The organism is [Clostridium] polysaccharolyticum, from assembly GCF_900111595.1.
Taxonomy (GTDB): Bacteria; Bacillota; Clostridia; order Lachnospirales; family Lachnospiraceae; genus Clostridium_AI; species Clostridium_AI polysaccharolyticum.
On sequence record NZ_FOHN01000004.1, the window covers coordinates 173015 to 230685 of the forward strand.

The 57671-nt window shown below is 37.5% G+C and carries 58 protein-coding genes (2 of these 58 running past the window's edge); 50 read left to right on the top strand and 8 right to left on the bottom strand.

All coding sequences use genetic code 11. The features are described 5' to 3' along the window. On the bottom strand, positions 1 to 362 hold the 5' portion of the coding sequence (locus BMY85_RS04010; protein ID WP_092476704.1) for an endo-1,4-beta-xylanase. It extends 2692 nt beyond the left edge of the window; the window shows 362 of its 3054 coding nt (coding positions 1–362); it begins with the start codon at positions 360 to 362; the stop codon falls past the left edge of the window. A 431-nt stretch (positions 363 to 793) separates the two neighbouring features. Between BMY85_RS04010 and BMY85_RS04015 the strand changes: the two genes are divergently transcribed. From BMY85_RS04015 to BMY85_RS15500, 3 genes are all read left to right on the top strand, one after another. Continuing rightward, on the top strand, positions 794 to 1378 hold the full coding sequence (locus BMY85_RS04015) for a hypothetical protein (protein ID WP_092476706.1): 585 nt from the start codon (positions 794 to 796) through the stop codon (positions 1376 to 1378). A gap of 203 nt (positions 1379 to 1581) precedes the next feature. Further along, complete coding sequence (locus BMY85_RS04020; protein WP_330387203.1) at positions 1582 to 2232, top strand: deoxynucleoside kinase; 651 nt, start codon at positions 1582 to 1584, stop codon at positions 2230 to 2232. 183 nt (positions 2233 to 2415) lie between these two features. Continuing rightward, positions 2416 to 4698 carry an RICIN domain-containing protein gene (locus tag BMY85_RS15500; protein WP_177180621.1) on the top strand — a complete coding sequence of 761 codons (2283 nt, stop codon included), beginning with the start codon at positions 2416 to 2418 and terminating at the stop codon, positions 4696 to 4698. Positions 4699 to 4792: 94 nt separating this feature from the next. Here the strand turns inward: BMY85_RS15500 and BMY85_RS04030 are convergent, their stop codons facing one another. After that, positions 4793 to 6142 carry a cellulose binding domain-containing protein gene (locus tag BMY85_RS04030; RefSeq protein ID WP_092476708.1) on the bottom strand — a complete coding sequence of 450 codons (1350 nt, stop codon included), beginning with the start codon at positions 6140 to 6142 and terminating at the stop codon, positions 4793 to 4795. Between the two features lie 212 nt (positions 6143 to 6354). Here BMY85_RS04030 and BMY85_RS04035 point away from each other — a divergent pair, with 212 nt between their 5' ends. Together BMY85_RS04035 and BMY85_RS04040 are read left to right on the top strand one after the other, a co-directional pair. Further along, positions 6355 to 7509, top strand: a complete 1155-nt coding sequence (locus tag BMY85_RS04035; RefSeq protein ID WP_092476710.1) for an adenosylcobinamide amidohydrolase — start codon at positions 6355 to 6357, stop codon at positions 7507 to 7509. A 109-nt stretch (positions 7510 to 7618) separates the two neighbouring features. Beyond that, positions 7619 to 8008 carry a MutS-related protein gene (locus tag BMY85_RS04040; RefSeq protein WP_278280378.1) on the top strand — a complete coding sequence of 130 codons (390 nt, stop codon included), beginning with the start codon at positions 7619 to 7621 and terminating at the stop codon, positions 8006 to 8008. On the opposite strand, the gene BMY85_RS16245 is transcribed toward BMY85_RS04040, so the two are convergent. Continuing rightward, the gene (locus BMY85_RS16245; RefSeq protein WP_143066318.1) at positions 7922 to 8152 is read right to left on the bottom strand and encodes an SDR family oxidoreductase; all 231 of its coding nucleotides are present in this window, start codon (positions 8150 to 8152) and stop codon (positions 7922 to 7924) included. The two genes, BMY85_RS04040 and BMY85_RS16245, sit on opposite strands and share 87 nt — an antisense overlap. Positions 8153 to 8484: 332 nt before the next feature. On the opposite strand from BMY85_RS16245, the gene BMY85_RS04045 reads away from it, so the two are divergent. The 17 genes from BMY85_RS04045 to atpC all read left to right on the top strand — a co-directional run bounded on the left by BMY85_RS04045 (position 8485) and on the right by atpC (position 24129). Next, on the top strand, positions 8485 to 12108 hold the full coding sequence (locus BMY85_RS04045; protein ID WP_092476714.1) for a glycoside hydrolase family 9 protein: 3624 nt from the start codon (positions 8485 to 8487) through the stop codon (positions 12106 to 12108). A gap of 599 nt (positions 12109 to 12707) precedes the next feature. Beyond that, positions 12708 to 13091: a hypothetical protein gene (locus BMY85_RS04050; protein WP_092476716.1), complete on the top strand. Its 384-nt coding sequence runs from the start codon at positions 12708 to 12710 to the stop codon at positions 13089 to 13091. Positions 13092 to 13255: 164 nt separating this feature from the next. Beyond that, positions 13256 to 14062, top strand: a complete 807-nt coding sequence (locus tag BMY85_RS04055) for an ABC transporter permease (protein ID WP_092476718.1) — start codon at positions 13256 to 13258, stop codon at positions 14060 to 14062. 21 nt (positions 14063 to 14083) lie between these two features. Beyond that, a complete protein-coding gene (locus BMY85_RS04060) occupies positions 14084 to 15373 on the top strand; it encodes an FtsX-like permease family protein (RefSeq protein WP_092476720.1) in 1290 nt (429 codons plus the stop codon). Next, entirely contained in the window at positions 15373 to 15726 is a 354-nt protein-coding gene (locus tag BMY85_RS04065) for a P-loop NTPase family protein (RefSeq protein WP_092476722.1), read from the top strand. The genes BMY85_RS04060 and BMY85_RS04065 overlap by 1 nt, the downstream gene beginning before the upstream one ends. Positions 15727 to 15825: 99 nt before the next feature. Further along, positions 15826 to 15963, top strand: coding sequence for a hypothetical protein (locus BMY85_RS15505; protein ID WP_177180622.1), 138 nt, complete (start codon positions 15826 to 15828; stop codon positions 15961 to 15963). Next, positions 15956 to 16372, top strand: a complete 417-nt coding sequence (locus tag BMY85_RS04070) for a hypothetical protein (protein ID WP_092476724.1) — start codon at positions 15956 to 15958, stop codon at positions 16370 to 16372. Before BMY85_RS15505 ends, BMY85_RS04070 begins: the two co-directional genes overlap by 8 nt. A gap of 150 nt (positions 16373 to 16522) precedes the next feature. Then, positions 16523 to 17044: a hypothetical protein gene (locus BMY85_RS04075; RefSeq protein WP_092476726.1), complete on the top strand. Its 522-nt coding sequence runs from the start codon at positions 16523 to 16525 to the stop codon at positions 17042 to 17044. Continuing rightward, entirely contained in the window at positions 17044 to 17745 is a 702-nt protein-coding gene (locus BMY85_RS04080) for an ATP-binding cassette domain-containing protein (protein WP_092476729.1), read from the top strand. Before BMY85_RS04075 ends, BMY85_RS04080 begins: the two co-directional genes overlap by 1 nt. A 146-nt stretch (positions 17746 to 17891) precedes the next feature. Next, positions 17892 to 18554, top strand: a complete 663-nt coding sequence (locus tag BMY85_RS04085; RefSeq protein WP_177180625.1) for a F0F1 ATP synthase subunit A — start codon at positions 17892 to 17894, stop codon at positions 18552 to 18554. Between the two features lie 13 nt (positions 18555 to 18567). Next, a complete protein-coding gene (atpE, locus tag BMY85_RS04090; protein ID WP_092476731.1) occupies positions 18568 to 18792 on the top strand; it encodes an ATP synthase F0 subunit C in 225 nt (74 codons plus the stop codon). A gap of 42 nt (positions 18793 to 18834) precedes the next feature. Next, on the top strand, positions 18835 to 19341 hold the full coding sequence (gene atpF / locus BMY85_RS04095) for a F0F1 ATP synthase subunit B (protein ID WP_092476733.1): 507 nt from the start codon (positions 18835 to 18837) through the stop codon (positions 19339 to 19341). Next, entirely contained in the window at positions 19322 to 19834 is a 513-nt protein-coding gene (atpH, locus tag BMY85_RS04100) for an ATP synthase F1 subunit delta (protein ID WP_092476735.1), read from the top strand. Before atpF ends, atpH begins: the two co-directional genes overlap by 20 nt. A 20-nt stretch (positions 19835 to 19854) precedes the next feature. Beyond that, positions 19855 to 21360 carry a F0F1 ATP synthase subunit alpha gene (atpA, locus tag BMY85_RS04105; RefSeq protein ID WP_092476737.1) on the top strand — a complete coding sequence of 502 codons (1506 nt, stop codon included), beginning with the start codon at positions 19855 to 19857 and terminating at the stop codon, positions 21358 to 21360. Between the two features lie 3 nt (positions 21361 to 21363). After that, a complete protein-coding gene (gene atpG, locus BMY85_RS04110; RefSeq protein ID WP_092476738.1) occupies positions 21364 to 22260 on the top strand; it encodes an ATP synthase F1 subunit gamma in 897 nt (298 codons plus the stop codon). Between the two features lie 45 nt (positions 22261 to 22305). Continuing rightward, on the top strand, positions 22306 to 23706 hold the full coding sequence (gene atpD / locus BMY85_RS04115) for a F0F1 ATP synthase subunit beta (protein WP_092476740.1): 1401 nt from the start codon (positions 22306 to 22308) through the stop codon (positions 23704 to 23706). 12 nt (positions 23707 to 23718) lie between these two features. Next, a complete protein-coding gene (gene atpC, locus BMY85_RS04120) occupies positions 23719 to 24129 on the top strand; it encodes an ATP synthase F1 subunit epsilon (RefSeq protein ID WP_092476741.1) in 411 nt (136 codons plus the stop codon). Positions 24130 to 24255: 126 nt separating this feature from the next. Here the strand turns inward: atpC and BMY85_RS04125 are convergent, their stop codons facing one another. Beyond that, positions 24256 to 26421 carry a glycosyl hydrolase gene (locus tag BMY85_RS04125; protein WP_092476743.1) on the bottom strand — a complete coding sequence of 722 codons (2166 nt, stop codon included), beginning with the start codon at positions 26419 to 26421 and terminating at the stop codon, positions 24256 to 24258. Positions 26422 to 26670: 249 nt separating this feature from the next. Here BMY85_RS04125 and BMY85_RS04130 point away from each other — a divergent pair, with 249 nt between their 5' ends. Then, positions 26671 to 27396: an ABC transporter ATP-binding protein gene (locus BMY85_RS04130; RefSeq protein WP_092476745.1), complete on the top strand. Its 726-nt coding sequence runs from the start codon at positions 26671 to 26673 to the stop codon at positions 27394 to 27396. 1 nt (position 27397) lies between these two features. Continuing rightward, positions 27398 to 28315, top strand: coding sequence for a SufB/SufD family protein (locus tag BMY85_RS04135; protein WP_092476747.1), 918 nt, complete (start codon positions 27398 to 27400; stop codon positions 28313 to 28315). A 71-nt stretch (positions 28316 to 28386) separates the two neighbouring features. Here the strand turns inward: BMY85_RS04135 and BMY85_RS04140 are convergent, their stop codons facing one another. Then, positions 28387 to 29928, bottom strand: coding sequence for a putative polysaccharide biosynthesis protein (locus tag BMY85_RS04140; RefSeq protein WP_177180623.1), 1542 nt, complete (start codon positions 29926 to 29928; stop codon positions 28387 to 28389). 312 nt (positions 29929 to 30240) lie between these two features. Here BMY85_RS04140 and BMY85_RS04145 point away from each other — a divergent pair, with 312 nt between their 5' ends. The 7 genes from BMY85_RS04145 (at position 30241) to BMY85_RS04175 (ending at position 38171) form a co-directional block, all read left to right on the top strand. Next, the gene (locus BMY85_RS04145; RefSeq protein ID WP_092476751.1) at positions 30241 to 30711 is read left to right on the top strand and encodes an RrF2 family transcriptional regulator; all 471 of its coding nucleotides are present in this window, start codon (positions 30241 to 30243) and stop codon (positions 30709 to 30711) included. A 91-nt stretch (positions 30712 to 30802) separates the two neighbouring features. Continuing rightward, a complete protein-coding gene (gene nifS, locus BMY85_RS04150) occupies positions 30803 to 31987 on the top strand; it encodes a cysteine desulfurase NifS (protein WP_092476753.1) in 1185 nt (394 codons plus the stop codon). A 20-nt stretch (positions 31988 to 32007) separates the two neighbouring features. After that, a complete protein-coding gene (gene nifU, locus BMY85_RS04155; RefSeq protein WP_092476755.1) occupies positions 32008 to 32445 on the top strand; it encodes a Fe-S cluster assembly scaffold protein NifU in 438 nt (145 codons plus the stop codon). Further along, positions 32445 to 33530 carry a tRNA 2-thiouridine(34) synthase MnmA gene (mnmA, locus tag BMY85_RS04160; protein ID WP_092476757.1) on the top strand — a complete coding sequence of 362 codons (1086 nt, stop codon included), beginning with the start codon at positions 32445 to 32447 and terminating at the stop codon, positions 33528 to 33530. Before nifU ends, mnmA begins: the two co-directional genes overlap by 1 nt. Positions 33531 to 33747: 217 nt before the next feature. Continuing rightward, the gene (locus tag BMY85_RS04165) at positions 33748 to 34695 is read left to right on the top strand and encodes a glycoside hydrolase family 113 (protein ID WP_092476759.1); all 948 of its coding nucleotides are present in this window, start codon (positions 33748 to 33750) and stop codon (positions 34693 to 34695) included. Positions 34696 to 35192: 497 nt separating this feature from the next. Then, on the top strand, positions 35193 to 36515 hold the full coding sequence (locus BMY85_RS04170) for a condensation domain-containing protein (protein WP_092476761.1): 1323 nt from the start codon (positions 35193 to 35195) through the stop codon (positions 36513 to 36515). Positions 36516 to 36710: 195 nt separating this feature from the next. Then, positions 36711 to 38171: a methyl-accepting chemotaxis protein gene (locus BMY85_RS04175; protein WP_177180624.1), complete on the top strand. Its 1461-nt coding sequence runs from the start codon at positions 36711 to 36713 to the stop codon at positions 38169 to 38171. Positions 38172 to 38317: 146 nt separating this feature from the next. Here the strand turns inward: BMY85_RS04175 and BMY85_RS04180 are convergent, their stop codons facing one another. Further along, positions 38318 to 39124: a histidinol-phosphatase HisJ family protein gene (locus tag BMY85_RS04180; RefSeq protein WP_242939665.1), complete on the bottom strand. Its 807-nt coding sequence runs from the start codon at positions 39122 to 39124 to the stop codon at positions 38318 to 38320. An 18-nt stretch (positions 39125 to 39142) separates the two neighbouring features. Beyond that, entirely contained in the window at positions 39143 to 40900 is a 1758-nt protein-coding gene (locus tag BMY85_RS04185; protein ID WP_092476765.1) for an Rqc2 family fibronectin-binding protein, read from the bottom strand. Positions 40901 to 41139: 239 nt separating this feature from the next. Here BMY85_RS04185 and BMY85_RS04190 point away from each other — a divergent pair, with 239 nt between their 5' ends. From BMY85_RS04190 to BMY85_RS04210, 5 genes are all read left to right on the top strand, one after another. After that, the gene (locus BMY85_RS04190; RefSeq protein ID WP_092476768.1) at positions 41140 to 41640 is read left to right on the top strand and encodes a YqeG family HAD IIIA-type phosphatase; all 501 of its coding nucleotides are present in this window, start codon (positions 41140 to 41142) and stop codon (positions 41638 to 41640) included. Between the two features lie 4 nt (positions 41641 to 41644). Further along, the gene (locus tag BMY85_RS04195; RefSeq protein ID WP_092476770.1) at positions 41645 to 42193 is read left to right on the top strand and encodes a shikimate kinase; all 549 of its coding nucleotides are present in this window, start codon (positions 41645 to 41647) and stop codon (positions 42191 to 42193) included. 11 nt (positions 42194 to 42204) lie between these two features. Continuing rightward, on the top strand, positions 42205 to 43269 hold the full coding sequence (locus BMY85_RS04200; protein ID WP_242939666.1) for a M24 family metallopeptidase: 1065 nt from the start codon (positions 42205 to 42207) through the stop codon (positions 43267 to 43269). 157 nt (positions 43270 to 43426) lie between these two features. Continuing rightward, positions 43427 to 43984 (top strand): elongation factor P, encoded by a 558-nt coding sequence (efp, locus tag BMY85_RS04205; protein ID WP_092476772.1) that lies wholly within the window; start codon positions 43427 to 43429, stop codon positions 43982 to 43984. 205 nt (positions 43985 to 44189) lie between these two features. Then, positions 44190 to 45875: an AMP-binding protein gene (locus tag BMY85_RS04210; RefSeq protein WP_092476774.1), complete on the top strand. Its 1686-nt coding sequence runs from the start codon at positions 44190 to 44192 to the stop codon at positions 45873 to 45875. A gap of 84 nt (positions 45876 to 45959) precedes the next feature. On the opposite strand, the gene aroE is transcribed toward BMY85_RS04210, so the two are convergent. Further along, entirely contained in the window at positions 45960 to 46829 is an 870-nt protein-coding gene (gene aroE / locus BMY85_RS04215; protein WP_092476776.1) for a shikimate dehydrogenase, read from the bottom strand. Between the two features lie 135 nt (positions 46830 to 46964). Here aroE and spoIIIAA point away from each other — a divergent pair, with 135 nt between their 5' ends. From spoIIIAA to dxs, 14 genes are all read left to right on the top strand, one after another. Then, complete coding sequence (spoIIIAA, locus tag BMY85_RS04220; RefSeq protein ID WP_092476778.1) at positions 46965 to 47948, top strand: stage III sporulation protein AA; 984 nt, start codon at positions 46965 to 46967, stop codon at positions 47946 to 47948. Further along, a complete protein-coding gene (locus BMY85_RS04225) occupies positions 47939 to 48460 on the top strand; it encodes a stage III sporulation protein AB (RefSeq protein ID WP_092476780.1) in 522 nt (173 codons plus the stop codon). The genes spoIIIAA and BMY85_RS04225 overlap by 10 nt, the downstream gene beginning before the upstream one ends. A 41-nt stretch (positions 48461 to 48501) precedes the next feature. Then, on the top strand, positions 48502 to 48696 hold the full coding sequence (gene spoIIIAC, locus BMY85_RS04230) for a stage III sporulation protein AC (protein WP_092476832.1): 195 nt from the start codon (positions 48502 to 48504) through the stop codon (positions 48694 to 48696). 11 nt (positions 48697 to 48707) lie between these two features. Further along, a complete protein-coding gene (locus BMY85_RS04235) occupies positions 48708 to 49088 on the top strand; it encodes a stage III sporulation AC/AD family protein (RefSeq protein ID WP_242939667.1) in 381 nt (126 codons plus the stop codon). A gap of 28 nt (positions 49089 to 49116) precedes the next feature. After that, positions 49117 to 50292, top strand: coding sequence for a stage III sporulation protein AE (locus BMY85_RS04240; protein WP_092476784.1), 1176 nt, complete (start codon positions 49117 to 49119; stop codon positions 50290 to 50292). A 13-nt stretch (positions 50293 to 50305) separates the two neighbouring features. Next, a complete protein-coding gene (locus BMY85_RS04245) occupies positions 50306 to 50941 on the top strand; it encodes a stage III sporulation protein AF (RefSeq protein ID WP_092476786.1) in 636 nt (211 codons plus the stop codon). Then, entirely contained in the window at positions 50928 to 51530 is a 603-nt protein-coding gene (locus BMY85_RS04250; protein ID WP_092476788.1) for a hypothetical protein, read from the top strand. The genes BMY85_RS04245 and BMY85_RS04250 overlap by 14 nt, the downstream gene beginning before the upstream one ends. Before the next feature lie 39 nt (positions 51531 to 51569). After that, positions 51570 to 52358, top strand: a complete 789-nt coding sequence (locus BMY85_RS04255; RefSeq protein WP_092476790.1) for a SpoIIIAH-like family protein — start codon at positions 51570 to 51572, stop codon at positions 52356 to 52358. Positions 52359 to 52461: 103 nt separating this feature from the next. Next, complete coding sequence (locus tag BMY85_RS04260) at positions 52462 to 52848, top strand: Asp23/Gls24 family envelope stress response protein (protein ID WP_092476834.1); 387 nt, start codon at positions 52462 to 52464, stop codon at positions 52846 to 52848. A gap of 136 nt (positions 52849 to 52984) precedes the next feature. Beyond that, positions 52985 to 53392, top strand: coding sequence for a transcription antitermination factor NusB (gene nusB / locus BMY85_RS04265; protein WP_092476792.1), 408 nt, complete (start codon positions 52985 to 52987; stop codon positions 53390 to 53392). Positions 53393 to 53445: 53 nt separating this feature from the next. Beyond that, a complete protein-coding gene (gene xseA, locus BMY85_RS04270; protein WP_092476836.1) occupies positions 53446 to 54657 on the top strand; it encodes an exodeoxyribonuclease VII large subunit in 1212 nt (403 codons plus the stop codon). 26 nt (positions 54658 to 54683) lie between these two features. Then, the gene (gene xseB / locus BMY85_RS04275; protein ID WP_092476794.1) at positions 54684 to 54881 is read left to right on the top strand and encodes an exodeoxyribonuclease VII small subunit; all 198 of its coding nucleotides are present in this window, start codon (positions 54684 to 54686) and stop codon (positions 54879 to 54881) included. 2 nt (positions 54882 to 54883) lie between these two features. Continuing rightward, positions 54884 to 55819, top strand: a complete 936-nt coding sequence (locus BMY85_RS04280) for a polyprenyl synthetase family protein (protein ID WP_092476796.1) — start codon at positions 54884 to 54886, stop codon at positions 55817 to 55819. A 26-nt stretch (positions 55820 to 55845) separates the two neighbouring features. Beyond that, positions 55846 to 57671, top strand: partial view of a 1-deoxy-D-xylulose-5-phosphate synthase gene (gene dxs, locus BMY85_RS04285; RefSeq protein WP_092476838.1) — the 5' portion only. 31 nt of this gene lie beyond the right edge of the window; the window shows 1826 of its 1857 coding nt (coding positions 1–1826); the start codon lies at positions 55846 to 55848; the stop codon falls past the right edge of the window.

Sequence of the window (57671 nt, forward strand, 5' to 3'; positions counted from 1 at the left end):
ATACTGTCAATTGTGCTGAAGTTTAATGTAGGAACAGTAGATTCAGAGTAATTACTTGGAATATTGTAACCTTGTCCTTTTGCTTGGGAAACAGACATTGTGTTGTTTCTTAATACAGCATCTGGTTTCATTTCATTTTCCATAGTAATACTGTTGTACTGGCCTTTGATAAAGTTTCTTGTGTTGGAATCATTCCATTGGTTTGGAGTTACACATGTTCCAACATGTCCAAATAAGCTGCCGTATGTATTAAGTAAGTTTGCGTTGCTTGGTACGCTTGCTGCATCTACTTTTGCAGGAGCAAATGTAAGCAGGCTTAATACTAAGGCGAGTGATAAAAATGTACTTAAAATCTTTTTCATAATTTAACCCCCTAGTTAAAATCGTTTTTTTTGGTGCATAATTGCATTAGGCTGTTTTTCTTTCCTCCTCTTTCTTTATTAGCATGTCCATCCTTTAATGGATGATTTATATGCCACCTATATTATACAATAAAATGAGTGGATATGTACAACATGTTATGTATGAAAAAGCTACATAATAGTAAATAGGTTGGATTTATTATTTGAAGTAAGCATAGAACTAGTAAAAATGTTAAAATGCTTCTTAAGAAGGGAAAAGACAATTGTGTAAGTTTAACAAAGTTAATTTTACTTAAAATTAACGAAATAAATTTGTTAAAAATAGTATTTTGGATTAAGCAAAATAGGATATCGTAAAAAATTTGCTTTCTATCATTCTGCTTCCATACATGCTATAATGAAACCAATATAATAAGAATGGAGTAGAAAGTATGAAGAAATATAAGAGTTTTGTCATTTTATTAGTTATGAGCCTTCTGATTGGATTAACAGGATGTTCTTCTTTAGAAAAGAAGGATAAAGATACGGCTAGACAGGAGGAACTGGCTGTTACAGAACAAGGGGATGCAGAGGAAGAAACGAACTTATCTCCTTATTATACCTTTGATGACAAAGGACAGGATGTACTGGCAGCCATGTTTTTTCTTGGTGGCGATAATCAGGAAATGAATCGGAATTTAAAAGAATTCAATAAAAACCATAATATCCCAGACGGCAGTTTTCAAATTGTAGCAGAACATGATAACTGCGAGTGGTACGCTATTATTCCAAAATATATTGGAACAAAGCTCAAGGTGGAGCAGGTGAATCTCAATGAAGAAAGTGGCAATCTGGAAGTGTCAAATTTACTGACGGAGACAGAGCAGCCAGTATTGTTATGCTGTAACAAAAGTGATATTGTTCCATCAGCACAAGTAACCATAACTTATAAAGAAGAAATCATTACATATAATCCATTTCTTAGTTTAGAGAGTGGAAAATTGTCCAAAGTGGAACGTGTTTATACGGAGGAATAATCTTACACAAAAATCCTAAGGCAATCTTAGGATTTTTGTGTTATAATAGCAAAGCTTATTCATAGAAAAGGGAAAACAGGATACTTTAAAGAGGGTATTCTTTCGGATTCTGCTTTTATTTTAGATTGAATAGAGGGAACATAGAAATTGTTTTCTATGGGTAAAATACAACGTGGGACGACAGAATGGAAGGAGAACAATTGGTGATTACAATTGGAGCAATGATTGGTGCGGGTAAATCAAGCCTGGCGAAACTACTTGGCGAACATCTTGGCAGTGAAGTGTTTTATGAAAGTGTAGATGACAATCCAATACTGCCTTTATTTTATACAGCAACAGAAGAAGAGATACAGAAAAAAAGATATCCGTTCCTGCTGCAGCTCTATTTCCTAAATACGAGATTTCGTTCAATAAAAAAAGCATTAGTACATGAAAATAATGTGTTAGACCGTAGCATTTATGAAGACTGGTATTTTGCAAAAGTCAATAAGGAATTGGGAAGAATCAGTGATCTGGAGTTTCAGATGTATGAAGGCCTGTTAGAGAATATGCTAGAAGAATTAGAGGAACTTCCGAAAAAAGCTCCAGATTTAATGATTTATTTGACAGGGAGTTTTGAAACGATTTTAAAAAGAATTCAGGAAAGAGGCCGTGGATATGAACTAGACGAAAGTTTAGTGGATTATTATAGAATTCTCTGGTCAGGATATGACCAATGGATGGAAACTCAGTATAAAGCTTCAGAAGTGCTCAAGATTAATATTGATCAATACGATTATGTAAATAACATGGATGACCAGATAGAAGTGTTAGACAGGATCACTAAAAAACTTGCAGAAATTAGGGGAAAATAATGCTGGTTTATGGCACTAGAAGAGATGCTTTTGGGGTACAGTATATGAACATTGGCAGAATAGATAAAGAATTTTAGCAGAAAAGGTATATTTACAGTATTTTGCATACAAGTTTATAATAATAGTTACTAGGTAACAGTTACTAGGTAACTAGTGAAAATGCTAAGAAAGGTGAGGATAGTAATGAGAAAATTATTAGGGGCAATTCTAACGCTAGTGCTGATATTAGTATCAATACCAGTAAGCAATGTAACCCAAGTATCTGCTGCTAACGTAATGGTAGTAGACTGTAACAATGTACTTCGTGGTGCAACACACTGTGCCAATGGTTCTTTATACGGAATTATTGAAAATGTGCCAGCGGATGTGAATAATTTAATTAAGCCAATCCATCCGTTTGTAGTACGTAACCCAGCTAGAGGCGGCAATGGAAACCAGCATCCATTTGGAGATGCAATTAAAGTTGCAAAGAAACTGCAGAGTGTTCCAGGTGCACTTGTATCCATTGACCTGGCTGACATTTTGCCATATTGGCCTTATAAATGGCCAGGCATGCAAAGCTGGTTAAACCAGATCAGGCAATTTGCCATTGACAAAAAAGCTTCTGGATGCACAAACTGGTATGGTTATGAAATCTGGAATGAGCCAGACGGAACATGGAAAGATTCTAACGGATGTAATTTCAATGAATTATGGCGTCAGACTTACAATGTTCTTCGCCAGACAGATCCAAGTGAAAAAATCATTGGACCATGTGACAGCTGGTATAATGAAAACCGTATGCGTTCCTTCTTACAGTACTGTAAGGCAAACAACTGTCTTCCAGATATTATGAGCTGGCACGAATTAAGTGGTGTAGAAAACGTATCAAGCCACTTGAAAGCATATCGTAATCTTGAAAAATCACTTGGTATTCGTGAACTTCCAATCAGTATCAACGAATACTGTGATGTAAACCATGATTTAGAAGGACAGCCAGGTTCCAGTGCACGTTTTATCGGTAAATTCGAACGTTATAAAGTAGACAGTGCTATGATTTCCTGGTGGTTTGTTCCAAAGCCAGGACGTTTAGGAAGCCTTCTTGCAACAGATACACAAAAAGGTGCAGGATGGTATTTCTATAAATGGTATGGCGACATGACAGGTGATATGGTTTATGTTACACCTCCAAACGACAACAGCAAATTAGTAGATGGTGCTGCATGCGTAGATAAAAACAGCCAGTACATAAGTTTCATTTTCGGTGGGCCAAATGATGGTACTATCCGTACAACAATTAAAAATATTCCATCTTTTATTGGATCAGCAGCCAATGTAAAAGTTGAGAAAATTGACTGGGTAAGCAAAGATACGGTTTCCTATGGACCAACAACTGTATCAAACCAGAATGTAGCAGTAGTAAATGGACAGATTACTGTAAATGTAAATAACTGCAATGCAAGTTCCGGTTACCGTATTTATGTAACAAAAGGAGATGGAAGTTCTGCCGTTACACAGCCATCTTATCCAGCAGAAGAAACAGGTGAATCACAAGTAGTTTCAGGCGGAACTTACAAAATCATCAACCGTAACAGCCAAAAAGCATTAGCTGTCAGCTCAGACGCAACAGATAATGGTGCTGAAGTCATTCAGTGGGATGATAATGGAAAGACAAGCCAGCAGTGGACAATTTCTGATACTGGTTCAGGTTATGTAGTATCCAATGTAAATGCGAAGAAAGCCTTAGATGTAGCAGAAAAATCTACAGCAAATGGTGGAGATGTTCTTTTATGGAGCGACAATGGACAATCCAACCAGAGATGGTTCATTAGAAGTACAGGAGATGGCTACTTCACATTTGAAAACGTAAATAGTGGTAAATTGCTAGATGTTGAGAAAGAATCTTTAGATAATGGTGGAAATGTACTTCAGTGGAGTGAAAACGGTGGCATGAATCAGCAGTGGAAGCTGGTACGTCTCGATAAACCTGCCGCAAGTCCTTCCGCAGCACCAAGTAAGCAGCCAGAAGCAAGCGTAGCTCCGAGTGTAGCACCAAGTAAAGCTCCAGAAGCAAGTAAAACTCCAGTGGTTTCTGTAAAACCAGCTGATGGTTCAAAACCAGCAGTATCTGTGAAAACAGAAAACAATGGAAACACAATTTCCCAGACTTATACGATTACAGCACAAGGTGGAGCGGTAGATCTTTCTAAGTTAAAGATTGAATATACAGCAGATGGAATGTCTTCTGATGCACAGACGGTATTTGTAGATTCTGCAGCACTTGTTCTAAATGTTGCACCATACTATGATTCCATTGGAAGTGATGTAACAGCTTCCATAAGCGGACAGAAATTAAGTATTGCTATTTCCGGAAGCCATGTATTGCAGCCAGGCCAGGGAAGCTGTACCATTAACGTACGTTTTGCAAAAAATAACTGGTCATCTTATGGTACTTTAAGTAAAGAAAACGTAAGTGTAATCTACTAAGCCATAGGGTATATATTAGAATTATGCACATATAAAAAAGGAAATGCAGCCATAAAGCATGGTGCATTTCCTTTTTTCCGTCTAGCCTGTTGTCCTACCAGTTTTTCCACTGACTCTTGAATTTACCTGTATTGAATCTTCCGTTTGGTGTAAGGAACATATTTGCAACGCTTGTATCGCCTGCAACTTGCCATCTTAACCATCCAGTGATAGCATCTCCACCATCCCATACAGTGGAGCCATGTCCGCCACCGATAATGCCGCCATACCAGATTGGTACGGATGCAGCAGCATAGTCACGATTTGTGTTGTTTGATGCAAGACCACCATCCGCTAAACCGTTCATAACGCAGGTTGGATGTCTCCATTTTGTATGTCCTAAACCATCAAAAGAACCACCATCACAGTGAATCGTTGTTACAATATGAGGATCGCTTGCTACTTCATAAGCACCAACAGAGCCAAGAGAGAAACCACCAGCAGCGATTTTATTTACGTCCATTTTATGATATAGAGGGCATTGTGGGTTTTCGTTCTGTTCGATCATCCATTTTAGTCCGTCTACACATTGCTGGCCAGACCACTGGGATTCTTCACTGTATACTACAAAACCTTGAGAAGCCCATCTTTTCATCTGTCCTTCGTATAAGGAAACATTGTCACCGCCACCTGGATTCCAGATAAAGATAGGGTGTTTTGTAACGCCTAATGTACCAGGATTGGAAGGTCTTACGATCCATGCTTTTCCGTTTGGACCATAACCCTTGTCGATGGTTACAGCAAATGGGCCATTTTTATCGACATCACATTTAGGTAAAATGCATCCGCTGGCTGCAGCAGAAGGAGCCACGCTAGGAGCTGCACTAGGAGCCACACTAGGCTTTATGCTAGGAGCTGCACTAGGTTTTACGCTAGGAGCCACACTAGGATTTGTACTAGGATCAGGTGCATCTGCGCTGTATTTTTCAGTACTGATAACTTTTCCATTATACTCAACTTCAAATTTCACTTCTTTAAAGTTTTCATAGGAAGACCAGTCACTCTGATTAAAGCGGATACCTAAAGATAAACTTCCATTGCTTAAAGAATATGCTTCTTTTATGCCGATTTCCAGATAGCCATCTTTAAAAGTACCAGCTACATTTTTGGAATAATCCATGTAGTATGGTGCTACATTTATGGAAATACCAGCACTGTCACAAGTAAAGGACTGAGCTTTGCTGCTGGTTTTAGAATAATAATACCTTAAAACCAGTTTGGATAAGTCCACAGACTGAGTAGCTTTGATGATGTAGTTTTGTGAGATGTTTCCTGAAACATTAGTTGTCAGGGTAACGTCAGGGTTTGTATCTGCTGCTGCTTTTACTGGAGAAACAGTAAGGGAAGCTGCAAACAGCATAGTACTTAACGCTGCCGCTAAAAACTTTTTAGTACCTTTTTTCATAAAATAACCTCCTTATATGTATCCTCGTAAATCACTTATCTGAAGTAATGCGACCCTCCTTTCTTAGTTATTGATTTATCTATAAACCAGATAAGCTAATTCTATTATAATATGGATATTACCTAGAAAACTACCATTTTTTTCGCTTTTTGGTATAATAACTTTAGATTAGATTTTATGAAGAAGTAAATGAAGGGGAACGATAGAAAAAAATGATTTTAAAAGACAATGGAACGGGAAAACAGCTGGTATATACTTGTAAAAATGGAGATAAGCTTTATTACCAGAAACGGGGTATCTGGATTGAATTTGCTGACCGAAGAAGGGTTCTTAGTACTTCGGTATTAAATGGTGGCCTGCGAGAAGATATAAAGGGAGTGTTTAATTTTAATTGTCTGGCAGATCAGTATGCTTGTGATTTGACGGAAGACACTTATGAACAGGAACTTCAAAAAAATGCAAAGCAGATTGGGCTTATGAAAGAACCAGTCACAGGGCTTAGTACTGCTGCATGGGTGGAATTTCTATCGGTTCAGACAGAAGCTTTTGAAGAACTGGAGGTAACCGCAGCTGTAACAGGTGGAATTGATAAAAATGCTGTTCGTGCAGGGGATCTGGCATCTTATTATGAGTGGGATGGAGAATACCATATGATAAATCCAGCAGAGAAAATTACGAAAGGAACAATTAACATTCTGTTGGAAATCAACCAGAACCTTGCACCAGGTGTACTAACCCGTGCCCTTGTAACCTGTACGGAAGCAAAGGCTGCGGCAATAGAAGAATTAATGATTGGAAGCCTTTATTCAGAGGATTTCGCAACAGGTTCAGGGACAGATGGAACCATTCTGATATGTGACAGTACATCGGTACATGCCCTTACAGATGCAGGAGAGCATAGTAAGCTTGGTGAATTGATTGGAAATGTGGTAAAAAAGGCGGTAAAAGAAGCACTATATTTACAGGCAGGGGTATGTGCTCCAAGACAGCATAAAATATCAGAGAGAGGAAAACGATATGGGATTACCTTTGGAAGTGTGTGGGACTGCTATGTAAGACAGAAAGAAAAATTTCAAGAAATGGGAATTCAGTTTGCCTTTAGTGAAGAACTGGAAAAACAATTTCAGTACAAGGAAACCAATAGTACGCTGGTAGTCTGGATGTCCCTCTATTTATATATGTTAGACCAGTATCGGTGGGATATGTTAAAATGGGGAGAAATTGTCCGTGAAACAAAGCAATTGACAAAAGGGATGTTAGGCATTGAGGATAGCTGGATTTTTGAATTGAATGAGGAAAAAGAAATAAAAGAAGAAATGTTAGAACGGGCGAAACGGGCAGTTGTGTGGTTCATTGGGAGAGATTGAGATAAATGAAACTCGTTTTGTAGGCATAAAATTTAATTCAGATACGCCAAATTTCTCTGAATATTATTTATACAAGGAAATAAAAGTATAAAATAACATTATTGCGGAGATAAAGTCGCTAAAAAGAATTGTATGCTCAACAGAGAGTGAAATACCTGTTTTATGCTGTTTAGATGAAGTGTTAAGAGGAACAAATACAATAGAAAGAATTAGTGCGGCATCTGAGATACTTAGCAGTTTAGCAAATAAAAATACTATATGTATTGCGGCAAGTCATGATATCGAATTAACCTATATTTTGGAGGGCATATATGATAATTATCATTTTCAAGAGAGTGTAGCAGAAGACGGAATTAATAGTGATTATATACTATATAAGGATCGCTCCTATACTCGAAATGCAATTAAACTGTTAAAATATATAGGATATTCTGAGAAAATAGTTGATAGAGCAACGAAGAGAGTGGATATGTTTATTAAAACAGGAAAATGGAAGTAGGAGAATGTAATTAGTAAACTGTGGTATTTTCATTCTAAATCCACCTGCCATATCTAGAATATTGCCTGTTATATAGATTGAGTCGTCAGATATCAGGAAGAGGATTGCGTTGGCCATTTCTTCAGGCTGTGTAATTATGGCCATTGAAATGTATCTTAATAGGTAGCTGAAAATTCAGCATAACCGATATCTGTCATGGAGTAAGTTTGCTTTACAGATTATTGCACTAAGATATGTAAAAATGTAAAATTAATTTATAGAAAATGGGAAAATAGAAAGATAGTGGTAAATAGAGAGGAAAAGAACAATTTAACTCGCAATGTTGAGTATATCATGTAATAGTGCATAATATGCATGTTAAACATACAGATTAATCAGAATGCCTTTTCATTTATTTTCAAATACGTTATAAAGGTTAAAACGACGTGTTTGTACATAGCCGTTCATTGATTGAAAATTTTTGAGGAGGTATTGATATGCATAATATGAGACGTAAAATTGCATTCCTTTTAGCAGGAGTAATGGTTGCAGGTTCTCTTACTGTGGCACCAGTCTTTAAGGGAGTAAAAGTTTCAGCAGCAGTACAGGAGGAAAATGTAAACTTAGTGCCAAACGGTACATTTGATGAAGTTTCCGACAGCTGGAATGGCTGGGGAAATGAAGGTGGCGAAGCTACGGTAGAACAGAAAGATGGCAAACTAGTTGTCGATATTCAAAAAGTAGGAGACGTAGCATGGGGTGTGCAGGCATGCTGCAATTCAGGCTTTGGTTTATACCAAGGTGGAAAATACCGTTTATCCTTTGACATCAGTTCTTCCATTGGACGTACTTTAGCATATGGAATCCAGATGAATGGTGGAGATTATTCCGCTTATGTAAATGATACCATTTCTGTAGATGAAGAAACCCAGAAAGTATCTATAGATTTTACAATGACAAAAGAAACAGACCTTGTTCCAGCATTATTCTTTAACTTAGGAAATTATGGAGAAGAATTAGATCCACATACAGTAACAATTGATAATGTAGATTTAGAACTGCTTGATGGAAGCAAAATCAAGGAATCTGGTTCAAGTTCCAAATACGAAGAAAATGTAAACATTGTGCCAAATGGTACATTTGATGAAGTATCGGATAACTGGGGCAGCATGACATGTGAAGGCGGTTTGGCGGATATTGCACAAAAAGACGGTGCTCTTGTATGTGACATTACAAAGGTTGGTGATGTAGCATGGGGGGTACAGGCAAGCTGTGGTTCTGGATTTACTTTATATCAAGGTGGAAAATATAAATTATCCTTTGATATCAGTTCTACAATCGGACGTGAACTTGCTTATGGAATTCAGATGAATGGCGGTGACTATCACGCATACGTAAGTGATAATATCAAAGTTGATGAAGAAACCCAGAAAGTATCTGTAAGCTTTACCATGACAGAAGAAACCGATCAGGTGCCAGCATTGTTCTTTAACATGGGTAACTATGGAGAAGAATTAGATCCACATACTATCACAATTGATAATGTAGACTTACAGTTAGTAGATGCAAGTGGAATCAAGAGCAATGTAAAGAAACAGGAAGAAAACGTAAATTTAATCGAAAGTGGAGATTTTGAAGGCGATACAAGTAACTGGGGCAATTACACCTGTGAAGGTGGTAAAGCAAAAATCCGTCCAAAAGATGGTGCTTTAGTATGTGACATCACAAGTGTTGGTGGTGTTAATTATGGGGTACAGGCAAGCTGTGGTTCTGGATTTACCTTATATCAAAACGGTAAATACCAGTTATCCTTTGATATTAATTCTACAATTGCTCGTAAACTTGCATATGGTATTCAGTTAAATGGTGGTGATTACCATGCATATGTAAGCGATGAAATTCAAGTAGATGAAGAAACACAAAAAGTTACAATTACATTTACCATGACAGATGAAACAGACAAAGCTCCAGCATTATTCTTCAACATGGGTATCTATGATGATGAAGATTTAGAGCCTCATACAGTAACAATTGACAATGTTGATTTACGTCTGATCGATGGCAGTGCTATTGTTTACGAAGAAGAAGAGGAAGAAAAAGAAAATCCAATCAACTTAAATCAAGTTGGTTTCAAACCAGATGCTAAGAAAGAAGCTGTAGTTCGTGGTGATTTCAAGACAAATGTATTCCAGGTTAAAAATGCAGAAGACGACAGTGTTGTATTTGAAGGCGAATTAAGCGAAGGCATTTATACAAAAGCAGCAGATGAAACAGATTATATAGCAGATTTCACATCTGTAACAGAGCCAGGAAAATACTATGTAGAAGTAGAAGGCTTAGGAAAATCCGTAACATTTGAAATTGGAGAACATGTATTTGATAATGCACTTAAAGATGTTATGAGATTCTTCTATTTACAAAGATGTGGAGATGGAATTAGTGAAGAATTAGGTGGTAAGTTTGCTCATGGTGACTGTCACCAGCAAAAAGCCCGTATTTATGGAACAGATGAGTTTATAGAAGTAGAAGGCGGCTGGCATGACGCTGGTGATTACGGAAGATATGTAGTTGCTACATCAAAAGCAGTAGCAGACTTATTACTTGCTTACCAGGCAAATCCAGATGCCTTTACAGATGACTTCAATATTCCTGAAAGTGGAAATGGCCAGTCTGACCTGATTGATGAAATCCGTGGACAGATGGAATGGTTATTAAAGATGCAGAACAAGGAAAATGGTGGTGTTTACCATAAAGTCACAACGGCTAACTTCCCAGGTTCTATTCCAGCAGATCAGGAAACAGGTGAATTAATTGTCTGTCCTATTACGAATACATCAACAGCTGATTTTGCTGCTGTTATGGGCATGGGATATGAAACATTTAAAGAGATTGATAAAGACTTTGCGGACACCTTGTTAGAAGCAGGTGAAAAAGCATATGCTTATCTTGCAGATAAACCAAATGAAAAAGTTACAAATCCTGCTGGTATCAGTACAGGAGAATATGGTGACTGGAACGATGCAGATGAAAGATACTGGGCAGCCGCTTCTCTTTATAAAGCAACTGGTGATGAAAAATACCATGATGATTTCAAAGCAGCAGTAGCAAAGGGCGTTCAGTTTGAATACGGATGGCAGACAGTAGGAAGCTATGGTAATAAGATTTACTTAAGCACAAAAAATCAGGATGAAGCAACAGCAGAAGCAATCAAGAAAACTATCATAAAAAAAGCGGACAGCTATGTAGAAAGAGCAAAAACAGATGCTTATGGCAATGCCAATGCAGAAGATTACTGGTGGGGAAGTAACTTAAATACCATGAGTATTGCTGCTTACTTAGCAGATGCATATGAAATTACAGGTGACGAAAGCTATCTTGCAGTAGCAAATGAGCAAGTCAACTATGTGTTTGGTAAAAATGCTGCAGGTACTTCCTATGTAACAGGATATGGTGAAATTGCACCACAGAATCCTCATCACAGACCTTCTTTCGTAGCTGGAGAAGCAATCAAAGGTGCTTTAGTTGGTGGCCCTAATAAAAACTTAGAAGATAATTATGCAAAGGCTTATCTTCAAGGAAAAGCCCCAGCAAAATGTTACTTAGACCATTCAGAATCTTATTCTACGAATGAAGTAGATATTTACTGGAACTCTCCATTAGTTCGTGCACTAGCAGAATTGGATTTTGTTAATAACGCAGATAAAGTTTCTGATGCGGCAATCAAAACAGATGTAGACACAAATGTAGAAGGCAATGTTATGAAACAGACATATAAATTAACATTAGAAGGTGAAAAAGCAATTGACACTTCTAAGTTAGCGTTGCGTTATTACATTGCGGATGCAGATGTTGAAAATATTAAGTTTGTATGTGATTATGCAGGTGTTCTTTACAATAACAATCCTTGGTATCATCAGTTCCAGGATTCTGTAAATGCACAGTTTATTAAGACAAATGCAGGTTACTACTTAGAAATTACATTAGATGATGCAGTTACGATTGAACCAGATCAAGGAACATTAACTATCATGACTCGTATGAACAACGCTGACTGGTCTAGCATTGATGGCATTACAGATGGAAAAGCAGCAGTTTACTACGATGGCAAACTTGTGAAATAATTTTTCTTTCCAATGGAAATTGAATTCTCAGAACAAAGTCTGAGTTCCTCAGATTCTCGCGACTGGAATGTACTCGAAGGAACTCAGACTTTGCTGCGCCAGATGGGTGTCGCTGTTTTTTAGCTGTCGCTGTTTTTTAGCTGTCGCTGTTTTTTAGCGACTATCTTCCTTACCCATCTGTGTGCATCCTGTGCCCTTCTTTTTTAGGGCACTTTTTATTTGTTCTGATTTTTATCTAACTTCTTGCGAAGTTCTTTTACTAAAGATGGAGAGACTTCTTTGATAAAAGTACCTGCAGCAAGTGGATTATGAGCCATTATCCTTTGTTTTGGCAGGTTTCATAACATACCTCCCAGATATCATCATCCAAATGGAGAAAAATATCGAATTATTACTATTATAATATTGATATTTTCTGTTATTTGATACTGAAAAAGCGAATAAGATTGAAAAAATGAAAATAATATATTCTTATTAAATGTTTTATGTTAGAAAGGGGCGTATTTATTTTTTATATTAAAGAGATATATTGACAAAAATACCATAAACTGGTAATGTTGCTCTGTAAATGAATAAAGAATATATAGTAGAAGGGAATTATGAGAAAAAAGTTATTAGTTTCAACAATGGCACTTGTATTAGTAGCAGGTTCAATCACAGCGTCAGCTGCATCAAAATCATTATTTTACAAGGATACAGAAGCTAAAGCTGTTTTAGACGTAGATTTTCATTGGGCTATTTTGGACTCTGATGATGCTACTGCTTATACAGATAAATCAACAGGAAGCTATCCTGTTGCAGTTCGTTTAGAACTTTGGAAAAATAAATCGGGTTATGATCAATATAAATATGATAGCGATCCATCTTATGCGGAGTGTAATTTCTCTTATAGTGATGTATATTGCTATCAAAGTAGACATTCAATAGATAATAGCAAACATACAGTAGAATATGCAGTTAAAGCACTAACAGAAGAAGAATAATACATAATAAGAGAAAAAAATGTATTTTTAATAGAGTAACAAAGTGGTAAAAAAACATATTTGTGTATAAAATAATTCTTTATTCATTTACCAATAGAAAAAGAGTTGTTTTATAATTTATGTACCAGAAGAAGTATAGGTGAATAGGATGTGAGTTAAAGTAGATGTTAGTTAAATGCAAGAAGGTATTTCGTTATCCTTTATCTACGTTTTATGTTATCGTTGGTTTGATGGTTGCATTTTTGATGCTGTTTGATGGGTTAAGTATTTATAATGAAGTAACGAAAGCAGCAGATGAAGACAAGCAGGCTCGTTATAATGAAACAACAAGATTAAATGTAGAGAATACAGATAAGAGGCAGTTAACTCCTCAATTATTTGAAGTGCCAGAAAAAGTGAATGTACATTTGGTAGCAGATGCTTGTATTGAAGGAGCTAGTGGAAATGTTAAGGCGGACATAGTGTTACAGAATGCAATAGAGTTAAAAATCCTTTTGAATACTGGCAGGCTTCCTACCAAAAAAGAAATAGTTAGCGGGAAACATGTGGCTGTAATTAGAAGTGGTTTAGAGAGTTGTACATTTGTAAAAGACTCAAAAAAGTATATCGAAATGAACGGAACTGCATATGAAGTTATTGGAACGATGAAGGAATTCGGTTCAAATGGCTATGTGTTTGTATATGAGAATTGTCTTACAAGAGAAATGTCAAAGAAAATAATGAATAGTGACGATATAAATGTTATTATTAATAGCGATAAGAATAACACATATGATGCATATAATCATATAAAAAGCAATATGACGGATTTTTCTAATACGATTAATGTAGAAGGACGGCAGGTTGATGAGGATATGGATGTATTGCAGTATGCCATGGATAATTCAAGTGTTGTAGTTGTTTTTGTGATATATCTATTCAGCATTATAAATTGTATTAATGAAAATTACTCCAGCTCAAGCTATAACTGAGGGAAGGGGATAAAAAAATATATGAAGTTAAGAAATCTTATCATGCTTACAGTGAGGTCGATGGCAAGAATTCGCTGGAAGCTTTTTTTGATCTGTTCGGTTTGTATCTGTTCTTTTTTTCTTATAGATCAAATGGCTTCCAATTCGTTTCGTTTCATTTATCACAAGATTGAGCTTAGCAGAATGCTGAAATATGGGAAAGAAAATACGTTACAGATTAAGTTTAATTATATTGAAGAGACAGACGGATTCATAAATTCTGTGAATCAGCTCATGCAATACATAGACAAAGTTGACGGGATATATGCTGGAGGAAGCTATGATGAGAGTAGTGAATATTTTGGAGAGTTAAAAAATAACCCAAAATATCAAAACATTAATAGAAAAGCATATGCCAATACTTTTCGTATGGAGACATTAGGTTTATCGGAAGTGATTTATGTAAATCATGGAATGGAGCAGTTGTGCAAGTTGAAAACAATAGTGGGAGATACTGACTTTAAAAAGTATAAAGAAGAAAATATACGACCAGTTTTAGTGGGATATGGCTTAAGAGATATTTTGAAGGCAGGAACAATAATAACATCGCAAAGTAATGGACAAAAATATCAAGTGGTTGGTATTTTAGAAAAAGATCAGAAATGGTTTGGTGATGTTGATGCAGTAGGAACTGGTGTAGTTTCATTAAATTACAAAATAATTGCAGCAAGAAGTCAAAATGAAATAGACAAAAGTGACAATAGAGTAATGTCAACTCTGTGTACTTTATCAACATCTTTTCTTTTGCTAGAATCAAATAGTGAAACGGAGAATATTAAGAATTTAATTATAACGAAAGCTAAGCAATTAGGATTATCAGTCAGTATTGTGCCGATGGAAGAGGTCATTAAAGATTATGAAGAATCATATCGTGAAAATATGAATACTGCATTTCTGATTACATTTGTTTTTGTGCTTTTCTCCAGCATTGCTATATCTTCATCTGCAGTTGTTTCTATTCTAATGCGAAAAAGAGAAATTGGCATTTTGTATGCAAATGGCTGTTCAAGAAGAGACATTGCGTGGAAGATTATTCTTGAAAATGCATACATAATTTTTCTGTCTGTGGGAATTGCTTTTTCAATCAGAACATATTTGATCTTAAAGGATAAATTCAAAGCATTTTCAGGATTAATACGTCAGATACATATCCAGCTGACATTACCGTTTATGGTGTTAATCACGCTTCTGATTATTATAATTGCAAGTGTTCCACCAGTCATGATAATGAGTAAGATGAAACCAGTAGAATTAATAGGAGGAAATGAGTGATGATCCGGTTAGAGTGTATAGATAAAGTTTACCGAGGGGAAAGTTTTGAAGAAAAGGCATTGAATCATGTGTCATTACAAATTAAAGATGGTGAATACTTTCTTGATGATATAGAAATCCATAATTTGCCTATTACACAGCTGCATAATATTCGAAAGAGAAAGATTAGTTTTGTTTTTCAGCAGTTTGCTCTAATGAATCATTGTTCAGTGTATGAAAATATAGAGGTTCCATTGCTTGCCCAGAATGTAAAGAAGGCAATTCGTAAACAGATAATCATGGAAAAGCTAGAAATGTTGAATATAAAGGAGTTAAAAAACAAGCTTCCAATCCACATATCGGGCGGACAGTAGCAAAGAGTTGCAATTGCAAGAGCATTAGCAAGCAATAATCAGATTATTCTGGCTGATGAACCAACAGGTGCATTAGACAAGAAAACTGGAGAGGAAGTTATGGAGATTTTTAAGAAAATAAATGAAACTGGAAAGACAGTTATTTTAGTAACACATGATGAAAAAGTAGCCAGTAAAACAAAAAGAATTATAACGTTGTCTGATGGGAAAATAGTAGGAGATGAAAAGAATGATTAAGAAGAGGATAATTGGAGTTATTTTAATAGCAATAATTATAATATTAGGTCTGTTTATCTGGAAGGTTCAAGGAAATAAAAAGTCGAAGATCAAAGAAGTGCTAAATTGTGAATATCATATTGAGAAAGAGGAGTATGAGGAACAATATAATTGCTTTAAGGATAACTTTACGATGAAAAAGGGAGCAGAGTATAAATTGAAATGGAATGTGACACTGAGTTCTGGTGATTGCGTTTTAAAAGTTGAAAATTCTAATAAAGAGAAATTGTGGGAAGAAAAAGTGACAGCTGATGATAATTTTGAAAAAGATATTACGTTAGAAGGCGAAGGAGATGCAGTAGTGTATATTGAGATTAACGAAGAGACAGAAGGAAAAACTTCGTTGATTATTGATGAATTAGTAAAATAGTTAATCTATCTCGTTAGGTATCTTAACTAAATATTCGGAAAAGTATATACTAAAAGATGAGAAAATTTTAATTATTCAGTAAATGCTGACAAAATTCCTTCCCCCTATGCATATACATAAAAAGAAATCATATTACACAAAGGGGAATACATGAACAAAAAGAAATTTCGAACAGAGTTATTATGGGAGTCACCTTTTCTTACATTGATATATGTTTTATTCTATAGTGTCTTTATTTTCCTTATAGTCCTTTTGCTTGCTGGAGCAAAAAATGAAAAAGTAATTCCTGTTTCCATTACCTGTCTTCGCACTGTTTTAATAGGTTTTCTTTTTGCAGGAATCTTAACAGCCAGTACCTGTCTGCATTTTATGCTGAAAAGAAAGCAGTACCTGATTTATTATGTAGCTGGAGCATCCTACAGAATGCTGATCACATACATAACAGCGAAACAATATATTATGCTGGTAATTTCACTAAGTATGAATCTTTTGTATGTAAATTTTACAGATTTCTTTTATAATGTCTTACATACAGGCAATTCATTTCGTGACTTAGTTTGTTATAGCATTGCGGGCATGTTTATATGCTGTCTGTTAAACGTTCTTGTTTCTATGTGTTCTTTTGTTCTTATAAAACAGTTACATCCTTTTAGTGAAAGGTGGGAAAGATAATGCAATATGTAGAATTACATCAAGTGAGCCAGCAAAAAGCAAGTAAAAAGCATTCTATGAGCAGGCCAATTGAACAATTGAATCTGGCTGCTGGGAAAAGAAGCATCATAGGGATTCGAGCCAAAGAAACAAAAGCCCGTACTGCACTGATTCATATTTTAAGCGGAGTAAGCATACCTGCTAGTGGCAGCTACTTTATTGATGCTTTGCCATTGCCTTATCAGTCGGATAAACAGATGGCAGCCTTTCGAAATTCAAATATTGGAAGTGTATCATATTCTTTTCCTTTAATTCCTAAATGGAATGTAATAGAAAATGTATCGTTTCCCCTAAATTACAGCTCTAGATGTGGCCAGTCCAGATTGGAAGCAATTGCTTTAAAAGCTCTTAAATTTGTAAAACTTCATGACACAGCAAAACGTGAACTCTGGACATTAACTTCAGGAGAGGAATTACGGATAAAAATTGCGAGGGCGATTGTAAATATGCCTAAGGTTGTAATAGCTGAGATATCGTTGGAAGAATTGAATAAAAGCCAGGCAGATCCTGTTATTGATATCATTAGTAATCTTCCTGCATTAGATATTACGACGATTTTACTTACAGAAGATCCCGAACTTGAAAAAATATGCAGCCGTCAGTATGAGCTTTTGGAAAATACCCTTGTTGAAACAAAAGGAATGAAACATTATCCAGTTTAGAAATCGAATAAAAGCTATTGAGGTGATAGATACTACCAAAGTATTCAATCACCTCATTTTTTGCGTTATATTTTTTAAGAGTGCAGAAGAAAGTGCAAAAGGATAGAAAGGAAGTGAGCAAAACGAAAGAATTCGCAGTTAATCTAATGGAGGAACTGAACGTCGAAACTGTGTTTACCATTCCAGTATCAGGAGGAATTAAAATTGCAGAATCTGTCGTAGTTACATGGATAATCATGGCTATCATGGTGGGTCTGTCCATTCTTTTTGTCCGCAATCTTAAAGTTGAAAATCCTGGGAAAAAGCAGCTTGCTATGGAAGCAGGGTATTCCTTTTTTTATCATTTTTTTGATGATATGCTTGGAGAACATGGAAGACGTTATATTTCGTATCTCATTACCATTGTCTGGTTTATTGGCATTGCCAATATGATAGGGCTTTTTGGACTGAAACCGCCAACCAAAGACCTTGGTGTAACAGTGGCTCTTGCCATTATGAGTATCGTGCTTATTGAGTATTCTTCCTTTCATGCAAGGGGATTTGCCGGCAAGCTTCTGGCATTTGCAGATCCAGTTCCGCTTCTGGTTCCTATCAATATACTGGAACTGTTCATAAGGCCGTTATCTTTGTGTATGCGGCTTTTTGGAAATGTGCTGGGTTCCTTTGTTGTAATGGAATTGTTAAGAGGACTTTGTGCTTGGGTTCTTCCAGTTCCTTTTAGTTTGTACTTTGATATTTTTGATGGATTTATACAAGCATATGTATTTGCATTTTTGACTTCTCTATTTATGAAAGAGGCTATCGAATAAAGGAGGTAATCGTATGTCAACAGCTATTGCGATTGGAGCAGCTATTGCTGTATTAACAGGTATTGGAGCAGGTATAGGAATTGGGATAGCGACAGGAAGGGCAGTAGATGCCATTGCCAGACAGCCAGAAGCAGACGGCAAGATCTCAAAATCCCTGTTACTTGGCTGTGCCCTTGCAGAAGCAACAGCTATTTATGGTTTTGTAATTGGACTTCTGATTATTCTATTCTTAGGATAATATGAGGCTAGAACAAGTGATACACGAAAGGTTGTGAAAGTTATGGGAATGCTTCGGTTAGACTGGAACATTGTTGCAACGATAGTCAATCTCCTTGTGCTTTATTTTCTTATGCGCCGTTTTCTGTTTGGGCCTATTCAGGCAATCCTTGATAAACGGAAGGAACTGATAGAATCCAGATTTCATGAGGCAAAAGAAGAACAGTTACAGGCAGGCCAGATGAAAGAAAAATACCAGGGCCTGTTAGCCAATGCCAAAGAAGAGTCGGCACAGATAGTGGAACGGGCTAGAGAACAGGCAAAAACAGAATATGAGAGCAGACTTTCTTGTGCAGAAGAACAGGCAGAGAAAATGCTAGAAGCTGCAAGAGAAAAAATGGAACAGGAGCATGACAAGATGCTTAAGGAATTAGAAAGCCAGATATCGACCCTTGTTATGTGTGCAGCAGGGAAAGTCATTGGCCGAAATGCTTCTCCTAAGTATGACGAAGCATTATACAATCAGTTTTTAGATGAAGCAGGTGGTATAGATGGCCCAGATCGCAATTAACTATGCAAAAGCTTTATATCAGTTGGGCATTACACCAGATACTATGAAAGACACTAGGCGTAAATACAGGAAAACACAAGAATTGCAGAAAGCACTTCTAAGTCCGGTTATTCCAAAACAGCAGAAACACCAGATAATTGAAAAAATCTTTGCTCCCTCGGTGCATGGCTTTCTGAAACTGCTTTGTGATTATCAGTCTGTCAATCTTTTGCCACAGATTTTTGAAGCTTATAAGAAAATTTACTATCAGGAAAATGATGTGCTGGCAGCAGAACTTATGTATGTGACAGAACCTAGTGAACAGCAGGTACAGCAGTTCAAAAACTATCTAAGAAAACGTTTCCAGAAAGAAAAAGTACACATTCGTAAGATACAAGATCCTGCTTTGGTGGGCGGTTTCATATTAAAAGCAGGAGACCTAGAGATGGACTGGAGTCTGAGAGGACGCTTTTTACGTCTGGAACAGAAACTGGTATATGGGAATTCCCAATAAGGATTTCAGGAGGTGAAGATTTGGGGGCAATTAGTTCAGAAGAGATTATTTCTATTCTAAAAAGTGAAATAGAACAATATGACCAGATAAGCAAAGAACAAGAAGCTGGTTCTGTTATCTGGGCTGGTGATGGGATTGCAGTCCTTTATGGAATTGAGCACGCTATGTACGGAGAAATTATTATCTTTGAAAATGGTGTGAAAGGCATGGTTCTGGATATTCAGCCAAATCAGGTAAGCTGTATTATCTTTGGAAGGGATACGCAGATTAAAGAAGGAACGAAGGTTACTAGAACCAAGAGAAAAGCAGGAGTGCCAGCAGGTGATGCATTTCTTGGAAGAGTAGTGGATGCCTTAGGGGCTCCCATAGATGGAAAAGGTGAGATTGAATCCAGTGATTTTTGCCCTATTGAAAATGAGGCACCTGGTATTGTAGACAGGCAAAGTGTCAGCCAGCCTATGGCTACAGGAATTCTAGCCATAGATTCTATGTTCCCTATAGGCCGTGGACAGAGAGAACTTATTATTGGGGACAGGCAGACAGGAAAAACTGCAATTGCTATTGATACAATAGTCAATCAGAAAGGAAAAAATGTCATATGCATTTACGTTGCCATTGGACAAAAGGCATCTGCTGTTGCAAAACTGGTAAATAATCTGAAAAGCCATGATGCTATGGACTATACCATTGTCATGTCAGCTACGGCAAGTGATTCTGCCTCATTGCAGTATATTGCACCTTATGCAGGAACGGCATTAGGTGAATATTTTATGTACAATGGGAAAGATGTACTGATTGTATATGACGATTTAAGCAAACATGCAGTTGCATACCGTGCAATATCCCTTTTATTAGAACGGTCTCCAGGCCGAGAGGCTTATCCAGGAGATGTGTTTTATCTTCACTCTCGTCTGTTAGAGCGTTCTAGTAAGCTAAAAGATGAGCTGGGAGGTGGTTCTATGACAGCACTTCCAATAATAGAGACACAGGCGGGAGATGTATCGGCCTATATTCCAACCAATGTTATTTCCATTACAGATGGACAGATTTTTTTAGAATCAGACTTGTTCTTCTCAGGAATGAGGCCAGCTGTAAATGTAGGGCTATCTGTATCACGTGTTGGTGGTGCAGCCCAGACAAAAGCAATGAAGAAGGCATCAGGTACCATTCGTATTGATTTGGCACAGTTCCGTGAAATGGAGGTATTCACCCAGTTTAGTTCGGACTTAGATGCCAGCACGAAGAACCAGCTTTTGTACGGCCATATCTTGATGGAACTTTTAAAACAGCCACTTTACCAGCCAATGAGTCTTGCAAGACAGGTTATTACTTTATGTGCAGCCAGTCACGAGGTATTTATGTCTGTGCCAGTTAAGGAGGTAAAACAGTTTCAGATGGATATGCTGGAATTCTTTGAACGGGAGCACCGGGAAATTGTAGAGGAAATCAATGAAAGCAAAGTGCTTACAGATGAGCTTGCACAAGCCATTGTAACTGCTGCCAATGAATTTAAAGATCGAGGTTAAGCTATGGCAAATACGAAGGAAATTCAAAAGAGAATGAAGAGTATAAAGGATACAATGAAAATTACTAGTGCAATGTATATGATATCTTCTTCTAAGCTTCGCACTGCCAAGAAAAAGCTAGAAGAAGCGGAACCTTATTTCTTTACCTTACAGTCTGTTATTGCACGTCTGCTTCGCCATATACCAGAAGTACACAGTATTTTCTTTGAACAGAATACTTCGATTCCTGAGGAAGAAAAAAGAAGAGGCTTTATCGTCATTACTGCAGACAAAGGACTAGCAGGAGCGTATAATCATAACGCCATCAAAAAAACGCATGAACTGTTGAAAAAAGGAAAAAACAACAAAGTATTCGCCGTTGGAGAAGCAGGACGTCAGTTCTTTCTGAAAGAGAATTTAGAAGTAGATAAACACTTTATGTATACGGTACAAAAACCAACCCTTCACAGGGCACGTGTCCTAGAGGATTATGTTTTGGACTTATATCAGAACAATGAGCTGGATGAAGTATATATTGTGTATACCAGAATGGAAAATGCATTTTCAATGATTACCGAGACAAAACGGCTTCTTCCTATGAAACAGGAGGATTTTGTGGTGAAGCAAATACCTGCTGATACCTATCAGGAGGAGATACGTCTTGCTGCACCAGCAGAATATATTATGGATCGTGTCATTACCAGTTACGTCAATGGATTTATCTATGGTGCCTTAGTCGAATCTTACTGTTCCGAACAGAATTCTCGAATGATGGCAATGGAGTCTGCTACTGCAAGTGCGAAAGACATGTTATTTACCTTAAAGAAGGAATATAATCAGCTAAGGCAGGCTGCTATTACGCAGGAGATTACAGAGGTAATAGGTGGTGCAAAAGCCAAGAAGCGAAAACAGAAAAAATAAAATCCAGTATGGAAGGAGGAAAGCCTCGTATCCAGAGGGACAACAATGGAAAAAGGAAAAATCATTGCAGTTATGGGACCAGTTGTGGACGTAGAGTTTCCAGATACGGATATACCTTTTATCAGAGATGCTTTAATTGTAGATAATAATGGGAAAGAAGCTGTCATGGAAGTTGCACAGCATGTGGGAAATAATACGGTACGCTGCATTATGATGGCAGCCAGTGAAGGTCTTAGTAAAGACATGGAGGTTCGTTCTGCTGGAAGCGGAATCAAGGTACCAGTAGGAGAGAAAACTTTGGGACGCTTATTTAATGTTCTTGGACAGACGATAGATGATGGGCCTGAAATAGAAAATTCAGAACAATGGGTTATTCATAGAGAGCCACCAGCGTTTGAAGCTCAAAGTCCTGCTGTTGAAATATTGGAGACGGGCATAAAAGTCATAGACTTATTAGCTCCATACGCAAAAGGTGGAAAAATAGGCCTGTTTGGTGGTGCTGGAGTCGGTAAAACCGTCTTAATACAGGAACTGATTGGGAACATAGCAACGGAGCAAGGCGGTTATTCCATTTTTACAGGGGTTGGAGAACGTTCCAGGGAAGGTAACGACCTTTGGTCTGAGATGAAAGAAAGTGGTGTATTGCAAAAGACAGCTCTAGTATTTGGCCAGATGAATGAATCACCAGGTGCCCGTATGCGTGTGGCAGAGACTGGGCTTACTATGGCAGAGTATTTCCGGGATGTGAAACACCAGAATGTTTTATTATTTATAGATAATATTTTCCGTTATGTGCAGGCAGGTTCAGAAGTGTCGGCATTACTTGGACGAATGTCTTCCGCAGTTGGTTACCAGCCTACATTAGCAACAGAATTGGGAGAACTGCAAGAGCGAATTGCTTCTACAGAAAATGGTTCTGTTACGTCTGTTCAGGCAGTTTATGTACCAGCAGATGACTTGACAGATCCAGCACCAGCTACTATATTTGCCCACTTAGATGCTACAACAGTATTATCAAGGAAAATAGTGGAGCAGGGAATATATCCAGCTGTGGACCCGCTTGAATCTAACTCTAGAATTCTAGAAGCAGATGTTGTAGGAGAAGAACACTATGAAACTGCAAGAAAAGTTCAGGAAATTCTTCAGGGATATGCAGAATTACAGGATATCATTGCCATACTTGGAATGGAAGAGTTGTCAGATGAAGATAAATTAACAGTAAACCGTGCAAGAAGAATCCAGAGATTTTTATCCCAGCCATTTCATGTGGCAGAAAACTTTACAGGTGTTCCGGGAACATATGTGCCATTAAAGGAAACAATCCGGGGATTTAAGGCGATCATAGACGGAGAAATGGACGAATATCCAGAGAAGGCATTTTTTAATGTAGGTACAATTGATGAAGTAATTGAAAAAGCAAAACAGATGAGCGAAAATAACAAGTAGGAAGGTCATGAAATGGATCCGTTATTTTTAAAAGTTATCACCTTTGAACGAGAATTCTATTTTGATAAATGTACTCAGGTTGTTTTTACCATGGAAGACGGAGAAGTAGCCATACAGGCTCACCACGAAAATATGCTGTTTGCTGTGGATCCTGGAGAAATCCGTGTGGCCAAAGCCGATGGCAGTATTGAGAGAGGTGTTTTAGGTACGGGATTTGCTTATGTGATGAACAACCGTGTTATTATTATGGTAGATACAGCAGAGCATCCAGATGAAATTGACATGGTACGTGCAGAACGTGCAAGACTGAGAGCACAAGAACAGCTAAGACAGAAACAGTCCATTGCAGAATACTATCATACACAGATTTCCATGGCAAAAGCCATTTCTCGAATGAAAGTAAGAAAAAAATACAAGATATAGGAAGAGCGAAGAAGATATGGAGAAAGAAAATGTATCATATATAATAACTTATACAAAGTGATAATAAAGCACGAAATCCCCAGTCAGCTTGACTGAAAAACTGACTGGGGATTTTGATTTATCAATTTATTGGGAAATGACTGTACCATCATAGTACACAACAATGTCTTTTTCAGCAAAGTCAGTGTAACCTGACCAGTCACTTTGAGCAAAACGAACACCCATGGAAAGGCTTCCAGCGTTTGGAGCAATGGAATATGGGGTGTCAAATGTGATTTCTAAGTAATCATCCTGAAAGGTTCCTGTAACATTCTCGGAGATATTGGCATACCAAGGAGATTCTTTTAACTGTAAGCCAGCATTGTCACACCAGAAAGTCTGAGCCTTATTGCCTGTCTTATCATAATAATAACGAATTGCTAATTTCGATAAGTCAAGACGATCTGTTCCAGCTGCACTGATGTTGTAGCTTTGGTTAATGGAACCGCCATTTTGTGTAGTAACTTTTACAACAGGTTTTACGCCGCTTGCTGCAGAACTTGGAGTTACTACAGGAGAAGGAGAAACCACAGGCTTTTCAGACACTACAGGAGAAGGAGAAACTACAGGCTTTTCAGAAACCACAGGAGCTTTGGAAACTGCAGGAGAAGGAGAAACCAAAGGAGCTTCTGATACAATAGGAGAAGGAGAGGTGGCAGGCACAGGAGTTTTCTCTGGTTTCTTAGTTGGTGTCTGACCTGAAGCTTTTAAATCTGGCAGTTCATCTAGAGTAAGAACGTAGTCACTTTGATATAAATCAGCGATTGTGTCTTTGTAGTTATAAGATTCACTCATCAGGTATTCGCCGTACCAAGGGCAGAAATAAAGCCATGCAGCTTTTTCAACTGTTAAATTTTCCACGTTAGGAATGGTATCATTCTCTGGCATAGCAACCATTTTCTTGCCTTCTGTCAATTGTACTAACTGATAGAAGATAGAGGAAATAGCATCTTCATTAGGCACGCCAGATAATCCGTCATAACGGTTGTAAACAGTGTTGTATTTATCATAACCAACGATATCGACATAATCGTTTCCTGGATACCATGCTGGAGAAGAACTGTATGTGTAACTGTTGTATTCCCAGATTAAATTATGAATGCCGTAGGTTTGGGTTAATTCTGTATAAAGCATTTTCCAAAGCTGTTTGTAAACGTCAGCACCAGCAGATGCCCACCAGAACCAGGCACCTTCCCCTTTTTCGCCACCATTTCCTTCTGCTTCGTGGAATGGACGGAAGATAACAGGTACATTATTGTCCTGTGCAATCTTAAGCTGTTCTGCTAAATCTTCAATGATTAATTGTACATATTCGTATTCTTTTGTGCCAGGAACAACCGCTTTGCTTGTGTCAAAGTTTGTGTCATTTGGCTTGTAAGTACATTTCTGCCAGTCTACAAATTCACCTAGTTCGTATGATTGGAAATCTTTTGGAACATTAATGTGCCAGCATGCAGCTGCAATACCGCCACGGTTATTTACCCAGTCAATTATACGGTCTGTAGTTTCGTCTTCCCAGCCATAAAGAGGATTGTAGTTCATGAAATCAAATCCACGGATGGCAGGGTATTTGCCTGTCAGATCATGAATCCAGTCAAACTCCAGTTCATAGTTTCCGTCATTTCCACTTCCATATATTTCTTGCTGGCCAGATAAAATGTGTTTTCCATATACGCTAGTCAAATAGTTCATTAACGTTTGTGTTTCCTTGGTTGCTTTTGAATCACAAAGAACAGGGTCAACTGTTAAACTAGGTAATTTAGCAACATCAACAGTTAGAGAATCAAAATATGCATAGCCCCATCCACTCTTAATCTGAATGGTGTTTTTGCCTGCGTTTAGTTTATGTACACCGAAGCTGAAATCAGTCCAGTCTGTCGCATAAGGAAGCATATAAGAACCAGTAGATTTTCCGTTTACATATAAATACTGAAGTCTTCCTTCTTCGCTTAGTTCCTGCATATAGCGTGTAGAAACGGAGTACATTCCTGTTTCTTTAACTGTTATTGTAAGTGTGATAGTACCAGAGCCTTGCATCCAGACAAAGCCATCACCAGTATATCCAGGTTTTTCTTCCCCCCAGATAGAAGTTGTAACTTTTAAATCATTAGAAATTGCCAGATCCTCGCATTCGCTGAAGCTAAGAGCTTGGCTATTGTCTTGTACTGGTGCAGCATTTAATGGAGGTGTAATAGTGTTTAGTAAAAGTGCAGAACTTAAAAGAATTGTGCCTGCTTTTTTGGTAAATTTCATAATCATTTTCTCCTTTCCGTATAAAACATTGTGGACTAACAGGAATTAGTGATTAACCTGTTAGCTAAATATAAGTTGACTATAACCTAATAAAAATAGGATGTAAACCTTATAGAACTGAACTGTATCAAAATTTGTATTAATTAGTCGTTTTGAACAGAACGTAAAAGGAAAACCGATGGATTGTCTTGCAATTTATAAGGAATATGACTATACTAATGAAAGAATATGCAGAACGGAGGATACGGGATGTTAGAATTAAGAGATATTTGCTTTGAAATAGAAGAAAATGGAAGAAAGAAAACCATTTTGAAAAACATTAATTTGAAGTTAAAAGATCGGTTTGTTGCCATTACAGGACCAAACGGAGGGGGGAAATCTACTTTAGCAAAAGTAATTGCAGGCATTATTAAGCCTTCGAGTGGACAGATTATCTGGGATGGTACAGACATTACCAATATGAGTATTACGGAAAGAGCGAATCTGGGAATTAGTTTTGCCTTCCAGCAGCCAGTGCGATTTAAAGGTATCACGGTACACGATTTGATTTCAATTGCAGCAGGGGGCAGCATGAGCATTGACGATGCCTGCAGATATCTTTCAGAAGTAGGCCTCTGTGCAAAAGAATATATAAAAAGAGAAGTAAATGGAAGCTTATCAGGTGGTGAGCTGAAACGGATAGAAATTGCGACTATTTTAGCACGCAGTACAAAACTATCTGTATTCGATGAACCAGAGGCTGGAATTGATCTTTGGAGCTTTAACAATTTAATAGAGGTATTTGAGAAACTTTATGAGAAAATACAGGGTTCTATTCTGATTATTTCCCATCAGGAACGTATTTTGAATATCGCAGATCAGATTGTAGTATTGGCAGATGGAGAAGTGTCCAAAACAGGAAGCCGTGATGAAATTCTCCCTCAGATGCTAGAGGCTGCAAAGCCATGCTGTAATCGAAAGAAAGGAGCTTGCTAAGATGGACGGAATACAAAAAGAATTATTAGAACAGGTAGCGGGGCTTCATGAAATCCCAAGAGGAGCATATAATATCCGTGCCAATGGAAAAGGAATTGCCAGAAGTACAACAGCTAATATTGATATTATTCCAAAAGAGGATAAGCCGGGAATTGATATCCGTATCAAAGCCAATACGAAAAATGAAGCAGTACATATTCCAGTGCTTCTAACAGAAAGCGGAATCAATGATGCGGTTTACAATGATTTCTTTATTGGGGAAAATGCTGATGTCACCATTATTGCAGGATGTGGAATCCACAATGGAGGAGATGCAAAATCCCAGCATGACGGCGTACACCGTTTCTTTGTAGGAAAGAATGCCAAAGTCCGTTATGTGGAAAAGCATTATGGAAGTGGAGACGGAAAGGGAGGCAGAATCATGAATCCGACTACCATTGTCAATGTAGACGAAGGTGGCTATGTGGAAATGGAACTTGCCCAGATTAAAGGAATTGATTCTACAGATCGTAATACGGAAAGTACTTTGCAAAAAGGTGCTACATTAATTGTGAAAGAAAAATTAATGACCCATGGTACACAGTATGCTAAGACAAACTTTCTGGTAAATCTGGATGGAGAAGATTCCAGTGCCAATGTAGTTTCCAGATCGGTTGCAAAAGAGCAGTCAAAGCAGCTTTTTATTTCTAAAATTGTAGGAAATAACAAATGTGCAGGCCATACAGAATGTGATGCCATTATTATGGATGATGCCAGTGTCAGCGCAGTACCGGAATTAACAGCCAATTGCGTAGATGCCAGTCTGATTCATGAAGCAGCGATTGGAAAGATAGCAGGAGAACAGCTTATGAAGCTTATGACACTGGGCTTGACAGAAAGTGAAGCGGAAAGCAAGATTGTAGAAGGATTTTTGAAATAAGGATTAGAAAAACGGATAAAAAGGGAAGCCTTAAAGCTTTTGTGTAAGCTTTAAGGCTTCCCTTTTGCAGTTTACTTAAAATCTTCCATGGTAATACTCTTTGAGATAAATAGAAATGGAATGTATAAACCTAAGGTTATTAGGCAGAAGAAAATGAGAGTAACCATGTTTGGAAACAATGCAAGATTTAATATATAGATATATGTTTTCTGCAACAAAGTACCTGACAGCAGCATAATCAGTGCAGGTTTTACAAGCCAGTTAATTGCGTCCAGTTCAATATGTACGGCATTGCGAAGGGATAGATAATTCAAGAACGCAATGGCTAATTCACTTACAAGTAATCCAACTAAATACCCATAGATACCTTTGTCTGGTACCATATAAAAAACAAACAGGATCCGGATGCCTAATCCAGTAACTGTATTGATAAAAGTTAAATGAGTCTTTCCAAGACCATTTATAATGCTTCCAAGAGTGGTGGCAATGTACATAAACGGGCAAAGCCAGCCAAGAATAACGAGAAATCGTCCAGCTAAGGCATTATGAAAGAAAAACTCTCCTAAGGATTGGCCAAATAGAATAAAAATGCCAGTGCTGAAAATGCCAATAATCATACAATACTTAATACAGGTCTGTGTGGTCTGGTTAATGGTCCGCTGGTCTTTTTCTGAACTAGCCTCTGATATGGCTGGCAGTAAAAGTACAGCGAGGGAGTTGGTGACGGTGGAAGGAAATAATATAAATGGAATTGACATGCCAGTCAGAATTCCATAAATGCTGAGAGCTTCTGAACCAGTTAATCCATATTTTCTTAACATGGCAGGAATTAAAATTGCCTCTAGGCTATTTAATAAGCTCACTACTAGATGATTACTAGTAAGTGGAATCATATACGTGGTCAAAGGCGCGATTACAGGAGTTTTTTTGCAGTGTTTCTTTGTGGGAAATGGTTTCTTCATAACAGACAGAGAAACTATATTAAAAAGCATGGAACCTGCTTCTCCAAAAATAATCCCCATAACAGCTAGTTCGCAAGTAATACCAGCAGAACCATTTCCGAAGGCAGCAGCCATATAGTATACTGCAGCTACACGAATAATCTGTTCCAATAACTGTGTGGAAGCAGGAATTCCTGGACGTTTCAAGCCATAGCAGTATCCATTAATAGAACTGGATATACTGCAAAAAGGAAATGCAAAAGCTAAAATCTTTACGCTGGCAGTACAAGATGCTTCTTTTAATACTTTAGCAGCAAGAAATTCTGCATTGGTATAGACTAATATTGCAAGAATGGAGGCAATAGCAAAGGAGAGAGACATTCCTATACATAAAATACGGTTTAAGTTGTATCTTGAACGGAATTCTGGATTTTGGACTAGCTGCTGTTTTCCATTTTCATCTGCAGTTAATTTGGAGATGGCTGTTTGGATTCCACTGGCAAATAAGGTAAAACAAATACCGTATATAGGAAAAATAAGCTGGTATAAGCCTAGTTTTTCAGCACCTAATGTATTGGACAAGTAAATTTTATAAAAAAAACCGATTAGTCGAGTAATAAGCCCTGCGAAAGTTAAAATTAATGTCCCCTTTATGATTGTATATTTTTTCATGCAAAGTTCCATTCTTACCAATTTGTTTAAGTATATTCGAGAAAAAAATAAAAAATGCCATGATAGAAAGGAAAAGAATATTGTATTTCCTGTTTTCTCATAAAATTATACTATCTGGCAAATAGCAATACCATTGGCCAGAAAAATTATTTTATAGAACAGCTTGACAAACTATTAAGATAATGGTAACATTTATCTGAATTAATTCTTAGTAAAATAATCAGAATTAAATTAATTGGAATTAAATTAATTGGCATTAATTTAATGGGAATTTGATTCTATGGAGAAATAAAACAGATAAGGGCTGATGGAATGAAAATATCAACAAAAGGCAGATATGGTTTAAGAGCTGTACTGGATTTAGCCATGAATAGCGAAACGGAAGCGGTTTCATTAAGCAGTATCGCGGAACGTCAGCATATATCCGTAAGTTACTTGGAACAGCTTGTGTCAAAACTTCGTAAAGCTGGCATTGTCAACAGCATTCGAGGAGCACAGGGGGGCTACGTATTAGCAAAGCCAGCCAATGAGATATCAGTCGGAGACATTCTTAGAGCATTGGAAGGAGATTTGCATCCAGTGGACTGTGCGGAGGTATCTGGAGGAGAAAGTGTCTGTGAAGGAGCAGGACTTTGTGTATCCAAGTTTGTATGGAAAAGAATTAGTGACAGTATCAGCCAGGCAGTCGATACGTTAATGCTATCAGATTTGGCTGAAGAAGGAAAAGCCCTGCTTTCTAAGCAGGCAGAAGAAGGCACAAAAGATAAACCTTATTGCCATTAAATCTTATTATTGAAATAAGGTGGAACATGTTTAAAAAAGTGTAATAAATTGTAATATAAAACTATTTTGTGAGAGAAGAGAGGTTATCCATATGGGAAAGATGATTTATTTAGACAATGCAGCAACAACTCCTGCAAAACCTGAGGTAGTAGAAGCTATGCTTCCTTATTTTACGGAAAACTTTGGTAACCCATCAAGCGTATATGAATTTGCTGCTAAGAATAAAGCGGCTGTTACTCATGCAAGAGAAACAATCGCACAGGCACTAGGAACCAATACAGCAGATGTTTATTTTACAGCAGGCGGTTCTGAAGCGGATAACTGGGCAATTAAAGCTACAGCAGAAGCATACAGGGAAAAAGGAAATCATATTATCACAAGCAAAATCGAGCATCATGCAGTACTTCATACTTGTGAGTATCTTGAAAAACGTGGTTATGAAGTAACGTATCTTGATGTTGATGAAAATGGCTGTGTAAAATTAGAGGAATTAAAGAAAGCGATTCGTCCAACAACTATTTTAATCACAATTATGTTTGCAAATAATGAAATCGGAACGATTCAGCCCATTGCAGAAATCGGAAAAATTGCAAAGGAACATGGAATCCTGTTTCACACGGATGCTGTTCAGGCGTTTGGGCAATTAGCGATTAACGTAGAAGAATTAAATATTGATATGTTAAGTGCAAGTGGTCATAAATTAAATGGACCAAAAGGAATCGGATTTTTATATATAAGGAAAGGCTTAAAACTTCGTTCTTTCGTTCATGGAGGTGCACAGGAACGTCATAGACGTGCTGGTACTGAAAATGTCCCAGGTATTGTGGGATTTGGAAAAGCAGTAGAACTTGCTATGGCATCTTTAGAAGAACGCCAGAAAAAAGAAACGGAAACAAGAAATTATTTAATTGAGCGAGTTTTAAAAGAAGTGCCTTACACACGTTTAAATGGAGACAGAACAAACCGTCTTCCAAATAACGCAAACTTCAGTTTCCAGTTTATCGAAGGAGAATCCTTGTTAATTATGCTTGATATGGAAGGAATTTGCGGTTCATCAGGGTCTGCCTGTACATCAGGGTCTTTAGATCCATCCCATGTATTGTTAGCTATTGGATTGCCGCATGAAATCGCACATGGTTCTCTTCGTTTGACATTAAGTGAAACCAATACCATTGAAGAAATGGATTATGTAGTAGAAAAAATCAAAGAAATCGTTAATAAATTACGCTCAATGTCTCCTTTATATGAAGACTTTATAAAAAAACAAGAGCAATAAACCTTTAGGAGGAATTACACATGTATTCAGAAAAAGTTATGGATCATTTCCAGAATCCAAGAAATGTAGGAGAAATCGAAAATGCTAGTGGTGTTGGTACAGTTGGCAACGCAAAATGTGGCGATATTATGAGAATGTATATAGATGTTGATGATAACGGAGTTATTACCGAATGCAAATTTAAAACATTTGGCTGTGGTGCTGCTGTGGCAACAAGCAGTATGGCGACAGAATTAGTAAAGGGCAAAACCATCCAAGAAGCACTGCAGATTACAAACAAAGCAGTTATGGAGGCACTTGACGGACTGCCACCAGTTAAGGTACACTGTTCTTTGCTGGCAGAAGAAGCCATTCATGCAGCATTGTGGGATTATGCGGAAAAACACAATATTGTTATTGAAGGTTTGGAAAAACCAGTAAATGATATTAGTGAACATGAGGAAGAAGAGGAATATTAATGCAAAAAGTTGTAATTGGAATGTCTGGTGGCGTTGATTCATCCGTTGCTGCATTTCTTTTAAAAGAAAAAGGGTATGATGTAATGGGCGTTACCATGCAGATATGGCAAGATGAAGCATCCTATGTACAGGAAGAAAATGGGGGATGCTGTGGATTATCAGCAGTAGACGATGCAAGAAAAGTAGCAGACCAGTTAGGGATCCCATATTACGTCATGAATTTTAAAGATTCATTTAAAGATCATGTAATTGACTATTTTATTAAGGAGTATCTGGAGGGAAAAACCCCGAATCCATGTATTGCCTGTAACCGTTACGTGAAATGGGAATCTTTGCTGAAACGTTCTCTGGACATTGGTGCTGATTATATAGCAACTGGCCATTATGCAAGGATAATTCAATTGGAAAATGGTCGCTACGCACTGAAAAAATCAGCTACAGCTGCAAAAGATCAGACTTATGCGTTATATAATCTGACACAGCACCAGCTGGCACATACCTTAATGCCAGTTGGTGAATATACAAAAGATCAGATTCGTGAAATTGCAAAAGGAATTAATCTTAGAATTGCCAATAAGCCAGACAGTCAGGAAATCTGTTTTATTCCAGATAATAATTATGCAGGTTTTATTGAGCAGACAGTAGGAAAAGTGCCGGATGCAGGCAGCTTTGTGGATATGGATGGAAATATAATTGGTAAACATAAGGGAATTATTCATTACACTGTAGGCCAGAGAAAAGGCTTGAACCTTTCTTTAGGAAAGCCGGCATTTGTGGTGGAAATCAGGCCAGAAACCAACGAAGTTGTGATTGGCGATAATCAGGATGTATTTCATGACACCCTTTATGCAAATCATTTAAACTTTATGTCTATTGAAGATTTAGATGGAAAAATGAGAGTAACAGGAAAAATCCGCTATAGCCATCAAGGGCAGCCCTGTATGATTGAAAAAGTGGCAGATGATATTGTCAAAGTTGTATTTGACCAGCCTGTTCGTGCTATTACGCCAGGACAGGCAGTTGTATTCTATGAGGAAGATATTGTTGTTGGTGGGGGAACAATTATAGGCAGGGAATTAAGATAAGTTATATTTTTTCTATAATTTTTAAAATTTTGCGAAAGTAATAATGCACAAAACAATATGGTGATTTTTTTGCTTTTATTGGTCAAGTAGCATAAAACAACAAAATAAATTACATTATTTGCATTTTCATTGAAAAGGTAGAGCTTATGTCCTATACTAAATGTATAAGAATTAGCTCTACTTTTTGGTATATCTTTCTTGTAAAGGGGAGATTTATATGAATAATATAAAGGCCATCAACTATACAGGTTTTAATTATCAGTGTATAGGAGAGGAACAGACAAAAGAAAATTTGCGAATTATGAAAAAATTGACTGCATGCAATACGGTTATTATAGTTTTAGGAGCGTTACAGGAAGATAGTAAAAGTGTATATATTGATTATCAACATGCAATTATGCCAAAAGATTCTGATTTGATTGATTTTATTCGATATGCTAGAAAATTAGAGTTAAAAGTATTTTTGAAACCAGTAATAGATTGCCAGGATGGTTCCAGCCGGACCGGCATACAGTTTTTTAAAGCTAGTACGGCACAGGAGAATTTGTGGAACCAGTGGTATGAAAGCTACCAGAAGTTTATTTTGCATTATGCCAAGATTGCAGAAAAAACCAGATGTGAAATGTTTTATATTGGATCTTGCTTGACAAAATTAATGGACAGGCCAGATGCATGGAATGACTTGATTAAGCAGGTTCGATCTTGTTATCAAGGCAAGGTTACTTACGAGGCAGAAGCATATCAGGAACAGAAAGTACCTTTTTGGAAAGAATTAGATGCTATTGCCACGAATGGAAGTTTTGCAAAACAGGATTTTCAAAAAGAATTAGAACGGATAGAAAAACTAGCCTTGTCTTGCAAGAAACCGCTTTACTTGACAGAATGTGGATGTATGTCAACAATAGGTGCGAGTGCAGATCCAGGCAGGTGGCAGCTGGAGGGAAAAATATCTCTTCAGGAACAAGTGGAATATTTGGAAGAGGTATTTATACAATGTAACAGAAAAAGCTGTGTGAAAGGAATTGGCATATGGTGCTGGAATAATAGAAGACAATCCCGTAATACAGCGGTTAAGGATAAGAGATATTATATATATGGCAAGCCGGTTTGTGAGTTTATCTTTGACGAGTGGAGTTCGGAATCGGAGATAAAGCAAGCAATCTGAGAAGATATATTTTAAGGTGGCTGGGGTGTTCCTGACAAGAATGCTCCAGCTTTCTTGTTTGATAAGAAAGTCCTCTGCGAGTCCTTCCCTATCAAATAAAAAGTGCCCTGAAAAAGAAGGGCACAGGATGCACACAGATGGGTAAGGAAGATAGTCGCTAAAAGACAGCGACAGCTAAAAGACAGCGACAGCTAAAAGACAGCGACACCCATCTGGTGCGGCAAAGCCTGAGTTCCTTCGAGTACATTCCAGTCGCGAGAGTCTGAGGAACTCAGACTTTGTTCTTTTATGGGAATTATGCTGTATTTCTTTATAGTATGTCATATGAACCAGGAAAAAGTATATAATTTCCATATAAGCGTATTTTTTTGTATATAAGAAGTAAATAGTTGTACGATTTATGAAATAATGATATAATAAATGGAAAAATATAAGTCTATAAGAAACTTAATGTATTTTTTTGAGAAGAGTATGTATTTTATTAAGGAGGAATAATATTGATTACAAAGATTAAAGCTGACAGACATTATTTATTTGATCCTGCAGCACATATAGTGATGAGGGTAGAGCTGTCAGGAAAACCGGATATTTTCAGGATTAAAAGGGCAATAGTAGGGGCAGTAGCAAAGCATGATATCCTGAACTGTACCATAAAAATGGATACAAAAGGAGACTGTTTTTACGTTCCCCGTGAATATGCTTATATACCTAAGATTGAAGTTCATAAAGGAATCTTAAGGACAAATGAGCTGGTTTCCAATGAGTGTAAAAAGGAATTTAAAATTGATAAGGGTGACTTAGTAAGATTTGTTATTGCATATGATGAGGAAAGAGTAGAGTTAAATGTTGTTCAGCACCATCTTGGTGGAGACGGAAAATCTATGCTTATTTTAATTCAGGATATTTTAGATATTCTCAATAGCCCAGAAGAATTAAAGTATTTTGAAGATAACCAGGAAAGATGTGTTAATGTAATTGATGATACTTATGATGAACAATATGTTGAGTTAAATGATTTGATTGAGGCTACTTTAAGATCATTGAATAAAAAATGGAAAGGCGAAAAAAAGATATTTCATTATGACGAAAGGGAAAAAGTATTTCAAAAATTCTGGGAGGAAAGAGAAATTGAAGATCATGTATTAGAACTGGATAAGGAGCAGTTACATAGTCTTTTACGAGTTTGCAAATCCCATAAAGTAACATTGAATAATGTTGTTGCCACTGTCATTAACAAGTCACTGGAAGAGGCATTGAAAATGGGGGTTATTGCAGACGTCAGGGATGATGATAATAAGCAAATGGGCAATTTCGTTGATATATTTATATTGCAGCAGGAATATGACAGGACGAAAGATTTTTGGGAGAATGTTGACGTTATCAACGATTTGGTAAAGGCAAAATTAGAGGATAGGCATAAGCTTCTTATAGGTAATTTAGTTCGTAATAAAGTTGAGAACGGTTTGTTAGATGCGAATCATTTTCAGGACTTTGAAAGCAATGTGGTAGATGCGTACAGTGAATCTTTTTCAGTTGGAAAAGACGGCCTTCCTATTATGCTTACCAATATAGGTGTTGCTCCTATAAAAGCAAAGTATGGAGAATTTAATATAGAGAAAATTATTTTTGTTTCGCCACTGACTATTAGAACGTTTTGCAATATTGCAATTATAACGATTAATGATACTTTTGTTTTGAATATGCTGACATTTAAAGGGGATAAAAGGTTTGAGTACCTGTTTGACAGGATAAAAGAAGAACTGTTAAATGTATTGGCTCAGGATGAAAAAAGCGAAATACAAAAGAATATTCAAAAATAGTATTCTAAATAAATGATTTATTACAATAATTTATGAAATAGTATAAAACGGGAGTGCATTTGGCTTATTTTATGCTACTGCGTTTACAGAAAAGTTATAAATTTATTGATAATGAAACATTAGAATGTTATAATGTGGTATAAAATAGTATATATTATACTATTATGGCGTATTTATGAAGGGGAGAAAAAGAGAATGGAAAATTTAAGAAGTCATATAAAACGTTGTAATAAGTTATTATTTATTGTTGTTATGTTTTTATGCTCATTTTATCTGGTGAATGTTGCAATGTATTACACTATGGGGGGCGATTTCAAGTCAGGACTGTTAGTTGTGACGTTGATCGTTATGGCTTTGGAAAGTGCTGCATATTTGAAACTGAGAGCGTCAAGGGCGGCACTGTACGTTTTGTCAGGTTTGTTTTTTGTGAATTATTGTGCAACACTGGTTATATTTATTGATGCGTGTTATTATACCTATATGTTTGCTGTTATTTTTGTGGCAATGCTGTATTTTGATTTAAAATTTATTATTATTTCAACGGTATTAACGGAAATAGCGACATTTTGCAATATAGCCTATAAGGTTAAAGTGCTGGGAATTTTTCATAAAGTAGAGTTTATATACATGCCTTTGATGATTGGCATTATGTTTGTAGTATATTACATTGGTACAATTCTGCTGAACAGGTTTATGACGGAAAGCCATGACGAATTAGCTGAGGCATCGGAGAAAAGTGAAAATACAGCGAAACAGGTAGTAACTACTGTTACAGAGATTAATCACAAATTTAATAGTATCATGGAGGAACTAAAAGAGATCAATCAGCAGGCGGATAATAATAATACTTCCATGCGGGCTATTGCAGACAGTACGGAAGAAACAGTTGGCGAGATTACACATCAGGCAAATATGACAACAGATATACAGACGGCTATTGTTAAGACTATGGAAAATGTGGAAACGGTACATAAAACAACACTGGAAGTGCTGGAAATAATAAAAAATGGTATTGGTTTGGCTCAGGAATTAACAGTACAGTCAAAAAGTGTTAATGGAAATACAAGCCAGATGACTCAAATCATTCAGGCACTGGTTGGAAGAGTGCGTGATGTATCTGAAATTACAAATGCAATTTTTTCGATTTCAAACCAGACAAACCTGTTAGCTTTAAATGCATCTATTGAGGCTGCCAGGGCAGGAGATGCAGGAAAAGGTTTCGCAGTTGTCGCAGACGAAATACGTAATCTTTCAGATGAGACAAAGACATCAACTCAGCAGATTACAGATATTATTGCAGAATTAAGCCAGGTTACAGATAATACAATGTCAATCTTGCAGGAATCTGTAACAAATATTAATAAGCAGAACCAGAAAATTGTTGAAGTGAATAAAAGCTTTTCAACAAGTGGTGATTTCATGAATGAATTAAAACTTCTTATTGATGGTATTGTAAAAGACATTAATACAATCAGTGAATCCAATAAGACCATTGTAAACAGCATCAATCAGCTTTCTGCAACGACAGAGGAAATTTCCAGCTGTTCACAGGAAAGTTCAACTTCATCAGCACGTATCAGTGACAGAATTGAAGTATTTACGAAGGAAATACAAAAAGTTTCTCAGGATTTGAATCAGCTAGTTCAAAATATCTAAATACCCATGGATAAAATATCTAACTAACTAATCTTATGACATATCTGAATTAGAAAGAATTCTAAAACGAATTACAATAATAAAATACATAAAGTAAAGACATCTATCCAAGTATGATGCAGTTACTGGACAGATGTCTTTTTCTCTTAATCTAATTCTAAAAACACTGGTTTTCTGTTTTCAAAGACGGTATAGTATCGGAATCCGATTTCTTTTAATAATTCTTCAGCTTTTTTAAAATCATAAGCTATATGTGGGGGCTGGTGGCCGTCAGAACCAATGGTGATTATTTCACCACCAAGCTCTTTGTAACGTCTGATAATTTCAGGCCGTGGATGAGGAGTGCCAAGACCGTATTTATAGCCGGAGGTGTTTGCTTCAATTCCTTTGCCTGTCTCGATTGCTGTTTTTAAGATCTCATCTAAAATGTCCCAATAATCTGCTGGAGAAAATGCACTGCCTTTTGAGGGAGAATATCGAATTACATAGTCAAGGTGTCCGCAAGTGTCGAAATTCTGAAACTCTTTTATATTAGCAAGAATTTGCTCAAAATAAGCAGTAACTCCTTCTTTCTCACTGCGGTTTTCCCAAAACTCAGGGTAATAAGGATCCATATTAAAAAGTACATGACAGGAGTTAATTACAAAATCGAAATCATATGCATGTATTAAATCTTCGAATTGTTTGCCGAGACCTGTCTGCATGCCGCACTCGATTCCTTTTAAAATCTGAATCTGCGGATATTTCTGCTGCAAAAGTTTTATCTGGTCCAGATACTTATCTGCATCAAATACAAAACGCATTTCATATTGTTTCGGAAAATCGAAATCCATATGATCTGTAAAACAGATTCGATTCAGTCCAAGAGCGATGGCTTGTTTCACCATATCCTCCATGGGAGATTTTGAATCACTTGAAAAATCAGTATGCACGTGGTAATCTGCTAAAATCATAAAGCCCCTCCATATTATTTAATCAGAAATCTGTGTTAATCCTGTAAGTACTGGTCTTGCCATTAAAGAATAATTGGTGTAGTAAACTACAAAACCAGGTTTGCTGCCGTTTGGCTTTTTCACATGTTTCTTTTCTGTATAATCAATTTCTACTTTATCCATATCTTTCCCTTTGGAATAGTAGGCTGCAAGCTGGCCAGCTTCTTCGTAAACACGATCCGGCAGTTCTTCGCCATTGGTCTTTACTACAACGTGGGAACCGGCAATGCCCTTAGCGTGGAACCACCAGTCATTTCCCTGTGCAAACTTAAAGGTCAGTTCGTCGTTTTGGAAATTGTTTTTGCCAACATAAATATGAAAACCGTCGGAAGAAAGAAAATGGAGAGGCCTGCTGGCTATTTTAGCTGTTTTCTGTTTTTGGCTCTTTCCATTGGTGTATTTACGTTTCATATAACCATATTGAATCAATTCTTCTTTCAAAGAAACCAGATCCTCTTCTGAGAGAGCAATGTCTAAAGCATTGCTTATGGATTCCAGATGTTCGATTTCCTCCTGGGTTTCCTTCATTTGAATGGTAACTGCCTCGAAGGTACGTTTCAGTTTGCTGTAACGGTCAAAATATTTCTTCGCATTTTCCATTGCAGTCATAGTTTCCTCTAAAGGAATGGTGATTTCCTTATCATCATAGAAATTGATACAGGTTAAAGAGTTATCGCCAGATTTTGCTTCATAGCCGTATGTTGTAAGCAATTCGCCATAGACTTTGAATTTGTCCCGCTTTTCTGTATCTTTTAGCTGCTTAGCCTGTAAATCGTATTTCTTACGGTTACGTTCTAAGGCAGTAGATACAATCTTTCGAAGGTCTGTGGACTTCTGGCGGATTCTTGTGACGATATCTTTCATCTGGTAATATTCACGCAGTACTTGTGAAATAGAAGAGAATGTACTGCTTTCTTTTTCTTCATAACAAGTAAGCTTAGTAGAAGAAAATTCGACAGGATTACCATTGTCGTATACGATGTTTGGAGCAAAGTCTCCATGTTCAATGTCTTCAAGAAAATACTTAATATTCTGAAACAGATGAATTCCTTCGCTTTCCCTTACAGATGCCGTTTCCTGTTCTCCATCTAAGCTGGCACGGTGGCATAATTCGTTGGCAATCAAAGGACTGAAACCAGTTAGGGAAGTGTAAATTGCCTTATTCAGTTTCATAGGTTTTGTCAGAACTTCATTTTGGAATACTGGAAGCGTGACTTCAAACGGGTTATGCTTGTGCTGTGTTTCTGGAATAAAGTATTTACGTCCTGGCAAAACTTCACGGACAGAACTGACTAATGCAGAAATGTGTTTAATGCTGTCTATGATTTTCATAGTATCATCTATAAAAATAATATTGCTGTGTTTTCCCATTAATTCGACAATAAGATGCTTCACACAGACATCTCCCAATTCGTTTAAATGTTCAATTGTAATGTCAACAATACGCTCAAGGCTAGGCTGTGTAATGCTAAGGATTTTGGCACTGTTCAAATGCTTTCTTAAAAGCATGCAGAAATTAGGTGCAGTCATAGGACTCGGTTTGTTGTCTTCTGTCAGATAGATAAGGGGAAGGCTTGCACCAGCAGAAATCAAAAGCTTGTACTGTTCACGTCTGTTTTTTATTGTCAATAAGAGTTCGTCTTTCTCTGGCTGGGCTATTTTATTAATACGGCCACCTGTTAAAGTGTCGTTTAATTCTTTTACTACATTTGCGATTACGATACCATCTAATGCCATAATGTCACCTGACTTTCTTTCGTTTTAGTTCTTATTATACATGAATTTTACAAAAATGTGAAATCAAACTTTTGCTTGCTAGTCATGGAAAGGCAAATTTAAGTGCTTTTGTTTTGAAAAGTTTCCAATGCTCTCTCTTTTTTGATTTGTATTTTAAAGAAAAAGTTGATATAATATAAGCTATATGTATGTTGAGGAAGAAGAAGCAGCATGCTAGCTAGATAGTAATTGGAGGTTCCATGTTTAAAAAATTTTATCCAGATAAATGGGTGGATTCTGCTTATGTCATTGACTTTGAAGAATTGTACCAGAGCGGAGTCCGGGGAATTATATTTGATATTGATAACACACTGGTGCCACATGGATTTGATGCAGACAAGCGCTCCATTGAACTGATGGAGAGGTTAAAGAAAACTGGTTTTCAAATCTGCCTCCTTTCTAATAATAAGCAGGAAAGGGTAGAAAGATTTAACAAAGATGTGAATGTACTGTACATTTATGATGCACACAAACCGTCAAGGAAGAATTACCAGAAAGCCATGGAGCTGATGGGCACAGATTTAAAGACAACAGTCTTTATAGGAGATCAGCTTTTTACAGATGTATTTGGTGCAAAAAGGCTTGGGATGCCAAATATTCTTGTAAAACCAATGAATCCCAAAGAAGAAATTCAGATTGTTTTAAAGCGGTATTTAGAAAAAGCAGTGCTGCACTTTTATAAAAGAACCAGTGGGGGATGAGGACATGAAAAAAACAGTTGTTCTTATAGGATTTATGGGATGTGGTAAATCAACAGCAGGAAAAGAACTGGCAAAAGCATTGAAATACCGTTTCCTGGATACAGACAGCTATATTGAAGACCATGCGAAAATGTCAGTTGCAGAGATTTTTGCACAGTACGGAGAACAGTATTTCCGTAATCTGGAAACAGAAACCGTAAAAAAACTGATGGAAATAGCAGAGGAAACCGTTGTTTCGACGGGAGGAGGACTGCCGCTTAGAGAAGAAAATGCTGATATCTTAAAGAAGAACGGCTTTGTCGTATATTTAAGAGTGAAAGGCAGTACAGTGGAAGAACGGTTAAAGGGAGATACTGCAAGACCACTGCTTCAAGGAGACAATGTGTCTGGAAAAATAGCAGATTTATTAGAATACAGAGATCCTATTTATGAATACGGCGCACACATGGTGCTGGATGTGGACGAAAAAACAGTAGAGGAAATTGTGGAGGATATTGCACGTAATTTTAAAATGATGTGTGAGAAGGACCAAGAAAACAATAACAGGGATTAGAGGAAAGGTGTATGGATATAGATAATAAGATTTTAGAAATTATGAGACAATATGCTGTAGAGGGACTGCTTATTTCAGATGGCTGTAATATGAGATACTTAAGTGGATTTACAGGGGCTAATGGTTATTTGTTTTTAACAGAAAACAGGAAAGTAATTTTAACAGATTTTCGTTATACCATACAGGCAGAAAATGAAAGCAGGGAATACGAGGTATTTGAGATTGACAGTTCCTATGAAGAAGCCATTAATCTGCTGATTCAGGAAGAAAATATAGAAACCTTGGCATTTGAAGGACAGAACCTGAGTTATTATGATTATGAAGAGTTAAAAAATAATCTGAATGTAAAACGTCTGGTATCTATGAAAGATGAGGTTTCACAGCTTCGAAGCATAAAAGAGCCTTGGGAACTTGAGAGAATTGCCCAGGCAGAAAAAATAGGTGACTATGCATTTGATAAAATTTTAGGAAAGATAAAACCTGGGATGACAGAACTTGAAGTAGCAGCGTTAATTGAATATTATTTAAAATCAAATGGTGCAGAAAATCTTAGCTTTGATACGATTGTTGCCTCTGGTGTGAATTCTGCTATGCCACATGCTGTTCCAACCAGCAGGAAAATTCAGCAGGGGGATTTTCTGACGATGGATTTTGGCTGTGTATATCAAGGATACTGCTCAGATATGACACGTACAATCGTAGTGGGAAAAGCATCCGTAGAACAGAAAAACATTTACCAGCTGGTTTTGGATGCACAGATGGCAGCATTGGAGTTTATAAAAGCTGGCTATACAGGATGTGAAATAGATAATGTGGCAAGAAAACGCATTTATGAAGCTGGATACGAAGGCTGCTTCGGACATGGACTGGGCCACGGTGTTGGCCTTTATATTCATGAAAATCCAAGGCTTTCTCCAAAAGAACAGAAAATAATACAGTCGAATATGGTAGTTACTGTAGAGCCGGGGATTTATGTAGAAGGTTTTGGCGGGGTCCGTATTGAAGATCTGATCTGTGTAACAGAAGCAGGAGCAGTAAATTATACCAATTCGCCAAAAAATCTGATTGAATTATAGAATCTGTTTGAAAGATAAGATACCTCGTAAAAAAAGGTTGAAAAATCTGTTCGTTTATTATAAACTAAATTAAGAGTGCAAAATAAGAGTAAGTTTTTGCATAGCATGATTCGTTGCAAACAGAGGAATGAGTCAAATATAAGGAGGACTATTTAATATGGTATCAGCAGGCGATTTTAGAAACGGCCTTACGATTGAATATGATAACAACGTTTATCAGATTATTGAATTCCAGCATGTAAAACCAGGTAAAGGTGCTGCTTTCGTTCGTACAAAATTAAAAAACATCAAGAATGGCGGTGTTGTGGAAAAAACTTTCCGTCCAACAGAAAAATGCCCACAGGCTCATATTGAAAAGAAAGATATGCAGTATCTTTACAGCGATGGCGAATTATACAACTTCATGGATGTTGAGACTTTTGACCAGATCGCTTTAAACGAGGATTCTATTGGAGATTCCTTAAAATTTGTAAAAGAAAACGAAATGGTTAAAATGCTTTCCCATAATGGCGAGGTATTTGCTATTGAACCGCCTCTATTTGTAGAGCTGGAAATTACGGATACAGAACCAGGTTTCAAAGGAGATACCGCAACAGGTGCTACAAAACCTGCTACTGTTGAAACAGGTGCTTCCGTATTGGTTCCTTTATTTGTTGAAACAGGTGATAGAATCAGTATTGATACTCGTACAGGCGAATACCTTAAGAGAGTTTAATTTTGATTCAGGCATAATCAGAAAGAACAGTGGCGCAAATCATAAGAATTAAGATATCTTGTGGTTTGCGCCATTTTTTGAACTGTATATTGATATTATGAACTATTATATATAGTTTTGGAAACCTTGACATTTAGTGGTTAAAAAGTTATACTACAATGGAAATCAGATTTGAATGAACAATGGAAGATGAAGGTGGAATTGAATGATTAAACCGTTAAGTAGCGATGCGATAATACATAAATATGTAGTTACGCAAGAGAACAGCAATGGTGAATTAAAAAAGATTACATTTCAAAATGACAAAGATTTTAATTTTGCTTATGACATAATGGATGAGCTGGCAAAAAAATGTCCAGACAAGCTTGCTTTATTACATATTTCTAACACGAAAAAAGAACGGAGGTTTACGTTTAAAGAAATAGCTGCCTATTCATCTAAAACGGCGAATTATTTTAAAAGCCTCGGGATACGAAAAGGTGATAAAGTCATGCTTGTTCTGAAGCGTCATTACCAGTTCTGGTTTTGCATGCTTGCACTGCATAAGATAGGTGCAGTTGCAATCCCGGCATCCAGCCTCTTGGTAGAACAGGATTATGAATACCGTTTCCAGGCAGCTGATGTACATTATGTAGTGGCATCTGACAGTGGAAAAATAGCGGAATATATTGAAAAAGCAGACCGGACAGTAGGTATGTTAAAAGAAAAGATAATTGTTGGAGCTTCTAGAGAGGGCTGGCGTAATTTCAATGAAGAAATGGAACAGTTTTCGGATAAGTTTGAAAGACCGGTTTCCCAAGAAGAAAAAATGTCTGGAGAGGATATCGCCCTTATGATATTTACGTCCGGGACAAGCATTCATGCTAAACTGGCGGCACATAATTTCCGCTATCCGCTAGGGCATTTTGTAACAGCAAGATACTGGAACCAGGTGGATCCGGATGGCCTGCATTTAACGATTTCTGATACAGGCTGGGCAAAAGCCATGTGGGGAAAAATATATGGACAATGGCTTTGTGAAGCAGGGATTTTCGTGTATGATTTTGATGCTTTTAGTGCAAAGGATATTCTGCATATGGTGGAGAAATATAAAATCACTACATTTTGTGCACCGCCGACCATGTATCGGGTGCTGATTCGTATGAATCTGAAAGATTATGATTTATCTTCATTACAGCATGTAACTACGGCTGGAGAAGCATTGAATGCAGAAGTATTTTATAAATTTTATGAGGCAACAGGGCATATGATTTATGAAGGCTATGGCCAGACGGAAACTACGATGGTTTTAGGTGCCATTCAGGGAATGGAACCCAAACCGGGCGCTATGGGAAAACCTAACCCATTGTATGATGTTGCTGTCATGGATAAAGAGGGAAATCTTTGTCCAGTTGGGGAAGCGGGAGAAATTGTGATTCGTACTGCGGATGGTGCTCCAAACGGTTTGTTTACTGGTTATTATAATGAGGAAGAAAAAACGGCACAGCAGTGGCATGATGGCTATTATCATACAGGAGATCAGGCGAGATGGGACGAAGACGGTTATTTGTGGTACGAGGGCAGGATTGATGACTTAATCAAAGCCTCAGGATATCGTGTAGGACCATTTGAAATTGAAAGTGAATTAATGAAACTTCCTTATGTATTAGAATGTGCAGTTACCTCCGTTCCGGATAAAACAAGAGGCCAGGCGATTAAAGCCTCCATTGTTTTGACAAAAGGAGTACTTGCAACAGAACTGCTTAAGAAAGAAATCTTTGGATACATAAATGAAAATCTGGCTAGTTATAAAAGACCTAGAATCGTAGAATTCGTAAAGGATTTGCCTAAAACGACTAGTGGAAAAATCAAACGGGTGGAAATCCGCCGGCAGGACTGGATGGCTAATTAGGAAGGAAAAAAAAATAAGGCGTTGGCTTTTGGTTACAGAAAGCCAGCGCCTTTTGAAATCTAAATAAATAGTAACCTGTCTGTTTTATTCTGAAAAGTATCGTTTCTTAATGTGATCTACGGGCATTGGATGTCCTGTCCATAATTCAAATGCAGCAGCCCCCTGATATAAAAGCATGTATAAACCGTTAAAGGTCTGGGAACCTCGTTCTTTTGCCAGTCTCATAAGTTTCGTTTCTCTAGGATTGTAAATTAAATCTGATACAATCAGATCATTACGGAAGACATCAAGATTCTTTATTAGGCATCCGTCCTCATTAGGGTGCATTCCCACACTAGTTCCATTGGTTAAGATGGCACTTTCCTGGATGCTGTCAGAAAGCTGTTTTTCATCTTCTAAGTCATAAAGAGATACGTGGCAGCCAGTTTCCTGGTTTAAACGGTCAATGAGTTTCTGGGCTTTGTTAAAATTCTCTCCACGTCTATTAAACACATCAATTTCCTTTACGCCATCAAGTGCTGCCTGGACTAAAACAGAAGAAGAAGCACCACCTGCACCCAGCAAGGTCATTTTTTTGCCGATAATAGAATGTCCGGCATCTTCAACAGCCTTCATGTAACCAATACCATCTGTAGTGTGTCCTGTTAAAATGCCATTGTCATTTACCACTGTATTTACGGAATGGCTTAATTTGGCAGCAGGGGACAGATGATCTACATACTCACAGACAAGGTTTTTATGAGGCATCGTCAGATTGCAGCCTCTTGCCTGCATGTGTTTTAAGGTTTCTATTGTAGTTTTTAAATGGTCTAAGGAAATGTCAAAGGCTAAATACACATAATCCAGCCCAAGCATGCGAAAACTTTCGTTGTGCATCTGTGGGGAAATGCTGTGGGATACAGGACTTCCAAGCAGAGCAGTAAGTACGGTGTGACCAGTAATTTCTTTTTTCATAAGGATTCTCCAATCAGGTATTTGTTATGTATCTGTATTTTCTTTTTACCATCATATTATAGAAAGAATATAATTTCAAGTTATATTATTCTGAATATTACATATATTTTAGAAAGGTTAAGAAGGGAGACGAGCATGGAAAAGAAAGATGAGATTCTAAAAGTATTATCACTGAATTTAAGAAAAATCATGGATGAAAGCAATATAGATTTTTCCTATTTACAGGAAATACGGTTACGTGTCAATAAACCTTTGATTGTAATATACAAAAACAAAGAATATTTTATCAGCAAGCAGCAAGGATTTGGCTCTACTAGGGAAGAAGCCTATATTGTGAGTCAGAATGAATTAAGAGAAACGATGGAGTACATAAGCAATTATTCCTTATATGCTTTTGAAGATGAAATCAGGCAAGGATTTATTACCATACAAGGGGGACATAGAGTTGGGGTAGCAGGGAAAGCTATAACAGACGGTGATAGAGTGAAAAATCTAAAACATATTTCTTTTGTAAACATTCGCTTGTCGCATCAGGTAAAAGGATGTGCTACTCCGATTCTTCCTTACATTATAGAAGATGGAAAGGTATGCCATACCTTGATCATTTCACCTCCTGGAGGAGGAAAGACAACACTTCTTCGTGATGCAATCCGTCAGTTATCGAATGGAAATTCAAAGATACCTGGACTGGCAATTGGTGTGGTAGATGAGCGTTCTGAGATTGGAGCCTGTTATATGGGAGTGCCACAAAATGATTTAGGAATGCGTACAGATATTCTTGACTGCTGTCCAAAAGCAGTTGGCATGATGATGCTAATACGATCCATGTCACCAGAAGTAATTGCAGTAGACGAAATAGGGGTTAAGGAAGATATGCAGGCCTTAGAATATGTCATAAACTGTGGCTGTAAAATGCTTGCAACAGTTCATGGAAATTCTGTTGATGATATTTTAGCAAAACCATTAATAGGCAGGTTGGTGAAAGAAAAAATATTTGAACGGTTTGTGGTTTTAAATGCGAAAAAAAGCATTGGGTTTATTGAGTCTGTTTGTGACAGCCGTGGAACAGTATTGTTCCGGGGGGCAAACAGCTTAGAAAGGAGAACAGAATGCTGTTAAAAATATTGGGAGCAATTCTTACGATAGTATCATGCTCTGCATTAGGGTTTTATTTTAGCAATGAAATGAATGTAAGGGTAAAACAGCTTCGAGAACTGAAAAAATACGTTACTATATTGCGAGGAGATATCCGTTATGGAGGAACGCCTCTTCCAGAAGCGATCAGTAATCTGGCAAGCAGAAGCCCTGGGGCTTTTCATGCTTTTTTGCACCATGTATCCGAGCAGCTTTATCAAAGCAAAGGCGGGACATTTTCAGAAATATGGGGGAAAAGCGTCTGGAGTGATTTAAAGGATACCAGTCTAACAGGAAATGATAAAGAGGGCCTTATAAGGTTTGGGGATACTTTAGGATATATGGACAGGGAAATGCAGGTTAATACCATTGATTTGTACTTGAATCAGCTTCAGGAGGAGATTAATGACCAGGCAAGTGTTGCAAAAGAAAGAACAAAACTGTATAACGTATTAGGAATTATGGCGGGAATCTTTATTACCATCGTGATGATCTGAAATGAAAGAGAGAAAATGAGAAAGAAAGGTTTGAACCATTTATGTCAATCACAATTATTTTCAAAATAGCAGCAGTTGGAATATTAGTATCGGTGCTTTGCCAGCTTCTAAAGCAATATGGAAGAGATGAGCAGGCATCCCTTGCAGGCCTGGCAGGATTACTGCTTGTACTATGGTGGATTGTGCCTTATATTGCACAGCTTTTCCGGACCATAGAAAATTTATTTCAAATATAGCAGGTGATACAATGGTTAAAATAGCACTGCTTGGGCTTATTGCGGCAATAGCTGCAGTACAGTTTAAGGGGAGAAGGCCAGAATATGGCCTATACATAAGCATAAGTGCCTGTTTGATCATATTTGCGATGGGAGTAACCAAAATAAAGAGCATAATGGCGATCGTGGATAAATTAGAAGGATATATTTCAATAAGCCCAACTTTTATCGCCATTCTGCTGAAAATGATTGGAATTACTTATATAGCAGAATTTTCTGCCTCCCTATGTAAAGATGCAGGTCATGATGCACTTTCTAATCAAATATCAATTGTAGGAAAACTAACGATTTTATCCATGAGCATGCCAATTATCTTATCGCTTCTGGATACCATTAGTGATTTTCTGGCATAATCATCTGCTTAATCTGCAAGGAGAAGTTATGAGAAGAAAACTGCGTATACTTATTTATAGCTGCTTCTTTTTCTGGATTATTCTAGGACAAGGAGAGAGGATTGCCGCAACGGCAAAAGACATGCCGGAAAGTCCTGATATTGTTTTGGAGTTTCAGGACAGTCTGGATTATGGTGAGATCCAGAAAGCAATCGATGACATTCAGATAGGGAATCTGGATGGGACAGACTTTAATTTCAAAGATTATGTGCAAGGTTTTATAAAAGGAGAAAAGCATTTTAATGTAAAAACGATTCTTGAAGATACAGGCAATGTTTTTCTGGGACAGTTAAGAAAAGAAAGAGGCTCAATTGTACAATTAGTAGGGATTGCCATCGTTGCAGCGATATTCACCAGTTTTACCAATGTATTTAAAGACAGCCAGATTGCGGAAACAGGTTTTTATGTAACTTATCTATTGCTGTTTACGCTGCTGACTGCTACATTTTATAAAATATCTGCAATCGCAGGAACTGCCCTTGATAATCTGAAAGACTTTATGATGTCCCTGCTTCCTACATATGCCATGGGAATTGCTTTTGCAACAGGCAGCAAAACATCTATGTTTTTTTACGAAACCACACTGGGAGTCATTACAATCGTAGATTTTCTGCTGATTCATATTATTCTGCCAATGATAAATGTTTATTTTGTATTGCTGTTAGCCAATAACATTACCAAGCAGGATATGTTATCGAAAATGTCGGAGTTTCTTGAAAAGATCATATCCTGGGCATTGAAAACTGTTCTGGCAGCGGTAATTGGAATTAGTGTGATACAGAATCTGATTATTCCTGTTACCGATCAAGTAAAAAAATCTGTTCTGTTAAAGACTGCACAGGCACTTCCAGGCGTAGGCAATACCATGCGTGTGGCGACGGAAAGCATTTTACAGGCAAGTCTGTTAATAAAAAATGCAATAGGGGCTGCGGGACTGATTGTAATAATCGTCATCTGTCTAGTACCAGTTATTAAGCTGGCAATATATCAGCTCATTTATTCTTTTGGTGCTGCTATTGTACAGCCTATCTCAGATAAGCGTATTCTAAACTGTATCAATGCGGCTGCCAAAAGTGCTAAGCTTTTAATGTCTGTAGTGATGGTGGCAGCAGTATTGTTTTTGTTTACCATAGTCATTGTGACTTCAACGTCCAGTCTGACATAAAGGGGGGAGATATATGGGAGTATTAAAAGAATTAGTACGCAATGTGCTTGCTTATTATCTGGTTTTATCTGTTCTTATGTCTATGCTCGGAAAAAGCAGCTATAAAAAATATATAGAAATGTTTAGTGGCCTAGTAATGATCCTGATTGTATTAAATCCGCTGATAAAACTGTCTGGAGCTCAGGCACAGCTGGATTTAAATTTACAGAAAAACCAGTTATATGAGGTTAGCCAGGCAGAATCAGAGGATATTATGGCAGCAGAACTTAAACAAAGTGATGCAGTGCTTAGACAGTATCAGGATACCATTGCCGCTCAGGTCTGTTCCGTAATGGAAAACTATGATTATAATGCAACAGAGGTAAAAGTAACCATTGATGATTCCATAGAGAGCGATTCCTTTGGACAGGTTCAAAATATTGAAGTTCTGTGCAAAAAGGGGGCAGAAGAAGAATCAGCGCAAGCAAGTGCTATTGAGAAAGTAGAGATTCCAGAAATTAAGATAGGAACAAAAGAAAATATAGAAAAAAAGGTTACGGATACATTGGAAACAAAAGAAGCAATAGTGGATATTGCCAATATGTATGGAATGGATGCTTCTAAGATTAAAATTCAAGTAGAGGAGGATGTGGAAAATGAAAGAAGATAAAGGTTTCAAGAAACCATTTTCCATTAAAGAAATAGGATTGCCAAAGATTATTACGGCAATCACAGCTGGAATTGCCCTGATTCTGTTATCGGCTCCGGGACTGCTTCATATTGGAGACAGTTCTGGAAAACAGCATGGAATAAAATCCAATACGATTGGAGATGTTTCGGTTTCCAATGTAGATTCTGCAGATGCATTTACTAAGAATATGGAGAGAAGACTGGAAAATACTCTACGGAAAGTAAAAGGGATCGGGGAGGTACAAGTTATGATTACGCTGAAATCTTCAAAAGAACAAGTTGCCTTAAAAGACAATACCAGCCAGCAGACATCCAATTCGCAGACAGATGCGAAAGGGGGTACACGAACGGAGTCTGATACCAGTAAATCAGAAGAAACGGTAATGTCCCAGTCTGGCCAGGGAGAAACTTCGCCCTATGTAATCAAGGAATTAGAGCCAGAAGTAGAGGGGGTATTAGTGATTGCAAGAGGAGGTGATAATGCGAAAATAATTAATGAAATAAACGGTGCGGTACAGGTATTATTTCATGTACCAGCACATAAAATTAAAGTGATGAAGATGATATAAGTGCTGTCCGACAGGATAAAGCACAAGAATGGAGGTATTGTGAAAAAGATATTAAAAAACAATCAAGTAATCATCACAGCACTGGTTCTCATGATAATGGTAGCTGGCTACTTAAAATTATCTCAGGGCAACAGCAAAAACTTTTTAAGTTTACACAAAGATGCACAGACAGTGGCAGACCAGTCGACAGGCGTGAATGACGATGGGCAGGTACTTGATAACCAGCTGTATTTAGACATGGATGGAGCCAAAGACGCTGCTAGTACCAAGGTAACCGCAGATCCATTAGTAACAAGTGATCCTGCTTCGAAAAGCACCATGACCGATGATGCTGTAAAAGATGAATTTGCAGATATTTCTGCAGAGGATATTGCCAATGATTCTGCTTCGAAAGCTGATGCAGCAGTAGATGTAGCAAAAGAAGATGGCACAGCAGGCGATGCAGTTTTAGTAAGCAATACCATTCATGCTGATTTTTTTAGTTCTGCTAAAATAACAAGAGAGCAGACAAGAGCGAAAAATAAAGAAACATTAATGGATGTAGTAAATAACGCTAACGTGACAGAGTCCCAGAAACAGTCTGCAATCAGCAGTATTATCAAAATGACAGACTTAGCAGAAAAAGAAAGTGCTGCTGAAATCCTGTTAGAAGCAAAAGGATTTAAAGATGTTGTAATCAGCTGTGTAGATGATGGTGCAGATGTTTTAATCAATGCAGAGAATCTGACGGAGCAGCAGATGGCTCAGATTGAAGATATTGTAAAGAGAAAAACTGGTATTTGTGCAGATAAAATTGTGATTACACCAGTGGGAGTTGTGGAAAAATAGGATACATAATTTTTTATTTGCAAAAAACGGATCTTTTGTTATAATGATTCAAGAGGATTCTTCTGAATGAAGTAAAAGATACTTTTAGGAGGTAGTCAAATTGGTGAAAGAACCAGATAATCAAGGAAACTATAAGAAACTTAATGATGGCAGCATTGGCTCTGTTCATATTGCCGATGAAGTGGTTGCTATTATCGCAGGACTGGCTGCTACAGAAGCAGAAGGGGTAGAAGCAATGGCTGGCAATATTACCAATGAGCTTGTCAGCAAACTTGGAATGAAGAATTTATCCAAGGGAGTTAAAGTAGAAGTTACAGCACAAAACGTTGCAGTAGATATGGCTTTGACAATGAAATATGGCTATAGTATTCCTGAAACATCCAGAACCGTACAGGAAAAGGTAAAGGCTGCAATCGAGAATATGACAGGACTAAATGTTACAGAAGTAAATGTTAGGATTGCAGGAGTAAATATTAATCAAGAATCATAATTTTGATCTTTCTATATTCAGATAAATAGAATATAATAGAAACAACCCTTGAATGTAATGTTTGAGGGTTGTTTATGCGTGTTTCGGCTATACTATTAAAAAGAGAAAACTAAGATTGATTTCAGGAGGAACGTTCATGAGTAGACGGGAGATTAGAGAGCATTTATTTCGTATGCTGTTTCATAAGGAGTTTTATAAAGAAGAGGAATTGGACGAGCAGATTGGGCTGTATTTTGACAACTTAGAAAAGACTCCGGCTAAGGAACAGATTTCCGAAGTGACAGACCGTTTTCGTGCAGTTTTAGAAAAAATACCGGAGATTGATGAAATGGTGGATTCAGTCTCAAAAGGATGGAGACTGAACCGTATGGGTAAAGTAGATTTGACTATTTTACGTATTGCGATTTATGAAATGAAATATGACGATGAAATTCCTGTTGGAGTTGCAATCAATGAAGCAGTTGAATTGGCGAAGAAATATGGGGAAGACCATTCCCGCAGTTTTGTAAATGGTATTTTAGCAAAACTGGCAGACAAGGAATAAGTTCCAAGAATAAAACAGTAAGCTTAATAAACAGCAGATGGTGAGTGGATTACATGGAAAAACGAAATGCGTATACCGTTTCAAAAATAAATCAATATATAAAAAACATGTTTCTGTCCGATTATGCCCTTAACAGAATATATGTAAAGGGGGAAGTATCCAATCTTAAGTACCACACTTCAGGACACATTTACTTTACCTTGAAGGATGAAAAAAGCCAGATGGCATGTGTCATGTTTGCTGGCCAGCGTTCCGGACTTCGTTTCCGTATGACAGAAGGGCAGAACATAATTGTATTTGGCAATATCAGCGTGTATGAGCGGGATGGAAAATACCAGCTGTATGCCAGTGAAATTATACTGGATGGATTAGGTTCCCTATATGAGAAGTTTGAACAGCTAAAGAAAAGCCTGGAGCAGGAAGGTTTATTTTCCAAGGAACATAAAAAGCCGATTCCGTTCTATGCAAAAAAAATTGGTATTGTTACAGCAAGCACAGGAGCTGCCATTCAGGATATTGTGAACATAGCAGCGAGACGTAATCCATATGCAGAACTGATTCTTTATCCTGCCAAAGTGCAGGGAGAAGGAGCAGCCCAGACCATTGTAGAAGGAATTAAAACATTAGATGCACTGAAACTGGACGTGCTTATCGTAGGAAGAGGCGGGGGTTCCATAGAAGATTTATGGGCCTTTAATGAGGAAAGCGTGGCACGGGCACTGTTTCAGTGCAAAACCCCGGTAATATCAGCGGTAGGCCATGAAACGGACACAACCATTGCCGACTTTGCTGCTGACCTGCGGGCACCTACTCCGTCAGCAGGAGCAGAACTTGCAGTATGCAATATTCAGGAAGTATTTGCTGTTCTTGAAGATTACGAAACCAATCTGTTTCGTCTTATGGAAAGAAAGATTCAAGAAAAGCGTTATCAGCTGGATAACTGCCGATTAAGGCTGGCACACCAGAGTCCGGCATTTCAGATCCAGCAGCACAGGCAGTATGCAAGTGATCTGGAAGAAAAGTTAAATGACAGAATGAAACAGGTTTTAGAGAAGAAGAAACATCAGCTTGCATTATATATAGAGAAAATGAAAGGGTTATCACCACTTGAAAAGCTAAGCAAAGGATATTCTTTTGTGACAGATGGACAGGGAAATGCGGTGAAGACTGTTAAAACCATAAAACAGGGTGATGCTGTTACAATTGCCGTTACAGATGGGAAAATACAGGCGGTGGCAGTTGCAGTAACCCAAGAAAAAAGATAGCATGTAATGACATTTGGGAGGCTTATATGGCAAAAGCAGAAAAGAGTCTGGAGGATTCTTTTGAAGAACTGAATACCATTATTACACGTTTAGAACAAGATGACTTAAGCCTGGAGGATTCTTTCGGGCTGTACAATGAAGGTATGAAACTTCTGAAAAAATGCAACGACTCTATTGATAAGGTAGAAAAAAAATTAACAGTATTATCAGAAAGGGATTCGTAATCGTGGATTTTCAAGTACAGATGGAAAAAGATTTAGAGATGGTCGAACAGGCATTAAAAGCCTATTTGCCAAAAGAAGAAGGTCAGCAGAAAGTGATTATGGAAGCTGCCAATTATAGTGTAAATGCAGGTGGGAAACGCCTTAGGCCTATTTTTATCTTAGAAACATATCGATTATTTGGGGGCGAAGATTTTTCGTATGTTATGCCGTTTATGGCGGCAATGGAAATGATACACACTTATTCGCTGGTTCATGATGATTTACCAGCCATGGATGATGATGATTACCGCAGAGGTAGAAAAACAACCCATGTGGTGTTTGGAGAAGCAATTGGCGTATTGGCTGGTGATGCTCTTTTGAACTATGCATTTGAGACAGCACTAAAATTTCATGATCTTGTAGATGAGAAACTGGCTAAAGGCAGGATTGATGAAAAAGAAGCTTACAGGCAAACCAGAATGGGCAATCGTGCATTGCAGATTTTAGCCAGTAAAGCGGGGATTTATGGTATGATTGGTGGCCAGGTGGTAGATGTGGAAAATACAGACAAGCCATTGTCAAAAGAACAGCTTGATTTTATATATCGGTTAAAAACAAGTGCTTTGATTGAAGCATCTATGATGATTGGAGCCTGCATGGCAGGGGCCGACAATGATAGCATAAGCAGCGTTGAAAAAATTGCCAGAAATATAGGGATGGCATTTCAGATACAAGATGATATTTTAGATGTGACAAGTACGGAAGAAGTGCTGGGAAAATCCGTTCTAAGTGATGAAAAAAATCATAAAACCACATATGTAACGTTAAAAGGACTGGAACAGTCCCGGCAGGCAGTAAAGGATTTATCTGTCGAAGCCGTTCGCATTTTACACACTCTTCCAATAGAAAGTGCTTTTATTGAGAACTTAATAAACATGCTAGTTCACCGCATGAATTGACCAGATGAGGTGGAAATTTGTCTAAAATATTAACAGAAAAGATTAAGAAAGCAAACGATATAAAGGATATAGATCCTAGTGAATATAAACAGCTTGCACAGGAGATAAGATGTTTTCTAATGGATAAAATCAGTAAAACAGGAGGGCATCTGGCTTCTAATTTAGGTGCAGTAGAATTAACAATGGCATTACATTTATTTCTTGATTTTCCAGAAGATAAACTGGTATGGGATGTGGGGCATCAGTCTTACACCCATAAGATTCTGACTGGAAGGCAGGAAGGATTTGACTCATTAAGAAAATACAAAGGGCTTTCTGGATTTCCAAAGCGAAAAGAAAGCGATTGTGATGCTTGTGATACGGGACATAGTTCCACTTCCATATCAATAGCACTTGGTATGGCAGTAGCCCGTGATATTGAACAGAAAAATAATAAAGTAGCAGCAGTTATCGGAGATGGGGCTTTATCTGGCGGCATGGCTTATGAAGCACTTAATAATGCGGCCAGGCTAAAATCGAACCTGATGATTGTACTGAACGATAATAATATGTCCATTTCAGAAAATGTAGGTGGCATGGCTTTGTATCTGGGAAAAATCAGAACAAACCGAAAATACCAGGAATTAAAGGATGACGTCTATTATGCTTTGGCAAAAACCCCAGCGGGAGAGAGGATCGCGGATAAAATCAAGCGTTCTAAAGATTCTATTAAACGCCTTATGATTCCAGGCATGTTATTTGAAGATATGGGACTGACTTATATCGGGCCTATTGATGGCCATAACATTGCCCATATGATGAAAGCCTTTAAGACGGCATCTAAGGTTGACGGTGCATGTATTGTTCATGTTATAACCAAAAAGGGAAAAGGATATATAAAGGCAGAAGAAAATCCATCCAGATTTCATGGGGTTGATCCGTTTTATGTAAAAAGTGGAGAGAACAAATTACAAGAGAGGGCAGAAACTTATACAGATGTGTATGCGGATACTATGCTGGAATTGGCGAAGAAGAGAGAAAATATCGTTGCTATTACAGCAGCTATGCCATCAGGAACAGGACTTGCCAGATTTCAGAAGGCGTATCCAGAACGCTGTTTTGATGTAGGAATCGCTGAAGAACATGCAGTATCTTTTGCTACTGGGCTTGCTTTGCAAGGATGTAAACCATTTGTGGCCATTTATTCTTCCTTTTTACAGAGGGCGTATGACCAGATTCTGCACGACACCTGTATTAATAAAGCACCAGTGGTATTTGCCATTGACCGTGCGGGTTTAGTAGGGAAAGACGGAGAAACCCATCAGGGTGTGTTTGATTTGTCCTTTTTGTCTGCTATCCCCAATATGACAGTTATTGCACCAAAGAACAAGAAGGAATTTAAAGAGATGCTAGAGTACTGTGCCGATTTTGGCGGTCCTATTGCCATCCGTTATCCAAGAGGAAACGTGTACGATGGTTTAAATGAATATCAGGATACGCTAAAGTATGGAAAAAGTGAATGGATTTATAAGGAACAGGAGATTGTGCTGGTGGCAGTAGGAAACATGGTAAAAACGGCAGTACAGGTACGAGGGAGGCTGAAACTCCAAGGGTATCAGGTCTCTCTGGTAAATGCAAGATTTGTAAAGCCCATTGATACAGAAATGATGGATTCCATTACAGTTAATCATAAAATCATTGTTTGTATGGAAGACAATGTAAAACGGGGCGGGTATGGCGAACATGTTGCGTCTTATCTGAAAGAGTCAGGGAAAAATGCGATAAAAATGTTAAATATCAGTGTTCCAGACAAATTCGTTGAACATGGTGACGTAGATGAGCTTTATAAAGAAATTGGAATGGATGCAGATTC

What these genes read in the sequence shown, in the direction of transcription:
- xseB (WP_092476794.1), top strand. Translation starts at nt 54,684, where the DNA reads ATGGCAAAAGCAGAAAAGAGTCTGGAGGATTCTTTTGAAGAACTGAAT.
- mnmA (WP_092476757.1), top strand. Translation starts at nt 32,445, where the DNA reads ATGCAAAAAGTTGTAATTGGAATGTCTGGTGGCGTTGATTCATCCGTT.
- atpC (WP_092476741.1), top strand. Translation starts at nt 23,719, where the DNA reads ATGGATCCGTTATTTTTAAAAGTTATCACCTTTGAACGAGAATTCTAT.
- BMY85_RS04235 (WP_242939667.1), top strand. Translation starts at nt 48,708, where the DNA reads ATGGTTAAAATAGCACTGCTTGGGCTTATTGCGGCAATAGCTGCAGTA.
- BMY85_RS04195 (WP_092476770.1), top strand. Translation starts at nt 41,645, where the DNA reads ATGAAAAAAACAGTTGTTCTTATAGGATTTATGGGATGTGGTAAATCA.
- nusB (WP_092476792.1), top strand. Translation starts at nt 52,985, where the DNA reads ATGAGTAGACGGGAGATTAGAGAGCATTTATTTCGTATGCTGTTTCAT.
- BMY85_RS04210 (WP_092476774.1), top strand. Translation starts at nt 44,190, where the DNA reads ATGATTAAACCGTTAAGTAGCGATGCGATAATACATAAATATGTAGTT.
- BMY85_RS04165 (WP_092476759.1), top strand. Translation starts at nt 33,748, where the DNA reads ATGAATAATATAAAGGCCATCAACTATACAGGTTTTAATTATCAGTGT.
- BMY85_RS04055 (WP_092476718.1), top strand. Translation starts at nt 13,256, where the DNA reads ATGTTAGTTAAATGCAAGAAGGTATTTCGTTATCCTTTATCTACGTTT.
- spoIIIAA (WP_092476778.1), top strand. Translation starts at nt 46,965, where the DNA reads ATGGAAAAGAAAGATGAGATTCTAAAAGTATTATCACTGAATTTAAGA.
- BMY85_RS04060 (WP_092476720.1), top strand. Translation starts at nt 14,084, where the DNA reads ATGAAGTTAAGAAATCTTATCATGCTTACAGTGAGGTCGATGGCAAGA.
- BMY85_RS04035 (WP_092476710.1), top strand. Translation starts at nt 6,355, where the DNA reads ATGATTTTAAAAGACAATGGAACGGGAAAACAGCTGGTATATACTTGT.
- BMY85_RS04245 (WP_092476786.1), top strand. Translation starts at nt 50,306, where the DNA reads ATGGGAGTATTAAAAGAATTAGTACGCAATGTGCTTGCTTATTATCTG.
- BMY85_RS04250 (WP_092476788.1), top strand. Translation starts at nt 50,928, where the DNA reads ATGAAAGAAGATAAAGGTTTCAAGAAACCATTTTCCATTAAAGAAATA.
- BMY85_RS04080 (WP_092476729.1), top strand. Translation starts at nt 17,044, where the DNA reads ATGCAATATGTAGAATTACATCAAGTGAGCCAGCAAAAAGCAAGTAAA.
- xseA (WP_092476836.1), top strand. Translation starts at nt 53,446, where the DNA reads ATGGAAAAACGAAATGCGTATACCGTTTCAAAAATAAATCAATATATA.
- BMY85_RS04200 (WP_242939666.1), top strand. Translation starts at nt 42,205, where the DNA reads ATGGATATAGATAATAAGATTTTAGAAATTATGAGACAATATGCTGTA.
- BMY85_RS04075 (WP_092476726.1), top strand. Translation starts at nt 16,523, where the DNA reads ATGAACAAAAAGAAATTTCGAACAGAGTTATTATGGGAGTCACCTTTT.
- BMY85_RS04180 (WP_242939665.1), bottom strand. Translation starts at nt 39,124, where the DNA reads ATGATTTTAGCAGATTACCACGTGCATACTGATTTTTCAAGTGATTCA.
- atpG (WP_092476738.1), top strand. Translation starts at nt 21,364, where the DNA reads ATGGCAAATACGAAGGAAATTCAAAAGAGAATGAAGAGTATAAAGGAT.
- atpF (WP_092476733.1), top strand. Translation starts at nt 18,835, where the DNA reads ATGGGAATGCTTCGGTTAGACTGGAACATTGTTGCAACGATAGTCAAT.
- efp (WP_092476772.1), top strand. Translation starts at nt 43,427, where the DNA reads ATGGTATCAGCAGGCGATTTTAGAAACGGCCTTACGATTGAATATGAT.
- BMY85_RS04140 (WP_177180623.1), bottom strand. Translation starts at nt 29,928, where the DNA reads ATGAAAAAATATACAATCATAAAGGGGACATTAATTTTAACTTTCGCA.
- BMY85_RS04050 (WP_092476716.1), top strand. Translation starts at nt 12,708, where the DNA reads ATGAGAAAAAAGTTATTAGTTTCAACAATGGCACTTGTATTAGTAGCA.
- BMY85_RS04030 (WP_092476708.1), bottom strand. Translation starts at nt 6,142, where the DNA reads ATGAAAAAAGGTACTAAAAAGTTTTTAGCGGCAGCGTTAAGTACTATG.
- BMY85_RS04190 (WP_092476768.1), top strand. Translation starts at nt 41,140, where the DNA reads ATGTTTAAAAAATTTTATCCAGATAAATGGGTGGATTCTGCTTATGTC.
- aroE (WP_092476776.1), bottom strand. Translation starts at nt 46,829, where the DNA reads ATGAAAAAAGAAATTACTGGTCACACCGTACTTACTGCTCTGCTTGGA.
- BMY85_RS15505 (WP_177180622.1), top strand. Translation starts at nt 15,826, where the DNA reads ATGGAGATTTTTAAGAAAATAAATGAAACTGGAAAGACAGTTATTTTA.
- BMY85_RS16245 (WP_143066318.1), bottom strand. Translation starts at nt 8,152, where the DNA reads ATGGCCATAATTACACAGCCTGAAGAAATGGCCAACGCAATCCTCTTC.
- BMY85_RS04045 (WP_092476714.1), top strand. Translation starts at nt 8,485, where the DNA reads ATGCATAATATGAGACGTAAAATTGCATTCCTTTTAGCAGGAGTAATG.
- BMY85_RS04175 (WP_177180624.1), top strand. Translation starts at nt 36,711, where the DNA reads ATGGAAAATTTAAGAAGTCATATAAAACGTTGTAATAAGTTATTATTT.
- BMY85_RS04070 (WP_092476724.1), top strand. Translation starts at nt 15,956, where the DNA reads ATGATTAAGAAGAGGATAATTGGAGTTATTTTAATAGCAATAATTATA.
- nifS (WP_092476753.1), top strand. Translation starts at nt 30,803, where the DNA reads ATGGGAAAGATGATTTATTTAGACAATGCAGCAACAACTCCTGCAAAA.
- BMY85_RS04135 (WP_092476747.1), top strand. Translation starts at nt 27,398, where the DNA reads ATGGACGGAATACAAAAAGAATTATTAGAACAGGTAGCGGGGCTTCAT.
- BMY85_RS04125 (WP_092476743.1), bottom strand. Translation starts at nt 26,421, where the DNA reads ATGAAATTTACCAAAAAAGCAGGCACAATTCTTTTAAGTTCTGCACTT.
- BMY85_RS04240 (WP_092476784.1), top strand. Translation starts at nt 49,117, where the DNA reads ATGAGAAGAAAACTGCGTATACTTATTTATAGCTGCTTCTTTTTCTGG.
- atpD (WP_092476740.1), top strand. Translation starts at nt 22,306, where the DNA reads ATGGAAAAAGGAAAAATCATTGCAGTTATGGGACCAGTTGTGGACGTA.
- atpE (WP_092476731.1), top strand. Translation starts at nt 18,568, where the DNA reads ATGTCAACAGCTATTGCGATTGGAGCAGCTATTGCTGTATTAACAGGT.
- BMY85_RS15500 (WP_177180621.1), top strand. Translation starts at nt 2,416, where the DNA reads ATGAGAAAATTATTAGGGGCAATTCTAACGCTAGTGCTGATATTAGTA.
- BMY85_RS04225 (WP_092476780.1), top strand. Translation starts at nt 47,939, where the DNA reads ATGCTGTTAAAAATATTGGGAGCAATTCTTACGATAGTATCATGCTCT.
- atpH (WP_092476735.1), top strand. Translation starts at nt 19,322, where the DNA reads ATGGCCCAGATCGCAATTAACTATGCAAAAGCTTTATATCAGTTGGGC.
- BMY85_RS04085 (WP_177180625.1), top strand. Translation starts at nt 17,892, where the DNA reads ATGGAGGAACTGAACGTCGAAACTGTGTTTACCATTCCAGTATCAGGA.
- nifU (WP_092476755.1), top strand. Translation starts at nt 32,008, where the DNA reads ATGTATTCAGAAAAAGTTATGGATCATTTCCAGAATCCAAGAAATGTA.
- BMY85_RS04015 (WP_092476706.1), top strand. Translation starts at nt 794, where the DNA reads ATGAAGAAATATAAGAGTTTTGTCATTTTATTAGTTATGAGCCTTCTG.
- BMY85_RS04185 (WP_092476765.1), bottom strand. Translation starts at nt 40,900, where the DNA reads ATGGCATTAGATGGTATCGTAATCGCAAATGTAGTAAAAGAATTAAAC.
- BMY85_RS04130 (WP_092476745.1), top strand. Translation starts at nt 26,671, where the DNA reads ATGTTAGAATTAAGAGATATTTGCTTTGAAATAGAAGAAAATGGAAGA.
- BMY85_RS04065 (WP_092476722.1), top strand. Translation starts at nt 15,373, where the DNA reads ATGATCCGGTTAGAGTGTATAGATAAAGTTTACCGAGGGGAAAGTTTT.
- BMY85_RS04145 (WP_092476751.1), top strand. Translation starts at nt 30,241, where the DNA reads ATGAAAATATCAACAAAAGGCAGATATGGTTTAAGAGCTGTACTGGAT.
- spoIIIAC (WP_092476832.1), top strand. Translation starts at nt 48,502, where the DNA reads ATGTCAATCACAATTATTTTCAAAATAGCAGCAGTTGGAATATTAGTA.